We start from the raw sequence: 55,767 nt of genomic DNA, 5'->3' as shown, positions 1-55,767 counted from the left end.
ATTCGCTTTGCTCAGACTCCCTTGTTTGTGGCAATTCCTCTCCCGCTAACCCTATCGGGTCTAACGGGAGTCCCCTTGCCACATCTTTGATGGCGATCGCGAATAGAATAATCGTGCAACTTGTTATTCTTCGCTGTATCTCGAAACGGGAGCTTGTACAATAGAGAAAACAATCAATTTAAGGAAATTAACAACATGAGTCCAGATATTATCAATCTCTTGGTTGCCAGTTTGTATAACTTTATTAATATTTATTCAATGTTGCTTCTCATTCGCGTTTTGCTAACTTGGTTTCAAAACGCAGAATGGGCGCAACAAGTCATGGGATTTCTTAGCCCCATCACCGACCCCTATCTCAATATTTTTCGTTCATTTGTTCCCGCTTTAGGAGGCATGGATTTTTCCCCGATGCTGGCACTTATTGTTTTGAGTTGGGTTGGACCGATTCTGGTGGGAATTATTGGACAACTTTTACTCAGTTTGGCGATCTAATTGGTTGGTTTTTCATTCTTCATCCATTCAGGTGCGAAGCATTGAAGGCGATCGCACCTGTTTGTATTTTCTAGTTCAGTTTTGCCAACAATATTTTTCCAGACATGGTAATGCTCGATCGCGACTTTGCTTCTACTCTGCACCAACGCCGCCAAAATCTCAAGCAACAGATTGAATTTCCCGCTATTCTTTGGTCGGGATGTGCGCGATCGCGTAATTTTCCCGCCAATAAGTTTCCCTTTCGTGCCAGTAGTCACTTCCTTTATTTTGCCGGATTACCCTTAGAAAATGCAGCCATTCGCTTGCAGGAGGGAAAATTAACACTCTATTGGGATAATCCTGCACCGGAAAGCACCCTTTGGCACGGACAGCAAGGCGATCGCGACGAAATTGCCGCTCAAATTGGCGCAGATGCTGCTTATCCTTTGACAGAATTGTGCGATCGCCCTCAAGATGCCGCAACGATCGCCCTACCCGATCCCATCACTTATCAACAGCAAATTAATATTTTAAATCGTCCCCTTCCACTTCCTCAACATAGTCAAGGGCAAGATTTAGCACTGATTAAAGCCATTATTTCCTTAAGATTAACCCACGATCGCAGCGCCTTATCAGAACTACAAAAAGCAGCCAATGTTGCAGTAGAGGCTCATAAAACAGGCATGACAACAGCGAGGAAGGCAAAAACAGAAGCAGAGGTACGAGGAGCAATGGAAGGGGTTATTATTGCTCAAAATATGACCTGTTCCTACAACAGCATCGTTACTATACAGGGAGAAGTCCTGCATAACGAACACTATCACAATCCCCTACAACCAGGAGATTTAATTTTAGCCGATGTGGGGGCAGAAACCTCTTTGGGCTGGGCTTCCGACATTACCCGCACCTTTCCCGTCACAGGGAAGTTTTCGCCGACACAACGAGAAATTTATAATCTAGTCTTAGCAGCACAAGATCGCTGCATCGATCGCCTTGCACCAGGAGTAGAATATCGCGATATTCACCTGTTAGCCGCATTAACAATTACAGAAGGATTAGTGGATTTAGGCATTTTACGCGGAAACCCTGCCGAATTAGTCGATCGCGATGCCCATGCCCTCTTTTTCCCCCACGGTATCGGTCATTTGTTAGGCTTAGACGTACACGATATGGAAGATTTGGGGGATTTAGCTGGATATGCCGAAGGAAGACAACGAAGCGATCGCTTTGGGTTAGGATATTTGCGTTTAGATCGTCCCCTGCGATCGGGAATGCTTGTCACCATCGAACCTGGATTCTATCAAGTTCCCGCCCTACTGCAAAATCCAGAAATGCGTGCTAAATATAAAGATGCAGTAAATTGGGAACGTTTAGAACAATTTGCGGATGTACGCGGTATTCGCATTGAAGATGATGTATTGGTGACAGAATCAGGATCTGAAGTATTAACAGAAAAATTACCCAAATGCGCCGAAAATATAGAAGAATTGGTAATGAGGAATTGGTAACGAGGAATCAGTAATTGTTAAACGATCGCGATCCCTGGCTGGCTGTTAATTTGTCCCTGTTTTTTCCAGGGATCGGACAAATATATGCGGGAAAAACTTTCAAAGGATGGGCTTTTCTGATAACCCACGCAAGTTTAATTCTGGTGGGACTGCGATTAATTTTTACAGCCCGAGGGAGTCTGGCGATCGCTTTAACCAGCTTACTTCTTGCGACAGCACTATACATTGCTAATCTCTTTGATGCCTTCCACTGTCTCGATCCCCAAGCCAATAATCCTCAAGCCGAAAAAATACCGAGAACCCATAAAAATCCTTGGTTTGCTGTTTTTTTATCCCGCATTCTTCCAGGTTTAGGACAATTCTATCTCCAAAAAGTAACCTTGGGCGGACTCTTCTTAGGGTTGACCATAATTTTTTCTTTTGCTGATGACTTTGTTCCCGCTTTCTCGCTTTTAACTTGCTCGATCGCCGCTTTAGCAGCGTATCATGCTTATATTGCTTTTCCCCGCAAAGATCGCAACTCCCGAGGGCGATCTCTTGTTCTTGTTATGGCGATCGCGGTTTTGAGTTGGGGAATTTTAACCCGTTACATTCCCCTTGGGTTAGTTAATTATATTGAAATGTTTGTTGTTCCCAGTTCCTCCATGCAGCCTACCCTACAAATTGGCGATCGCATTTTAGTAGAAAAATTGTCCCATTATCAACCTCAACCCGGAGAGTTAATCGTGTTTACAGCCCCAGAAAATGCCCGCACTCTCGATCCCCAAAATAGCACCAACAAAGAAACTTTTTACGTCAAGCGTGCGATCGCCTCTGCTGGACAAACAGTGCAAATTAGCGGAGGATTAGTATACGTTAACGAGCAGCCCCTACAAGAAAATTACCTAGCAGCCTCCCCCAACTACGAACTTCCTCCTCAACAGATTCCCTCAAATTCCTATTGGGTGCTGGGGGATAATCGCAATGATAGTTTTGATTCTCATGTTTGGGGTGTTCTTCCCGCAGAGAATATTATTGGTCGAGCCTATAAAATTATCTTTCCCCTGTTTCGATCGCGCTCCCTTTTACCCGACCAAACTTAGAGAATCATCCCTCGGCGATCGCTAAATGATCCAAAACCGATGGCCAACAAACCCGCGATCGTAAAATGGGGAAAATATAGTAGGATTTTGGCGATAATTCTTCCCTCCAAGACGGTAATTTTCGGCTTATTTTTATAAAAATAGAGAGATATCAACCTGATTAACAATCCTTAAAAAAATACTCAATACTTTGATAATAAAGGATTTGAGCCAGATTCGATCTTCTCTACCGATCTGGATAGTAGGCGATCGTCTCATTTTGATTGTTAATATTTTATCTTGACATTTTGGCATCTCTTGTCTTAATTTTATTTCCCTGAAGATTAAAAATATATCGCCCTTCTAGACCACAAAACTAGCATCTTCACCCCGAGCGGCTTGCCAACTGCGGGCATCATAGTAAAGATCCGCAAGGGTGATGCGATAAAGTGATTCTTTCAGTTTTTCATTCAAACGCTTCCACAAACTCAATGCAACCCAATCTTCCGCGCGATCGGCATCGGGAATCTGTTTGGGTAAAGGAGCAACCTCTTCCCCTAGTGCTGCAAAGATTTGTCCTAGAGAAATTTGCGAGGGATGACGAGCAAGCTGATAGCCCCCACGAGAACCTCGAATTGAATAGACTAGACCCCCTCGACGCAATTCAATCAGGAGTTTTTCTAAATAAGGAGCAGGGATATCTTGGCGTTCTGCGATCGCGCAAACCGATGCGGGTTTATGATCGGGTTGTAAACTCAAATCCAAGAGAGCCTTGACGCTGTAATGCCCGCGAGTTGTCAGTTTCATGAATCAGTTTGTCCAATAAAGTTAGAGAATGCTATGGGCAATGGAGGTCTGAAAATACAAAATGTTACAATTTCCCCCTGCTCCCTTCCAATCCTCTTTAATAAGTTTAAACTCTTGTTGACTTAGAGACAAAAAATATAGTTTGATATGTTAAAGTGATGAAGGTTAAAATTATTGTCTTGACAACCTTGTTATTAGACAATAAGACAAGCCAACAACAAGAACAACCAACTCGAGTATTAAGTTAATGAGTACGACAAAAACCTCCGAACCCTTAGTCGGTCAAGACCTTCTTGATAAACTCAAGGATCTTGAAGAACTTCCCAAAGAAGAAAAAGCCAGACAATGCGGTTACTATACCGTTACCAAAAATGGCATCGAGCGCGTTAATATGATGAAATTTCTCAACGCTCTCATTGATGCAGAGGGCATTGAGTTAGACGGTTCGAGCAATGGCGGCGGACGCGGCGGACGCTCTGCAAGTTTCCGCATTAGCGTACAATCCAATGGGAATCTTTTAATCGGTTCAGCCTATACGAAAAAAATGGGGTTGCAACCTGGAGATGAGTTTGAAATTTCCCTCGGACGGAAACACATTCACCTCAAACAAATTACCGATGATGAAGACTCAGAGTTAGAAGAAGTCTAATCTTCTCCTAGAACTGTTTGTAAGATTGCGGGTCAAAGTAACCAGACAATCGAGATTGGCCAAATCGAGTCGGTCAAGCTGAGTGAAAAGAAACCTCGATCTTGGGACTTATAATGTAGTGCGGGAATCTTGCCCGCTAATGGGTAAGTCCTAGATCTCAGTACGGGGCAAAAAGCTTGAAAAGGATGTAGAGAGAGGGTTTGATAGGAGTTAGCACAACCCAACCCAAACCCTCATGAGCCAGATTAGCGAAATTCGAGCCCAATTGCGACCCCACCTCGGATGGCATAGAGCCAGACTGTCATTTGTCGCCCTGTTCCTGATGGCACTATTTCAAGCCAAAACCGTTAACCTCGCTGAGTTCGCCACCGTCTGGGGAGGCAAAGCCGCCGAAGCCTCAAACTACAAACGGATGCAGCGATTTTTCCGGTCGTTTGAAGTCAAGATGGAGCAGTTCGCCAAGATGGTCATGAGCATGGCTAGCATCCCCCAACCCTGGGTTTTGAGCATTGACCGCACCAACTGGTCTTTCGGCACCACCCACTTCAACATCTCAATGCTGTGTGTAGTCCATGAAGGCATCGGCTATCCACTGATGTGGACAATGCTTAACAAGCAGAAAGGCAACAGTAGCAGTGCAGAGCGGATGGACTTGCTTGACCACTTTGAAGCGGTGTTCCCCGATGGTTCGATTGCCTATCTGACGGGAGACCGTGGGTTTATCGGCAAACCCTGGCTCTCATACCTGATGATGGATAAGCCGATCCCCTTTCGGCTGCGTATTCGTCAGACGGACAAGATTTGTGCGGGAAAGGGTCATCCTGCCATCATGGGGTCTCACCTGTTTCGGTCTTTAGCGATTGGCGAAACGCGGGTTTTGCCGGGACAACGGTGGGTGTGGGGTCGTCCGGTCTTTGTCATCGGCACTCGTCTTGACCCAAAGCAGAAGTCCAGGAAGACCAGCGAAGGAAATTCTTGAGAGTTAGTAAGATGGCAAGAGTGAAATCCCGCCCTAGATAAACTTACCTCTTACCTATTGATGTTACTGGCGATGAAATACGCTAAGTTAGCTAAACTGTGGGACTCATTACATTCCAGTTTTTGGTTTGTGCCATCCCTGATGGTGTTGCTGGCGATCGCGCTTTCGTTTATTACCATCTGGATTGACCACAGGCAAGAAGCCACTATCATCGAAAACATAGACTGGGCTTATTCTCTAGGGCCTAGTGGTTCACGGGCCATTCTTTCGGCGATCGCGCTCTTTACTAACCGAATACCAGACCGAACGACACTACAGCGTCATGCCGATATGATTGAACGCGGTAGCCAGGAAGGAATTGCGGAGGAATCGGACTACAACAATGTGAAAGAGCGGTATCTGGCTGCGGTGAAAGCGATCAGTCAAGTTTAAGCAATTTGCGATCGCAATTCCTGTGAGTCGTGATTTTTAGGCGATCGCTTAACAATTATTGATCTTTGCGGCGAGACACATTCTCAAAGGAATCGCCAATAACTTCTCGGTACTCAGCAACGAAGTCAACTATTTTTGCTTGCTTAAGCTTGGCTAGGAAAAGATAGCTTCAACGGGCTTATCGGTTCGGCTTGAGCAGACTGTTAGCCATTTGCCCCAAAGCCCTCATGAAACAATATATAACCCTGTGGAATTTTTTCGACAAATGGAAGGATAAGAAAGAACTCACTTGGCACTCCCTCATAAACCAAACATGAAGTATTCCTAAAACCAAATTTTTTGTAATAATTTGGATCGCCAACAAGACCGCAGCCATAGGCTCCCAACTCTTTCAACAAGGATAGCCCTTCATTGATAAGAGCCTTCCCGACACCTTGTCTTTGATATTCAGGTAGTACTGAAATGGGTCCAAGTCCATACCAATTCTCTGAACCATCAGTGCATTTGACAGGCGAAAAAGCAATATGACCAACAACCTTTTCGGCAATTTCTGCCACTAAAGAGATGGTTAGGGCATTTGCAGTCCGCAATGAAATTATTATGAATTGCTCTGTTTGATGGCTGATTGGATGGTTCTTGAAAGCCGCTACTGTAACCTGAGTTATCGCATCTATGTCTGAAGGTGTTTCTTTTCTTATAAGCATTTCAATATCCAATATGTGTGAGCTATTCTGATGTACATGCTATCTATGTATTATCTTGTGGATTACAGGATAAATACTTATATAATATGCATATTACCTCAGTACGGGACAAAAATCTTGAAAAGGATGTAGAGAGAGGGTTTGATAGGAGTTAGCACAAACCAAACCAAACCCTCATGAGCCAGATTAGCGAAATTCGAGCCCAATTGCGACCCCACCTCGGATGGCATGGAGCCAGACTGTCATTTGTTGCCCTGTTCCTGATGGCACTATTTCGAGCCAAAACCGTTAACCTCGCTGAACTCGCCACCGTCTGGGGAGGCAGAGCCGCCGAAGCCTCAAACTACAAACGGATGCAGCAGCTGTCTTTCCTTCGCAACGATGCCTCGTAAAGTAATGTAATTTGAGGTCAATTGTATGAGTACAGATTTTTTGGATTCCTTAGCTCGACTTTATCCAATCAAGCGGCATGGCAGAGTAACTCAGCCCAGGTGTCGAAGATTGGCTTTTTCCCCGCAGATCACTGGATTGATCCCCCTGAAGCCTTCCACCACACCCTCTACGCCGCTATTGAGGTGGCCCAACAACAAGGGGCGATCGTTACTCTAGGTGTTAAACCTACCTATCCCTCCACCGGCTACGGCTACATTAATCCCTGTTTGAGCCTAATTTCCGTCCCATACAACTTTTGTCCTGTACTTAGACAGAATACAACCCCTTTCATCGGGTGAAAGAGGTTGTATTCTAGTTTTTGATTTTGAGTAATTATGGCGATCGCTTCCTCTGAAGCAGCCAATTTTCAGAGGAGGTTGTTCCGAGAATTTCGGCATTGTTTAAATTGGGAATGATGCGGCGATCGCGATCGCGGTGCAGTAAAACATAAGGATGCTTTTTCTCATACCAGAGTTGCTCTAACTGCAAGTCGGTTTTAGTTGCAATAGGGCGATCGCTATAAAACGCAAAGGCCGCATATTGATTCTTGAGAGAAGTATAAATAACTTGGTTTTGAGGGGTTTCGCGAAGGGATTGCAGAAGAGAATCTAGACTAGAAGCTGAGTCAAACTCTTGAGTCGGGATGGTACTGCCAAAGAGAAATAAAGCAATATACATCCCCCAAAATAATAAAATGAGAACCTGTCGATCCTGTTGAGCAATGGTAAGAGCAACCATTGCCAAACATAATGCCACGGCTGCACAAACAAGAGCAGAAGCGCGGTCGAGAGGAAATAAGCTCGCAAAACCCAAACTAGAGATTGTCGCGACAAATGCCAAGGCGATCGCCAGGAAAGACCAACTAGAATATTCGCGATCGCTAGGAGAATTAAACAGATCCCTCAATTTGGCCCCTCCTGCTAGAGCCAAAGGAGGAAAAAGTAGCAAACTTGACTCCAAGGAAAAAGAAAAGAGAGGAATGGCGATAAATGCCCCAGAAAACCAAGTTAACGTTAACTTTGCCCATCCCCAATTCCAGTTAGTAATCGCCACAGATAAACCAGAAAGCCCGAGTAAAAATCCCGGTAGAGCAAAACACAAAGTTTTTAGCCCATAAGACTGACTTAAAAGAATAGACGGGTGAGAAAACAGAGCAAAAAAAGCAGTTAAAGAGAAAGAATGCAGTAAAATGTAACCAATAAAGGGAAAACTGCCCAAAAGTAGCCCAGCCCATAAATAGAGCGATCGCAGTAGTCTGGGAGTGTCCCAAGCTAAAAAGCTCAAGACAACCCCTCCCAAGATGATTGCCAACCCTCCTTGAGTTAAACCCAGCAAACTTAACCCCAAACCGATCCCCATCGTCCAGCGAAAATCCCGACGCGATCGCAAAGTCAACCAAATCGTCATTAAAACAAAGCAAGAACTGGCCACCGTCGGTAGCGCAAATCGTCCCAAGGGAACCAGAGGAGAAAGAACCAGATAAATCCAAGCGGAGATAATCGCTGTACTGCGCCGCGCAAAAACTTCTCGACCCGTGCGATAGAGAAAAAATACAGATAGAGTCGCAAGTCCGACAATCGGCCACCGGGTCATCCCCTCATCGATCCCGCCCCAACGATAAGCAAAAGCAATCAATACCGATAATAAAGAGAACTCATGGCCAGCCAAAGGCTGATCGGGAGAAATTAGTAACCAATCCTGGGGAAAATGAGGAGAAGCCGCGATCGCCCTCCCTTGGAGAGCCAGTGCCACCTCAGAGCCATCCTGCAAAAGTGGTACCGACAAGTTAACCCCAAAAACCAACAAAGCAGCCAACAATAAACCCAGTCCCCACAACCATTCCGGCCAATCATTCTGCCGAGAGAACTGATCGCGCGATCGAATCCCCACCAAACTGCGATATTCCATAAAAAATTCTAATCAGGGAAGAAGACCTAAATGTTAAAATACCCGACACGATAAGAATCCTTTTGTTATTATCCAAGCTAGTATCGAGTTTACTCCGTCAAACATTTAGTATATAGACGATTTCTGGCGATCGCCTACAGCAATTTTAAACCAGCAATTCTAACTTAATGCGACCACCGCTCCCTAGTATCTCCCAGATTTATGGAATCATCATTCATCCTAACTTTACAAATTGTTATTGCTGTTCTGGCCGGGATCGGCGCTCAAGTTTTGGGTGAGTTTTTGCGGGTCCCTAGCATTGTTTTCCTGCTGCTTTTCGGAATTGCTTTAGGCTCAGATGGACTTAATTTGCTACATCCCCACGAGTTAGGTGTGGGTTTAGAAGTTATCGTTGCCCTCGCTGTGGCAATTATTCTCTTTGAAGGCGGTTTAAACCTAGAATTGAGAGCATTAGGGCGCGTTTCCGCCACTCTCCGCAATCTCGTCACTTTCGGCACTCTCATTGCTTTGCTGGGGGGGGGAATGGCTGCTCATTGGTTGAGCGAATTTCCTTGGTCGATCGCCTTTCTCTACGCAGCTTTGGTTGTCGTTACAGGACCCACGGTGATCAGTCCTCTCCTCAAACAAGTTTCCGTCGATCGCCAAGTCGCCACCCTCTTAGAAGGAGAAGGGGTTTTAATCGATCCGGTGGGTGCTATTCTTGCCGTTGTCGTTCTCGATACCATTCTCAATAGCGATGCCCTCCCCGTGGCAGTATTTAGCTCTCTAATCATGCGTTTGGGCATAGGGGCGATCGTGGGAGGATTGGGGGGTTGGTTCTTGGGATTTTTCCTCAAACGAGCCAAGTTTCTCTCGGAAGACCTGAAAAATCTCGTCGTATTGGCGGGGGTTTGGGGCTTATTTGGCTTATCTCAAGCTCTAAAAAGCGAATCGGGATTAATGGCTATGGTCATTGCTGGGATTGTTTTGAGAGCCTCTTCTCTGCCGGAAGAACGGCTCTTGCGACGCTTTAAGGGACAATTAACTGTTTTAGGGGTATCCGTCCTGTTCGTCCTTTTAGCGGCGGATTTGTCCATCGCCAGTATTTTTGCCCTAGGTTGGGGTAGCGTACTGACGGTTCTTTCTCTGATGTTTATTGTTCGACCGATTAGTGTTACTTTATGTACCTTCAATAGCACTTTGAGTTGGCGGCAAAAATTGTTTATTGCTTGGGTGGGTCCGAAAGGAATTATTTCCGCTTCAGTGGCCTCCTTATTTGCGATTTTGTTAACTCAACAAGGCATTAATGGCGGAGAATCGATTAAAGCCTTGGTTTTTTTAACTATTATGATGACGGTTTTTGTCCAAGGACTATCAGCGCGTTGGGTGGCTAAAGGATTGGGAATTACTTCTTCTGAAGCCACTGGAGCCGTAATTATTGGCTGTAATCCTTTGGGGCGTTTGGTGGGATGGTTATTCCAAGAAGAAGGAGAATCCGTCGTGATGATCGATACTGACCCCGAGGCTTGCGATCGCGCTCGAGAGTATAATCTTCAAGTCTTTGAAAGTAGCGGCCTCGATGCCGATGTCCTTGAAGATGCGGGCTTGGAGTCGATTGGTACCTTTATTGCACTAACCAGTAATGGAGAAGTGAATTCCGTGCTGGCTCAACGCGCCCTAGAGGAATTCAGCCCGCCTCGAGTCTTGGCCATTTTCCCACAAAATAACGGCGGCGATCGCGAAGAAACTGGGAAAACGAAAACAAAGGTCAACCAAGCCTTTATGACTCAAGTTCCGATTAAAAAATGGAACAAATATATTATTGATGGACAAGTCAAATTAGGCGAAACGGTTTTAAAAGAAGTCGGTTTATCCTTTCAGCAGGCACACTTGCAAGCTATGATTAGAGCCGGAGAACTTTTACCCTTATTGGTGAAGCGAGAAAAAGGTTTGCAAATCGCCATCGCTTCCGAACAATGGCAAATAGGAGATAAACTGATTTATTTGCTTCACGATCCCAGACCCAAACTTTTAAAACGCCTATCTGGGGGTACGTCTTCCTCTCGTCTGGCTTTGGAAAGATTACCAGAAGTTGAGGAAATTCCCCTCGCTATGCCTCTACCGGACTAATAAGGCTATCATAAGAAGAAATTCAGCTAGAGGAAAGACAAACAATGGATGTTAAGTTTATTTTATTAATCCTGACTGCTATTTTTATTGTGGCAACCCTCTTCTACGGCACGAAAAATGGCTTCTATGATTCGGATGATTATCATGGCAATGGTTCGGCTCATTAATTAAACTCTTTAATTAACTGATAAATAGTGATTGATTCTAATTCATCTCACTTTTTTTCCTGTTATCCCTATGGAATGGGACATGGTATAGAAGGCGTATGCTTGCTCATCCGGATGGGAAAATACCGCATTCTCCTCGATTGCGGTTTAAGAGATATTTCTGAGTTATTAGAATCTTCTGAGCCTCCTGCTGATTTTGTCTTTTGCTCTCACGCTCATACCGATCATGCGCGGGGCTTGCTTGCTCTGCATCGGCATTTTCCGCAAATGCCGATTTATGGGAGTGAAGCAACTGCTCGTTTGCTGCCCCTGAATTGGCCTGAAGAAAAAGAAATTAGTTCATTTTGTCAAATCTTGCCCTGGCGATCGCCGATTTCCCTGTTCGAGAATCTCCAGATTCAGCTATTTCCCGCCGGTCACTTGCCAGGAGCGGCAGGGGTTATTCTCTCTTGTCACACCCCTCAAAGAGATTACAGCCTAATCTATACAGGGGATTTTTTTCTCTCCAATTCTCGCTTAGTGGAGGGATTATCCGTTGAGTCCCTTCGAGGTTCATCTCCCGATGTTTTAATTATCGAGGGCAGTTATGGTACTGCTAGACATCCCAGAAGGCGACAATTAGAGCAAAAATTGATGGGCAAAATTGATACAGCACTATCGACGGGACACTCGGTTTTACTGCCAGTGCCTGCGATGGGGTTAGCGCAAGAAATTTTGCTGCTGTTGCGATCGCACCATCAATTTACTGGGCGAGATGTTAATATTTGGGTCAGTGAGAGCGTTGCTGCGACTTGCGATTCTTATTTAGAACTCCTGCCACTTCTACCCGCTTCCGTGCAGAACTTTGCCAGTCATCAACCTTTATTTTGGGACGAACAAGTTTTACCGCGAGTGCGTCGGCTGCCAGAAATGGGAGTTGAGGCGATCGCCGAGTTTCCCTGCGTGCTTCTCGTCGATCGCGCCGAACTCTGGCAACATTATTGCATCCCTCAAGGTGGAACTTGGGTAGTTTTGTTTCCCGAGTATCCTGGTCGCATATCCATGCCTCACCCCGAACTTTTGGAGAATTCCCCAGACATTCACCTGCAAACCTATTTACTCTCAGAACATAGCGATGGACGCAATACTGCCCAACTCATTCACAATATTCGTCCCCAGCACGTTCTTCTCGTGCATGGTTCATCCACTTATCTCACGGATCTTATTGCCTTAGAAGAATTACAAAATCGCTATCAATTGCATTCCCCAGCAACAGGAACTTTATTAGAATTACCCGTCGGCGATCGCTTTATCCAACCCTCTGTTCCTATCCCTGTCCCCCATGAAGGAGAAATTGTCGAACTTGAGGAGAGCATTCGCATTATTCTGCCTCACGCTCTCATGCAAAGCCCTCACTGGCAGACTTTTGCCGATACGGGTTTGCTGGAAGCACGCTGGCAAGGCAATGAGTTAGTCTTGCGGGGACTATCCCAACGAGAACTCTTGTCCCAGAGCAGTCGCCCCATTCAAGCCGTCGGAGAGTGTTGTGCGAACTGCCATCACCAATTTCGTCAGCGCTGTTTTAACCGCCAGTCTCCACTTTACGGATTTAAAGTGACCTTGCAAGGGTGCTGTCCGGTTTTTGAACAAAATGTCGAGGGCAGTCCCGACCCATAATCTTTGATTTGGGTCGGGTTAGCAAGACCAACAAAGGAAATCGCGAAGCAAAGTTTGCCAATTTGCTATATAAGGAATTGGTGGCTTTTTTTGCCAGTAAATTTGCTAGGCTGAATCATTGACATCTCCCGAGTTTTTCGGGAGGTTGTTTTTTAGCAACAAATTAACTAGAGTGAATGTAAAGCGGATCTCGATCTATCGGCTTCTAGCAATAAGCGTAAATGTCATGACTATCTCTCTAAAACAACTGGGTATATATATTGGCTTGTTAGTGATCGGAACAGGATCGGGATTCTGGGGACATCAAAGACTGAATCAAGAGCAACAAAGTAACCTACAGCCTTCGCAACTCATTCCAGCGACTCTCCCTAGTTTACCTTTAGCAAAACAAGAGAATGAGCCACCTGTAGGCATTAATTTTATTGCTGAAGCGGTTCGTCAAGTCGGTCCCTCCGTGGTGCGAATCGATGCTTCTCGCACGATCGCCAACCCTTTTTCTGATTCTTTAGAGCAACCTTTTTTCCGTCGTTTCTTTGGACAGGAAGGGGAAAAACCTATGCCTCGACAACTGCAACGGGGTACGGGTTCCGGTTTTATTCTCACGGCGAATGGAAGACTGGTCACTAATGCCCATGTTGTCGAAGGGGCAGATATTGTTAAAGTTACCCTCAAAGATGGTCGCGCTTTAGAGGGGAAAGTTGTGGGACGAGATTCTGTCACCGATGTCGCGGCGATCGAGATTGATGCGAAAAACTTGCCTGCGGTGACGTTAGGGAACTCAGAAACGTTGATTCCTGGAGAATGGGCGATCGCCATCGGTAATCCTCTCGGCCTCGATAATACAGTCACGGTGGGCATTATTAGCGCTACAGGGCGATCAAGTTCTCAAGTGGGGGTTCCCGATAAGCGTGTCCGTTTTATTCAAACCGATGCAGCCATTAATCCTGGCAATTCTGGTGGTCCCTTATTAAATGCGAAAGGGGAAGTTATTGGCATTAATACCGCAATTCGCGCCGATGCTCAAGGATTGGGATTTGCTATTCCCATCGAAACCGCCAAACGCATCGCCAATCAACTATTTGCTGAAGGGAAAGCCGAGCATCCTTATTTGGGGGTGCAAATGATTACCCTTAATGCCGATCGCCGCGATGAACTCAATCAAAGTCCCGACCAACCTTTTGTTATTACTAGCGATCGCGGCATTATTGTCATGGGAGTTATTCCCAATTCTCCCGCCGCTCGGGGAGGATTCCAAATCGGAGATATTATTATCAAAGTAGACGGAAATGCTGTTAGTAACGCTACGGATGTTCAACAACAAGTTGAACTCAGTCAAATTGGTAAACCATTAAGGATTGAGGTCGATCGCAAAGGAAAGGGAGTCACTCTACAAGTTATTCCGCAAGCATTTCCTATCAATGATCAATGATCAATTATCAATTATCAATTATCAATGAGGGAGAGAGTAAGAATTAATAACTAATCATTAACAACAAAGTTAAACAACAAAGTTATTTCATGCACGGGTTTATTCCACCGGAACGATTTTTTGCCTATCTGACTTGGACGGAAATTCAGGCCATGTCGGATAAGGAAAATACAGTGATTATTCAACCCATTGGCGCGATCGAGCAGCACGGCCCCCACTTACCGATTATTGTTGATTCTGCGATTAGTGTCGGGGTTTTAGGGACAGCATTGAGCCAATTAGATGCTCGGATTCCTGCTTATGCTCTGCCGCCTTTATACTACGGAAAATCCAACGAACATTGGCATTTTCCTGGAACGATATCGCTTTCAGCACAGACCCTTTTAGCGACCCTTAAAGAAGTTGCTGAGAGTATTTATCGAGCGGGATTTCGTAAATTAGTGTTCATGAATTCTCATGGTGGACAACCGCAAGTTATAGAAATTATCGCACGAGATTTACATCAAGAATATAGCGATTTTCTGGTTTTTCCATTCTTTACTTGGCGTGTTCCTCATATTGCCAAAGAAGTCTTGAGTGCAAAGGAATTAGCAATGGGAATTCATGGTGGAGATGCGGAAACTAGCATCATGTTAGCACTATTACCAGAACAAGTGAAAATGGAGCAAGCTGTTTGCGAATATCCTCCAGAATTACCCCCAGAAAGTTTATTGAGTATTGAGGGAAAATTACCTTTTGCTTGGGTGACTAAAGATTTAAGTAAAAGTGGGGTTATTGGGGATGCAACAACGGCGACTCGAGCCAAAGGCGATCGCATTCTTGCTTCGGTTGCTAAGGGATGGGTGCGAGCGATCGAAGATGTTTACACCTTTCAAATACCCAAGATATGATAAAATATAATACTAATAATTATCGATTAACGCATTGATTTAATGGGGAGAGAGATCGCAAATTCTGTTCCTTCTCTTGGTTGTGAAGCTACTTCAATGATGCCTTGATGTTTTTCTATAATTTGGTAACAGATTGTTAATCCCAAACCCGTTCCTTTGCCGATGGGTTTGGTGGTAAAAAAGGGATCAAAGAGTTTCTCTTTAATTTGATCGGGAAAACCGGGTCCATTATCGCGAATTTTAATACTGACGCGATCGCCAGCTATTTTCTCTGTTGTAATAATGAGTTGTTTGCATTTCGTCTCTGCTTCAAAGAGAGCATCTAAAGCATTCGCTATCAGATTCATAAACACTTGATTGAGTTGGGCGGGATAACAGAAAATAAAGGGAAGATCGCCGTAATTTTTCACGACTTCTACTCCTTGTTTGAGGCGATTGCTGAGGATTGTTAGGGTGTTATCGATACCGGAATGGAGATCGACATCTTTCATGTCCGCTTCATCCAAACGAGAGAAGTTTCGCAAGGATAAAACAATTTCTTTAATGCGATCGCTACCCATTCGCATAGATTTGAGAATATCGGGCATATCCGATCGCAAGAACTCCAGATCGATCTCTTCGATCAATTCTGCAATTTCAGGAGTATGTTGGGGAGATTGTTGCTGATAAAGTTCGAGTAACTGAAATAAATCCTGTAGGTAGCGATCGACATGAGCAAGATTACCATGAATAAAACTCACAGGATTGTTAATTTCGTGAGCAACTCCCGCCACCATTTGCCCCAAACTGGACATTTTTTCCGTTTGAATCAATTGTGCTTGGGTTTGCTTGAGATTGCTAAGGGTTTGCTGAAGTTCTTGGGTGCGTTTTTCAACCCGTTGTTCTAGGGTTTCTCGGGCAAATTCTAACTCGTGAGTATATTCTCCCGTCCAAGCGATTAACTGATTAAGAGAATCTGCGAGGATGCCCACCTCATCTTTGGTGGTAATGGGGGCGCGGAGGTCAAAATTAGAGTTCTTGGTCACTTCTCGGGCAACTCCCGTGACTGCTTCGAGGGGACGGGCGATGGCGCGACTGGTACGCCAAGCAAGTAAGGCCGCGATCGCCACCGCAAAACCCAAGCTACTGAGAACTATCCCCAAACGCAGGCGATCGGCGTTTATTTGCCTGACGATCGCGATTTCCTTTTCTTTTTGGGCAGCTTGTCTGATGCGAAGTAACTTCTCACTCAAACGCTCGAATTGTAAGCGAATATCAAGGGCTTTGGGTCCGGAGATGGCTTCGATCACCTGCTGTCGGGCGGCGGGGATATCTTTGGGTTTTAAATTGAGGGGGTCAATGCTTTTCCACAGAGTCTGCATTGTTGTTTCATAAGAGGCGATCGCAGCAATATAGCCTTGTTGCAGCTCTAAAAAATCTTTGGCCGGGACAGCAGTATGATCGGGATTAACCTTGATAAACGCAATCAGTTCCGAGAGAATCTCTCGGACGTGGGCAGTATTATTAAAAAACTCGCTGGTTTCGTACTCGAACCAAATAGCATCCTCTAAAACCGTCACCAATTGTTGCGGGTGAAAGCGAACATTAAGAACAGCATTATCGAGTGTGTTGAGAAAATCGTCCTGCTGTTCCGCCCATTCCAATTGTTGTTCTGCCTGTCTTTGATAGTATTCCCCTGCCACTAAACCGATCGCCCCCCCAAAAACAGCAATACCAATAGCTAGGGCGTAACCATAGCCGATCTTTTTGGCAATACTTAAATTTTTACCCAATCGGGAAAGAGAGCGAACAGGCTGTTTGACCATTGGCGGGAAAGAGGTTCCAGCGTGATCGTTGTTTGCGGATTTGCTCGGGATAAGGTTCATGTTTAAATTCCTTTTTTATCGGGGGTTATTATTAAAAATATTTTGTAGATGCTATGTTCGGTAAATACTATTTATCCTAGAAATGAATTGTGAAAAACTCGTGAAGATAGCTCTTGGTTTGCTAAATCTTTAGTAAGTTATAACAATTCTGCAATTCTGCTTGAGTTTACTGAATTAAGTTTTCTTGTCCGATCGCTCGATAAACCTCCCGAATCGCCTCGTAGTCGGCAATATTGACTGGAATAAAAGAAGAATCCTTGAATTTGCTGGCGAGGCCAGGGGAGGCGAAAATACCCTGTAGGATGCGCTCTTGATTCTCTAGCATTCGCGATCGCATTGCTGCGACAACAGTTTCTCCCAGTTGGCTGCTGGCTACGAAAATATCCCCAGGTAAAAGAGAGCTTGTCGCAATGATGGGATAATCCTTTTCAGAAAGATTTTCGTTTTGGATAACGGTTTTGTAGCGATGGGCAGCCCTGACAACCGCATCCACTTCGCCATTTTTTAAACTTTGTAGGGAATAGCTGCCCGACATTACTGTTTTAAAATAGCCTTGCGGCTCTAATCCCGCGTCTATCAGTATTTTCGTTCCACCAATATGGCTACTTGTCGAGCCAATTTTGTACATATCAACGGTTTTCCCCTTTAAATCCGCAAGAGATTTAATGCCGCTATCGCCACGGACGGCGATAACAGTGTGAAAATCGGTACGCTTGAGGGAAACTACCGGAATGGCCTTTGCTCTAGCCTGCAAGATAAGGTATTCCGAGGGACCTGCCCAAGCCAAATCGATTTTTCCCGTTAACATGGCTGGAGTTGCTGCAACAAAACTATCAACGGGGAAAAACTCGACCTTAGTAGCCAAAACTGCTTCAAGGGCTTCTCGAAAAGGCTCGTAATCTTTTTTGAGGACTTCGATTCCTTCCGCATCAGTGACAGTAAAGTGCAGGGTTTTGGGTAGGTCTACACTTTTTCCTTGCGTATTTTCCGCACCTTCAGTAGAACTACGGAAGCTAGAGGAGCAACTCCCTAGAAAAAGAGTAGAATACCAAAAGAAAGAACGTCGTTTCATGATTTTTTATCCTTCAAGTTGTTTAACAAAATGCAGCCGCGATCGCTACTGCAAATACTCGTCTTGTCCGATCGCCTTATAGACTTCGCGAATCATGTCATAATCGGCATCATTGGAAGGAGAAAAACTGACATCTTTGAACTTTTTGCCCAGACTCGAGGCTTGTATGGCTTGTAAAAGTTTGTCGGTATTAGCCAGCATTCGCGATCGCATTTCTTCCACGACTTCGGGGGCGAATTTACCAGCAACCACAAAAATATCTCCAGGAAAATTCTCTCCTCGAGCGATGATCGGATAATCAGTTTCAGTTGCCCCTTCTTTGGCCAATGCTTGTTGATAAATATGAACTGCTGTTGACCAAGCATCGACTCGACCTTGTTTTAACTCTTCTATTGTTTCTTGGCCGGACATGACAACTTGAAAGTCTGTTTTCGGGTTTAAACCTGCGTCCAAAAGCACCTTGATACCCCCTAGATGAGCCGTATTTGCACCCACTTCTTCCATATCAATTTTTTTGCCTTTTAAGTCCGCCAGGGATTTAATGCCGCTATCCCCTCGCACGGAAATCGTGGTGTAATAGTTGGGACGATTGAGGCTAACGAGGGGAACAGCCTGACTTCTGGCTTTAATCGCCACATATTCCGACGGTCCTGCCCAAGCCAGATCGAGTTGTCCCGATCGCAAGGTAGAAGCGGCAGCCAATTGGCTGTTAATGGGGACAAATTCGATCTTTGTCTCGAAGATTTCCGCCAGTGCCATGCGAAAAGGCTCATAATCTTGTTCTAGTTCCTGCAAGGTTCTTACATCTGTTACGCCAAAACGCAGGGTTTCGGGTAAAGAAACACTTGCTTTTGGAGCATTTCTCTCGGTTGCTGTGGTGCAGCCTGCTGTCAATAAGAGAGAATAAATTAAGAAATTACGTCGTTTCATTGTTTGTTTGAGGAAATTATTGAACGAGATTTTCCTGTCCGATCGCCCGCAAAATTTCTCGGATTTCCTCGTATTTCGAGGCATCGACGGGTTCAAAAAATGCGTCTTGGAAGCGAATTTTGAGTTCTTCCACAGACCAAATTGCCGCCATGAGTTTCTCGTTATTGGCTAAGATGCGCGATCGCATCTCTTCCACAACGGGGAGATCGAATTGGGAGTTAAGCACAAAAACATCTCCTGGGATGGGTTCGCCGATGGCAATTATGGGGTAGTCTGCGGTAGCAAGACCTTCTTCTTCTAGAATCGCGTGGTAGCGATGTTCTGGTCTTCCCAAGGCATCAATTTCTCCTGATACCAAACTCGACATGGTATTGCTTCCTGAAGTTATAAACTTCACATCCGTGTTAGGATTTAACCCCGCTTCTAGGAGAAGTTTAACCGTGCCAAGATGAGAACCTGTAGAGCCGACTTCATTAATCTCAATGGTTTTCCCTTTCAGATCGGCGACGGTTTTGATGCCGCGATCGCCGCGCACGGAAATTACAGTGCGAAAGTGAGGACGTTGAAGCGAAACGAGGGGAATTGCTTTGGCTCGAGCTTGCAAAACAAGATACTCTAATGGTCCAGCCCAAGCTAAATCTAAGTCTCCTGTTAACATAGCCGGTGCTGCTGCTACATGACTTTTAACGGGGAAAAACTCAATTGTGCAAGCCAAGATTTCTTCTAAGGTGCTGCGAAAGGCTTGATAGTCTCGGTTTAATTCTTCTTCCCCGTCAGCGTCGGTAATCGCAAAACGCAAAGTATCAGGCCAATTGGCGATCGCGGGTTTTTCTGTTTTTGTAGAATTACGACTTGTTGCGGAACAACTGGCGAGAAATAAGCAAGAATACCAAAAGAAAGAACGTCGTTTCATGGCTTTTAATCTTGTCAATTTTCCATTTATATGTTTAAGATTTGAAGAAAGATATTGAGAACATCAAGATAGGTTTTCTGAAGTAATTAATCGATTTCTGTTAGCAAAAACTTGTGATTGTTCCAAGGAAAAGCTAATTACTTCACTGTAACAATGAATTATGAAAAACTTGTGAAAACAATATTTAGGTATAATTATAGAGAAGCGTGGAGTAACTGGCGACCAAAATATCCCTACCTGCTCCTAAAATCCCCCAAACCTCCGCCGACTGGCTTGCTTGTTTCGAGCAAAACCTTACTCTCAACTTGGGAATAGGTAAGACATTCGCATTTCGGTTAAACTGGCTATAATTCCCGACAGAGCTAGGAGTATGTCAATGGAGACTTCGATTGAGGTTAGCAGTAGTAACTTTGCGGCGGATGTGATCGCCAAATCCGAGGATAAACTTGTCGTTGTCGATTTTTTTGCCACTTGGTGCGGTCCGTGCCAAATTTTGAAGCCTATTTTGGTCAGTTTATCCCGAGAGTATGATTTTATCTTAGCCACAATTGATATTGACAAAAATCCCGATTTAGCCTCTCAATTTGCTGTAACAGGTGTTCCCGATGTCAGGATCTGCGATCGCGGAATAATGCAGTCTGGGTTTGTGGGAGTTTTACCGGAGCCTCAATTGCGAGAAATTTTGGCTCAATACAATCTGAAATCCGATCTAGAATTGGGGATTGAAGAAGTTAAAAGTGCGATCGCCGCCGGAAATGTCAAAGCAGCCAAACAAATTTTTGATCGCCTCTTCTCCCAATTTCCCAATAGTCCTCTTGTTGTCATTCAAGCTGCCCGATTTCTTATTCATCTTAATAAGTTAGATAAGGCACGGGAACTACTAGATTCAGTGGGTTTTGAGAATCAAGATCATTTTAATAAAGCGCAATCTTTTAAGGCACTGATTGGCTTTAAACAAGCCTTAGATAAACCTGAAAATACAAGTTTAGGACGCAAATATGCTCGTGCTTGTCAGTTAGCATTAAGAGAAGAATATGAAAATTCTTTAAAACTATTACTAGAAGTAGTTGAAGCCGATCGCAAATATAACGATGATGGTGCCAGAAAAGCCATGACTTCTATTTTTGCCATTTTAGGGACTCAGCATCCTTTAACGAAAAAATATCAGCCCGAGTTAATGATGACACTTTATTAATTCTACACTTTATTAATTCTGGAGAATAAGGCACACTGAAAAGTTCTTCCAAGTTATATGATAATTTATCAAATACTTGAGGGTTTGGGAGTGTAAAGCATAACGTTAATTGGGCATAGACTCAACGGATTCTGTACCGCGATCGCCTTCTAACCAATATTTGCTATACTCTACAATCCCAAACCCTCTCCAATCCCAAATTTTCCCTGTTTCTAATCAGCCGTTGCCAATTCTGTACTACCCCGGACACGACGACGGGTTAAGCTATTAAACACCATGCGTCCGATCGCTTTGATCAAGTTTCCTTCCAGTTCGCCAAACATCTTCATATTCGCTTTGAAGGAAGCATTTGCTTCTTCAACGATATCTTCTGCGGTGGCTTGGTCGATCGGCAGTTCGTTCATGGCTTGACGATAATTGTCTTTAAATGCCTTCTCATCGGCAATTTCTGGGAACTCATAAAAATGGGTTCCTTCTCCTTCCGATAAATTCATACCCCGTTGGGCGATTTTTTTCAGGATTTGACCGCCGGATAGATCCCCCATATAACGAGTGTAGAGGTGAGCAAGTAACAATTCTGGGCGAGTATTGCAAATTTCCCGAATGCGATCGACGTAAGCCTGTCCCGATGCTGAAAGTTTAACTTCGTTACGCCAGTTAGGACCATAGTAGAACAGTAAATCCTGTTCTAAACTATGTTTGCGATTGAGTTCAGGGAAATACAGATGAGACAAAACAACATGATTTTTGTGGCGTTCCATTTCCTCTTCCATTGCTGAATAGACGAAATAGAGATTAGCCGTTAGTTTGCGATAGGAGGTTTTCTCCACGACTCCTTTTAAAAAGCATTTAATAAATCCCATGTTTTCTGCCATCGTATGGGCTTTCTTTGTCCCTTCTCGTAGCATTGTAGCTAAATTAACACTCATCAGAAATTTCCTGTTCTATGATTGGACGTTTGAGAGTAAAAAATCACCTAGTGTCTTAGGTTAAACCGATTTGTTGAGAAAATTCATTAAGATTTTTTACAGATTTAGTTCCAATTGCCGATCGCAATAAAAGATGACCAGAAAAAAGGATGGCTCAAGTTTGCATCGGTTTGACCTTGTAAGGCTGGAGGTAGGGGAATGCGACTCCCATTAGAAAATTGCAATTTTCCTTCAGAAATCCGCGTTTCTCCCTTGAGCAATTTTAACTGCGCTTGGCGTAAGGCTTGAACTTTAATTGGTGTTTGGGCGAGTTGTTGGTAATATTCTCCCATTAATGCTAGGGTTCCGAGATCGCTGACGCGCCAGACACTTGCAAGGGCAGATTTAACACCAACTTGAATTGCCAACCCTGCAAACCCTAACTCGGCACTTTCATCGCCAACTGCCGTTTGACAAGCACTGAGAACAAAAAGTTCAATTAAAGGGCGATCGCCGTCGGTCCAACCGAGACTTTTCGCCAGTTGTCTCAGTTCAAATAAGTTGAGTCGGCGATCGGTAAATTGAATGTAAGAATTTTCAATTTCTCCTGGTTTAAATTCGCCGTGGGTAGCCAGATGAATAATACCAAATTGACCCAGGCGATTTTCTTTAATAAAGTTTTCGACGGTAAATTCAGCATTGAAGAAAATCTCGCTTTGCCAAGATGTTTGGGCGATCGCTTCTAATTCAAGTTCGACAGCAGGAAGAGGATTTTGGTCTCTAAATTGTGTTGCTCCCATGGCCAAAAGTTTCCTTTTTCTAACATCAAAATAGCCAGTATCAGTTAAACCGAAACTTGGTATAACAGAAATATTATATTTCTCCATTAAAAATTGTTCTCCATCATGGAGAACACTAATAGGAATGAGGCGCAAGCCAGAATCCATAGAAAAGACTAGAGTATCAATTTCTCGATTTCTCAGTTCTTCTTCTAGGGGCGCAATAACCCATTGATACAATTGCTGTGCTGACTCGAGATAAACTGGCGAGACTCGACGAATATTAGTTATATTTCGACGCAAGTTTTTGACGGTTTCCTGGACAAGGGGTTTAGATGCTTCGGGAACTTGAACTCGATGGATTGAAGAGGCAATTTTTTCCGGGGAGAGACTCTGTTTTGTGGAGTTTGAAATTGAGGGGAAAATGCTTAGTATTTCTATTTGTTCCTGTTGACTAGAAACATAAATAACTGCGGATTTCTGACCCGTTTGCTGCCAATTTTGATTGAGAACTTGTACAATCTGTTCAGCAGTGGGGACTTTCCCACATCGTTCTAGTTTCAAATGATTACAAAAGTCTAGTGCTTGATATTCTTCTAGTAATTGAACAGCTTCACTGTTAGATGCTTGTTGTAGTTGTGCTTCATAAGCAAGGCGATCGGCTTTAAGAAAGTTTGATTCTAATTCTCTATTATTTGTGTCGAGATTGGGGACAATTTCGACAGGATTTGGTCCGGTAATATCAGATTGATTTCCGGATTGTGCCAAACTGGGATAAGGTGCGATCGCCATGCCCAGTCCTGCATAATAAAAAGCTAGTACAATATTGCCAAATTTATTCATTATTCTCCCAAATCTCAATATTTAAAATTAGGCTTAGAACTAGCTTAAAACTAGCTTAAAATTGAAAGCTGTAGCCAGCAGAAAAGAGAAAACGAGTGCCATCTCCCGCCGTTCCGGTAATATCTGTAATGGCGGGTACAATAACCAAAGGAATGTCTGCAAAGGGAACAAAAGAGAAACCCACCGTTAAATCTTGTCCCGTCCATTCCGCGATCGCGCTTGACCATTCCGTAACTCGAACAGATGCACTACCAAAAATACCGACGGAATTGACTCCATTTATAACATCATCTTCTGAGCGAAATTGACCGCCTCCCACGCCAACAGAAAGATAAAATTGACTAAAAGGGTCTTGGGGATTTTCCGAGAGGAGAAAGCGCCGCGTTACTACACCATACATTGAAGAACCGCCATCGGTTAAGCCAAAATTCGTTGCTCCTTGAACGCCAACGGCAATATTAAAATTATCTGGTAATTGTCGGTGAATTTTAAAACTAATTGCTCCATCGCTGAAAAGAGAATCTAGATCGACTAAAGTGAGAGAAATTTCTGCTCCGATGGTTTCCCTCGCGTCTCCCAAGCCAACTTTAACCCCCAATATGCCATCAGCGCGATCGCTAAAACGGGTTCTCGATTGTAATCCTACCCCGATCGCCGCGTTTCCCCAAGAAGCTCCGTAAGCAGAAGGTGTTACTACAGTGATACTAGGCGAAATCATCACATTTGAGTTCTGTTCTGCGGCTTTTTGGGGCAGGAGAGGGAGGATTTCCGGCTGAAAGGGTTGGGGAGGAATGGGTTGGCGATGGATGGGTAGAAAGGGTTCTCCGGTGTCGTCATTTTGACTGAATAGGTTTTCTGGTGGTTTGTTGACGCGGGGAATCACGTCTCGTTTTTCTTCTTCTGGTTTGAGGAAGAGTGATTGTCCTCCCACACTAATAGGCAAAAAACAAAGAAAAATTGCGAGAGCCAATCCGCCTATTTTACTATTTAGGATAGAGGTGCAATGGCGATCGCTAGTCATAAATACTCATGGAAAAAGTGAGGTTGATAGCTATAAATCGGTTATAGTCGATCGCCCCAGTAAAATAAATTGATCGAGCAATAGTTGTAGTGAATCTTAATATTCCCGCTTCTTGAGTTATGAGATCCCTCTCTCGAACCCTCCAGAAATTACAATCCTATCAGCCTCGAGTCATCGGTCTCGATCTTTACCGAGATATCCTAAGCCACCTGGAGAGAAAGCCCTCGCCAAGTAATTTTAAAAGATTTAATCTTCTTTTTTCTCTCCTGATCGCTTTATCTTTTGTATCTTTCCTTAAAATAAATAAAGGTTTTGAGGGACGAAAGCAACCGATTGCGATATGATCGATCCACCGTCTTTAGAATCCTGATGTCGCCAATTTCTCATGGACATTCAAGCACACCAATTTGTCAAATTCTTTGATTCCGAACGATCTGCAAAACTTTGTCAATTAGCAACGGTTGAAACTTTTCGTGATGATGCCATTATTTTTGAGGAAGGAGAAATTCCCGATTTTCTCTACTTGGTCCTCGAAGGAGAAGTTTTGTTCAGAAAACAAATTACAGGAAATAATTTTCAAATTGTCGCACAAGCTGTCCCCAATGATTTTTTTGGCGAATTTGGAATTTTGGACGGACAGCCTCGCAGCGCACAAGCGATCGTTCGTGGCCGTGCTGTCTTGGCTAAAATTTCTCGCAATATCGTGATCGATATTCTCAATAATACTAATGGTGAAGTCGTTCTTAAACTCTTTCACTATGTTATTCAGCGTTTGCGAACAACCACAGAACAATATGTAAAACAGCTTGCTTATAAAGAAAAAATGGTTTTGGTCGGGGAGATGGTGAATACCATTATTCACGATCTTAAGAGTCCTTTAAGTGGCATTCAATTATCTAGTGGTATGGTTCGAGAAATGTACCCAGATGATGAAGAAACCGTTGAATGGTGCAATTTAATTCAGGCACAAGCAACCCGCATGGCTGCTATGGCCGAAGAATTATTAGAATTTGCTCGGGGAAGCGCAGTCTTGCGTAAACGTCCCATTAAAATTTTGGAAACATTAAAGTATTTTGAAAAACTCAATCGGATTTATTTTCAGGATGAAAGGGTCAATTTTTCGATTACTTGTCCTGAAGATTTAATTGTTGAGTTTGATGATATGAAACTGATGCGGGTGATTCAAAATATTGCTATTAATTCCGTACAGGCTTTTGATAGTAATGGGGGCAATGTAGATCTATTAGTCAGAAAGTTTTCCGATCGCATTCGCATTGAAATTAGCGATAATGGTCCGGGTATCCCAGAAAGTATTCGCGCGAATTTCTTTGAAGCCTTTGTTACCTATGGAAAACAGGGAGGGACGGGACTCGGTACCGCGATCGCGAAATCAATTATCGATGCACATCAAGGTCAAATCTATTTTGAAACCAGTCACGAAACAGGAACGAATTTCTTTATAGAATTGCCTTTTTCTGCCACATCAGACTAAGATTATCTGCAATCAGAGTATTTTACGGACAAACAATTTAAAGACTTTACAAATCCTATCTTGAAAACCGGATTTTTTTATGCGAGTCAGCGTCCTTGGTATCAACAAGCAATAACAGTAAAAAATAAGATAAGCACATTGTTTCCATCTGTGAGATTCTGGAGGTAATGAGTCAATTTTGTATTTATGCGTTATCCGAGATGGTTTCCTTACCCTCGCTGTTTTGTTCGGATGATTATTGGGATTAATTCGATCGCAATGTCGGGGATTGTGGTGGGAATTTTTGTCTTGATGTTTGGTGGTATGGCTGGGTTGATAACAGTTATTACTAGGGGTTTGGGTGTTGTGATGGTTATTCCTTTGGTGGGAGTGGCGATCGCGGGGCCGATTTGGCTTCATGCTCATGTTCGTCAGTTGGTGGCGGCGATCTGCAACTTGTTTCGTCAAGAGCCTCTCTCATGGTCGTGGAATCCTCCTAAGCAGTTCTGGCATGAGTCTTGGGTTGATTGGGTCACTACTATTGGCAGTTGTTTGTTTGTTATTTTGGGTTATAAGTTGCTGAGAGGACTGGTTTTAGATGATTTTGCTGGGAATATTCCTTTGCGTGATGCTGAGGACGATTTTTTGTTGTGGGTATGGGTCTTTTTGATGCTTTATATTCATCAGGTTCGTTATCTGGTTCTCCAATATTGGGAGGAGAAGCGAAAACGGAAGAATAAGCGGGCTAATCGATCGCAGTTGCCTCGTGCCAAGCGTCCAGTTAAAGCGATTGATGATTCTGACCAAGAACTCAATCAATTGCGCTGGCAGCAACGTCAGAGGGTATCGCCTCCTCCACTGCCAAAAGACTCGATCGATGAAGAACTCGAATGGTTAAAGCGCGAGATGGAGGATAAGGATTAACCAATGTGGCAAACACAATGTGAGAGGGGGTTCTTGTCCTTTTCTATTGTAAATACTTATTTGTAATCAATATTTTTAATCAATTGCAGCGACTCGAAACCCCATTTGACACTCATACAATTCTGGCAGATTGGTGCGATCTTGGGAATAGTCATCGCGATCGCCTCGGATCGCCTTTTGAGGTTCAGGCGATCGCAGTGAAGAAATAGCCAAACCGCATCCCAGTTTCCCCTGATGCCAACGCGGTAAACCTTTGCTATTGGCTAAAAGACAGTTACAACAGACCTGTTGGGGAGAAAGCATTTGTTCGTCCATAAGAATTACTAACATGATTCCCCTCCAAAAGTGTTCGCGAATACTACCTATATCCTTATTCTAATTTAATTTTTTGCCCAGACAGTGGGAATGACTACATAGCTTAATCAAAATCTTCCAGCGCAGGAGCGCGATCGCCCCTAGTCAATGCGGTATGATGAAAAACCTACAGACTACTAGAATAGTTCTTATGAGCGAAAGTAACTCAGATTTTCTCGTCCAAACCGATCCCGAAATTGCTAGTATTATCAATCTCGAACTGCAACGGCAGCGCGATCGCCTCGAACTCATCGCCAGCGAAAACTTTACCTCTCCTGCGGTTATGGCAGCCCAAGGATCGGTTCTAACCAATAAATATGCCGAAGGATTGCCCAAGAAACGCTATTACGGCGGTTGTGAATTCATCGATCGCGCCGAACAACTGGCGATCGATCGCGCCAAACAGCTTTTTGGGGCGGCCATGGCCAACGTTCAACCCCATTCCGGCGCACAAGCTAACTTTGCCGTTTTTCTCGCCCTCCTCGAACCTGGAGATAAAATCTTAGGCATGGACTTATCCCACGGCGGACACCTCACTCATGGTTCTCCTGTCAATGTTTCTGGGAAATGGTTTCAAGTCGCACAATATGGAGTCGATCGCGAAACTGAATGCCTCAACTACGAACAAATTCGCGAAATTGCCCGCAAAGAACGCCCCAAACTGATTATTTGCGGTTACTCTGCCTACTCTCGTATCATTGATTTTGCCAAGTTTCGGGAAATTGCCGATGAAGTTGATGCGTACTTAATGGCAGATATCGCCCATATTGCCGGATTAGTAGCAACCGGACACCATCCCAACCCTGTCCCCCATTGCCACGTTGTCACCACCACCACCCACAAAACCCTCAGAGGACCGAGAGGAGGCTTAATTCTGACTCAAGATAAGGAATTAGGCAAACAATTCAATAAAGCCGTTTTCCCAGGTACTCAAGGCGGGCCCTTAGAACACGTTATCGCCGCTAAAGCCGTCGCCTTCGGAGAAGCCCTCAAACCCGAGTTTAAAACCTATTGCGGACAGGTAATCGAAAACGCTCAAACCCTTGCCTCTCGACTCAGCGAACGCGGGTTTAAGATTGTTTCTGGGGGAACTGATAACCATCTTTTTCTCGTGGATCTGCGTTCTATTGCCATGACCGGTAAAAAAGGCTATCGCCTCCTCGAAGAAGTCAACGTGACAACCAATAAAAATACCGTTCCCTTCGATCCCGAATCTCCCTTCGTCACCAGTGGCGTGCGTTTGGGTTCTCCGGCCATGACCAGTCGAGGCCTAGGCAAAGAAGAATTTGTGGAAATCGCTAATATCATCGCCGATCGCCTTCTCAACCAGGAAGATGAAAGCATTGCTGAAGATTGTCGCCATCGGGTCGCCAGTTTGTGCGATCGCTTTCCTCTCTATCCTCACCTGAAAATTCCCGCCCCGGCGATCGTATAACAAGCAAAAAATAGGACTTACGCAGCTAGGGAGCATCTCGCTCCCACTCCTGTATTCTATGGTGATGGTAGTGGCGCATCTTGCCCTTGAAGGTATCGATAATTATTCATCGTCTGCTTCCATACCAACACAAGAACAGACCAAATTGCGATCGCCAAAAGCATTATCGATGCGTCCCACGGGAGTCCAGTATTTATGTTCTTTTGTCCAAGGTGCGGGATAAGCAGCTATTGCTCGAGAATAGGGGCGATCCCAATCATCAGACAATAAAGATTCTGCCGTATGAGGCGCATTTTTCAAAGGATTATTCCCTGGATCCATCTTTCCCGTTTCAATAGCTGCAGCCTCCTCGCGAATAGCTAACATTGCCTCACAGAAACGATCTAACTCTTGTAAAGACTCGCTTTCCGTTGGTTCTACCATCATCGTCCCAATGACAGGCCAGGACATAGTAGGGGCATGAAACCCATAATCCATCAAGCGTTTAGCCACATCATCTACTTCAATTCCCCCTCGTTTTTTTAAAGGTCGTAGGTCGATAATACATTCGTGAGCCACTAAGCCAGACTTGCCTTTGTATAAAATAGGATAAGCCTCCTCTAGGCGCTTGGCGATATAGTTCGCACTAAGAATCGCCACCTTACTCGCTTGAGTTAGACCTTCCTCCCCCATCATGGCAATATACATCCAGGAAATAACCAAAATACTCGCACTTCCCCAAGGTGCCGCAGAAATTGCCCCAATACTATTTTCTCCCCCCAACTCAACCACAGAATGACCAGGCAAGAAAGGCACGAGATGAGATGCAACCCCAATAGGGCCAACCCCAGGACCACCACCACCATGAGGAATACAGAAGGTTTTATGTAGATTTAAGTGACAAACATCCGCACCATAGTCCCCTGGACGACACAACCCCACTTGAGCATTCATATTTGCGCCATCTAAATAAACTTGACCGCCGTATTGGTGAATCATTGCACATATCTCTGTCACCCCTTCTTCAAAAACCCCGTGGGTTGAAGGATAAGTGATCATCAAAGCAGCAAGGTTAGCCCCGTGTTTTTCGACTTTCCCTTTGAGATCAGCAATACTAATATCCCCTTGCTTGTCGCATTTAATTGTTATCACCTTCATGCCGCACATGACTGCACTGGCGGGGTTTGTTCCATGTGCGGACTCAGGAATTAAACAGATTTTACGGTGTCCTTCTCCTCGATGTTCATGATACTTGCGAATGACCTGCAACCCAGCATATTCTCCTTGAGAGCCGGCGTTGGGTTGCAAAGATACATCCGCAAACCCAGTAATTTCCGCTAACCATGCTTCCAGTTGCGCGAATAAAATTTGATAACCTCGGGTTTGAGATAAAGGTGCAAAGGGGTGAATTTTGCCAAACTCGGGCCAGGTTACGGGGAACATTTCGGCGGCGGCATTGAGTTTCATGGTACAAGATCCCAAGGGGATCATCGAGGTAGTGAGGGAGAGATCCTTACTTTCCAAACGATGTAGATAGCGCAAGAGTTCCGTTTCTGATCGATAACGGGTAAAGACGCGATCGCGCAAATATTCGCTTTTTCGGGCAAAAGGTTCGGGATAGTCAAAATGTAATTCTTTTTCGATTTCTTCCACGGTAAAGGGCAATTTATCGCGGTTACAGAAAGTATTCCAAAGGTCGATCACATCCTCTTCGGCGGTGGTTTCGTCGAGGGAAATGCACACTTGTCCATCCAATAAGCGTAAATTAGTGCCTCGTGCTTCGGCAACTTTAACGAGAGCTTTTGCACCTTCTTTCCCGACTCCCACGCACACTGTATCAAAAATCGGGACGCGATCGATGCTATAATTCAGCCGTTGGAGTCCGGCGGTGAGGAGAACTGTTAGTTTATGAATGCGTTGCGCGATCGCCTTTAACCCGTCGGGACCGTGATAAACTGCATACATCGAAGCAATCACCGCTAGTAGCACTTGAGCCGTACAAATATTACTGGTCGCTTTGTCTCGGCGAATATGTTGCTCTCGGGTTTGCAGTGCCAAGCGCAAGGCAGGTTTGCCGTGACTATCTTGAGAAACCCCCACCAGTCGCCCTGGAATGTGCCGTTTATGGGCTTCCTTCGTGGCAAAATAGGCAGCGTGAGGTCCTCCGTAGCCCAAGGGGACACCAAAACGCTGAGTGCTTCCCACGGCAATATCTGCGCCAAATTCACCTGGAGGGGTTAAGAGGGTTAAACTGAGAGGATCGGCGGCAACGGTTACTAAAGCACCCATTTCGTGAACTTTCGCAATGAAAGAACGATAATCAAAAATCATCCCATTTGTGGCTGGATACTGTAATAATGCGCCAAAAATAGGGGTTTTAAAATCAAAAAGTTCGTGATTTCCAACAATTACTTCAATATCAAGAGGTTGGGCGCGAGTGAGAATCACTTCGATGGTTTGAGGATGACAAGTATCGGCAACAAAAAAGGTATTTACTTTATTTTTACACAGTCCATAACTCATGGTCATAGCTTCGGCGGCGGCGGTACTTTCATCTAAAAGAGACGCATTGGCAATTTCCATCCCCGTAAGTTCAATAATCATGGTTTGAAAGTTTAAAAGGGCTTCCAAACGTCCTTGGGCAATTTCTGCTTGATAAGGGGTGTAAGCGGTATACCAACCGGGATTTTCTAAAATGTGGCGTTGAATTGGAGGCGGGGTAATACAATCATAATAACCCATGCCAATATAGGAACGATTCAGTTTATTTTTAGAGGCAATGGCTTTGATTTCAGCTAAGGCAGTATATTCACTTTTCACTACAGGTAAATTAAGCGGTTCTTTGCTGCGAATATTAACCGGAATAGTATTATAAATCAATTCATCTAAACTGGCATAACCCAGACTTTTTAACATTTTCTCCACATCTTTTTCATCGATCCCGATGTGACGTTGAGCAAAATTATCGATTCCATTTTCTTGAGTCGTTGAGGGTAATTGTTGGGGACTCCCGAGGAGTAAAGTGGTCTTGGAGGTAGTTTCGGTGTTTTGCATTCTGGATTTAATGGTTTAGGTCAAAGGGACGAGTGTTTACGGTTTAGGCAATGTCTTATTATGTTTTAACAAATATTCTCTCAAAAAATGAACAAAAAGGAAGTCAAGGATCGTGCGATCGCACTTTTCGGGCTGTTTTTTCCAGTTTCCTCCGAGAAAATACTGAAATTATTGGGCTGAGTGCAAAACCCCAAAACGGAATATTGGGAAATTATGGGGCGATCGCGGAAATGGTTTAATTGTTACCTTGTTACGCTATTTCAGCCAAGGAACTCACTTAATGAACAGATTGGCAGATAGATCTATTATTCAAAGATATTTTAACGATGGCGATTTTGGTGGAGTTTTTCTGCTACTATTTCCGAGGGACGATTTTTGAGGGGATAAACTTTAAAAACAGAGCGAGAATTCCTAAAAAACATAATCCCATTAATCCCGCTAAAGGATTGCGATCGACTCCAGTAATCCACGGAGAAACGCGATCGCTATAGTTCACCAAATCACCCACAACAATAATATAATAGCCCCAAATTAAGCCCGCGTGCAATCCAATTGAACTTCCCAAGCGGTTGTTAAATTTGCGCTTACTCCACACTAAAATTAGTCCTAACAACACTAATCCAGGAAATTGTGGAAAAGTGCGAATCATTTCTGCAAGAGGCTTGATAAAATGGACAGCAGCAAAAATAAGAGCATTTACCCAGAGAGAAATCTGTGGAGAATAATCTCGTTCTAATTCATCTAAAAACCAACCGCGAAATACTAACTCTTCAGCAAATCCTACTGCTAAGGACATCAATAAACCTTCAAAAATAACATTGATAAGATTGCGAGAAGGTTGTAGAAATGCCCAGCCAAAAATTACCATCAGCGCAAATAAAGCAAGAGTCAACCATAAGCCGACTGCTAAACTATTGAGAAATTCTGTCCCATTTTTGCGATTCCAGATTAAACCATAATAATTAAAAACAGCAAAAATTCCCCAAACTTCTCGACCCCACAACCGCAATAAAATCAGAAATTCCAGATAAAGAATTCCCATTGTCACAATCGATCGCAAATTAGGATCGTAACTTAAGAGAAAATGTAAGGGAATTAAGAAAGGAAGCCAGGCGATCGCTAGGGCGATAACAAAAAGACCCAGCCGTTGATATGCTGGGCGTTTAATAACAAAGAGAGGGACTAATTTCAAAGTGATGCTCCTCGATCGCAATTTTAGGAAAAACAGAGAATAACGAAGGGAAAACCAGACAGACAATCTTTATTCATCTGGTTCAATTGTGCTGGTCAAACCGTGATTTTTCAACGTTTCGCAATAGAATTCTGCCGGTTCCAACGCACAGGTAATGACCAAGGCAATACCATTGCTATGTGCCTCCATCATAATACTAACGGCTTGAGGCTGTGTGAGTCCTCCTATTGTCGTGATGAGGGTTTGTACAACGTGTTCCATCGAATTAAAATCGTCATTATGTAGCAAGACGCGATAGCGTGGAGCAATTTTACGAACCGTTGCGGTTTTTTGACCAATTGCCGGTTTCTCTAATACGTCTGTAGACACGAGTGCTATACCTCCTAATGAAATCCTCTTGTTAAGAAAATATTGAGAATGATTGCAAGACACTGCCCCATTTTACTCAATATTTCCCCAAAATATTTACGGGAGGACAAAAATTTGTAGAATAGCGAAAGTAATCCTAAAAAACAATAACTCGAGATGGTATTTCGCTTAACTCTCCCTCAAGCTATACAAGTCAACCCGGAAGAAGTGAATGCACTCCTCCAAGACTTGGGGATCGCGGCAGGGGTGATATTCGTTCTCTACATTTTCTTCTTCTTTATTCTCCGCTTTTGGTTTCGCCGCTTACGAAACGATTTACCCCTTGTTTCTCTGAGTGTCTCGCGTTTACCCTCGGTGATCGTTGCGATCGCCATTAGCCTGAAAATTGCCTTATCTAAACTTGAGTTTCTCAAAACTTACCCTTGGATACAAAATATTTTAAGCGCAGCGATCGCCATTTCCATAACGTTTTGGCTAGCGCGGCTGTTTACCAAGGTCATTATCTACGCCCTGAAAAAGTTCGCCGAACAAAGCGAGGCCATGTGGGATGATGTCCTCATTCCCATCCTCGAAACTATACTCCCAGTCATTATTTATTTGGTAGGGGGTTTGATTACGATTCAAAGTTTGGGAATTGACTTAACGGGTTTATGGGTGGCGATCGGCGGTATTTCCTTTATTTTAGGTTTTGCCCTCCAAGATATTCTCGCTAACTTTACCAGTGGTCTAGTTCTATTGATCGATACACCTTTTCGTTTCGGGGATGTTATCGCCCTACCCGACGGCTCCAGTGCCATTATTAAAAAGATCGGCTTGCGGGTAACGCAAATGTATATTATCGACACTCACTGCGATATTTATATCCCCAATGGTCAGTTACAAGGGCAGCAACTTACCAATCTCAGCCGTCCCACCTTCCACTACTACTACGCCCTGAATATTCCCCTTAAAGCCGATGTCGATCCCGCTCGGGCGATCAGCTTAATGGAATCCGTCGTTCTTGCCCATCCCGACACCCTAGGGGACATCGATCGCAAACTCGAATGTCTCCACAAATATTATGGTTTTTCGGGAACGAAGTTAAATGCAGATCGAAAACGAGAAAACGGTCAGCAGCGTTTGATCGCAGAAAAAGCAGTTAATATTCAACTCGACAAAATTGAGAAATCTTTCGAGGTCCTCTCCCAGAAAATTGGGGTGCTTGAAGAGGGAGGATTAGACATGAATGAAATTCGTTCCATTCAGGTGGATTTTCTGGAAATTTGCGATACCGTCGGTCTGGAGGTTCAGGCCGAACGCACGGGGCGACGCAGACAAGCACGCCTCGAAGAAATGCAAGGGGAGATGGCTACAAATAAACTGATTCTCCTTGTCCGAACTTGGTATGAGTTATGGTTGAAAGATCCCGATTTGATGCGAGAAGATAAGGAGATTTTGCCCCGGGAATGGGAACAAAAACTCAATTTACTCAAAAGCAAACTCAATAAATTGTTTGCAAAACTTAACGATCCTTCCGGTGAAGAAACCCGTCTTGATGATGCTATTGCAGTTATACGGCGTTGGCTGCGAGAAGAATTCAAAAGTTCTCGCAATGAGTGGCAAGATCCAAAAATTTGGGTCAATGAAATCGATTTGAGCGGTAGGGTCTTGGAGGTGAAGTTCTTTGTTGATGATATCAAGTTAGAACATTGCTTGCGGGGCAATCGCATTCAAAGTGAAGTTAATCGCGACTTGAATTGGCAGTTGAGAGATGCTTATCTCTACACTTAAAAGAATGTTTTTGGCAACCTGCCCTTTGGGTTTTCTGAAAGGGTGGGTTTTCTCTAGCTTGCCTCAGAAGATTGCCTGATCTGAAAAAATAAAGATTTCCTAATTTTAAAAGGGGAGAAAAATTTGTAGAATATCTGAGGTAATCCTAAAAAAACAATCCCCTAAGATGGTTTTCTGCTTAACTCCCCCCCAAGCTATACAAGTCAACCCGGAAGAAGTGAATGCACTCATCCAAGATTTGGCGATCGCGGCAGGGGTCATATTCGTTCTTTACATTTTCTTCTTCTTCATCCTCCGGTTGTGGTTTCGCCGCTTGCGAAACGATTTACCCCTCGTTTCCCTGAATGTTTCGCGTTTGCCCTCGGTGATCGTGGCGATCGCCATTAGCCTGAAAATTGCCCTATCTCAACTTGAGTTTCTCAAAACCTATCCTTGGGTACAAAACATTTTAAGTGGCGCGATCGCCCTTGCAGTTACCTTCTGGGTAGCGCGATTGTTTACGGAAGTGATCGCCTATGCTCTGAAAAAATTCGCCGAACAAAGCGAGGCCATGTGGGATGATGTCCTCATTCCCATCCTAGAAAACACGCTCCCGATCCTCATCTATTTAGTGGGGGGTTTAGTCACGATTCAGAGTTTTGGGGTTGACTTAACCGGTTTATGGTTGGCGATCGGCGGTATTTCTTTTATTTTGGGTTTTGCCCTCAAGGATATTCTCTCCAATTTTACCAGTGGTCTAGTGCTGTTGATCGATACGCCTTTCCGTTTTGGGGATGTTATCGCCCTACCCGATGGTTCTCGTGCCGTGATCAAGAAAATTGGCTTGCGGGTGACGGAGATGTATGTCATCGATACCCACTGTCAAACCTATCTACCTAATGGTAATTTTGAAAGCCAATCTATTGTCAATCTCAGTCGCCCCACGTCTCACTACTATTATTCTCTGAATATTCCTCTCAAAGCTGATGTCGATCCCGCTCGGGCGATCGTTTTAATGGAAGCCGTCGTTCTCGCTCATCCCGATACTCTGGGAGAAATCGATCGCAAACTTGAATATATCGATAAATTCTACGGTTTTTCGGGATTGACGGACAATGTAGATGGCAAGCGAGAAGCGGGACGCAAGCGTTTAATTACTGAAAAAGCGGTCAACATTCAACTCAACAAAATTGAGGAGTCTTTCGATCTCCTCGCTCAAAAAATCAATCTTCTCGAACAAGGAGGATTAGATTTGGATGAAATTCGTTCTATTCAGGGGGATTTTGTCGATATTTGCACAAATGTGGGCTTGGAGGTGCAAGCTGAAAGGGTGGGACGACGCACGCGACAAGCACGATTAGAAGAGATGACGGAAGAGATGGGTGCAGATAAATTAATCGGTTTGATTCGAGCTTGGTATGGGGCTTGGCTAACTGATCCTGATTTGATCCGAGAAGATAAGGAGACTTTACCGCAAGAATGGGAGCAAAAACTTAGTTTGCTCAAACTCAAACTCAATAAGTTATTCCGCAAACTTAACAATCCTTCTGGGGAAGAAACTCGCCTCGATGATGCGATTGAAACCATACGGACGTGGTTGCGGGAAGACTTCAAGAGTTCTCGCAATGAGTGGCAAGATCCGAAAGTCTGGGTCAATGAAGTTGCTTTGGGGGGTCGTTCCCTCGAGATTAAGTTCTTTGTTGATGATATTAAGCTAGAGCATTGTTTGCGGGGAAATCGCATTCAAAGTGAAATCAATCGCGACCTAAACTGGCAGTTACGACAGGCTTATCTCTACACTTAAAGGGTTGAGATAAATTTGCTATGGCTCTTTTGATTAAGTACAAGTATTAGTCAATAATGAGGAAGAAGAGAAGAAAAGATTTTTACATTTCTTCTCTTTTTTTATTGACTTTTGCATTAATTTGTGCTTTACTCAAACTCTTATAATCTTCGCTTTCTCTCTATATTTCAAAGTTAGGATTATTAGAGGCAAAATTAGGATTGTAGTAGGGATCGCCACCGATTTTTTGCCAATATTCTCCCCATTTTTCGGCTAATTTTTGCCGCTCTTCCGGTCTGACTTGGCGATCGCTACGACTGGCAGATCCGTAGTGACTTAATTGAGCATAAGGGGTAATAAGGTTGCGATAGCCAGCTTGATGTGCTTTTAAACATAAATCGACATCATTATAGTTTAAAGCAAATTCCGTGTCTAGTCCTTGTAATTCTGCAAAAAGTGCTTTTCTCATCATCAAACAAGCACCGGTTACGGCAATATAATTACGATTGACCAAATTAGAGAAACTATAGCCTTGATGTGCGCCTTCATAACCGTAAAAAACGTGCATGGGATGAATATCTTCGACAATAACTACTCCTGAATGTTGAATTTTACCATCAGGAAATAAGAGTTTTGCGCCCACGGCTCCAATTTCTGCTTGTTGGGCAAATTCAAACATAGATTCTAACCAGTCTGGTGTTATCACTTGGGTATCGTCATTGAGAATTAAAATTATATCTCCTCGGGCTTTTTCTACACCGAGATTAATGCGAGTGGAGAAATTAAAAGGAGCGCGATCGCGGACTAATTCAAGTTTGCCTTCTAATTTACCTTCTAAACGTTTTAAAATCTCCTCGGGAATATCCCAACCATCAACAACAACAATTTCAAAGTTGCGATAGGTGCTTTTTTCTTGAATACTTTGAAGACAATTTTCTAATAAACAAATACTTTTTCCTGCTTCTTTTATTTGCTTTCCCGCACTGGGAATAATAATACTGATTTTAGATTCTGCTTGTAACTGACGGCGCAGGCGAAACACTCCCGCCATTTCTGTTTCTGCCACAAAACCGGGATAATGACTGCGTTCTAACATTGATTCTAATGCTTTTTTTCCTGTTTGAAAAGCATCGGGTTTTCCCTGTACTCCCGAGGCAGAAGAAGAGGCGATCGCCCGCCAATGATAGAGAATTTTAGGGATATGATAAATATTTTTTGTCTTTTCAGTTAAACGCAAGACTAAATCATAATCTTGTGCGCCATCAAATTCGCTTCTAAATCCACCTATTTCTCGCACTAATTGAGTGCGATAAACTCCAAAATGGCAGGTGTACATTTGCGTGTGAAAATACTCGGGGGACCAATCGGGTTTAAAGGCGGGATCGAAGTGCTTTCCTTTGGTGTCGATATGATCTTCATCTGTATAAATAAAGTCTGCATGGGGATAAGTTTGTAGGAGTTTAGCAACTGCAAATAAAGCATCGATCGCCAATTCGTCATCGTGATCCAATAAACCTATATATTCTCCTGTTGCTAGTTCTAATGCTGAATTACTGGCGGCGGAAATGTTACCATTTTGGTCGCGGAAAATGACCTTAATGCGGCGATCGCTTTCCTGATATTTCTGCAAAAGGGGACGAATATGAGCAGCAGAAGACGCATCATCGGCGATACAAAGCTGCCAATAGGGGTAAATTTGCCCTCTAACGGATTGAATTGCTTTTTCGAGCCAAACTTGTTCTACGTTATAAACGGGCAGCAGAATGGAAAATAACGGGCAATGGGACCATGTTGCGATTTCCGCTCGGGCGCTTTGAATGTCCGTTTCCGCAAGACGATGCTGTTTTCGCCACTGCTGATAATTTATCTTTCCTCGCAACTTGGCCAAAAGGCGATCGCCCAGAAAGGCGATCGCCCTGAGTGTCCCTTGTTCTTTCTGGATAGACTTGAGGTTTTCTAGTTTATCAACTAAGTTCATCTCTCAGGATACATTTTGTCCAACTACTTCTTTACCAGATTAAGACCGATCGGCATTTTAGAGAATCTCTCAATGAAAAAAACAATTCGATTTATCGATCTATTTGCAGGCTTGGGTGGTACTCGCCTAGGATTAGAACGTGCTTGTCAGCAACTCAATCTTAAGTCTCAGTGTGTTTTTACGTCAGAGATTAAAGTAGATGCTGTCCGCATCTATCAAGAGAATTTTCCGAATAGTGAAGTTTGGGAAGATATTAGAGAAATTAACAGTCAAGAGATTCCAGATTTTGATATTCTTTTGGCAGGTTTTCCCTGTCAAGCCTTTAGTAGTGCGGGAACAAGACAAGGATTTGCCGATACCAGAGGAACTTTATTTTTTGAAGTCGAACGAATTTTGAGAGACAAGCAACCAGAAAAATTTATTTTAGAAAATGTGGAAGGTTTAGTAACTAATAATAGCGGCAAAACTTTAAAGACAATTTTACATAAGTTAAAGGATTTAGGCTATAAAGTGACTTGGGAAGTTTTGAATGCTCTCGATTTTGGCGTACCTCAAGATCGTAAGAGAATCTATATTGTAGGGACGCGATCGCATCCTATTTTCCTCGATACTTTGCCAAAGTCAAAACCTGTTTTTCTATCGCATATTTTAGAAACAGGCAAACCAACTTTAAAAACAAAATTTGTCGATAATTTACTCGCACAATATTCTATACATGAATTAGCAGGTAAGTCTATTAAAGACAAAAGAGGTGGAAAAAATAATATTCACAGTTGGGATATCAATCTTAAGGGAGAAGTCAATAAAACACAAAGAATATTTTTGAATATTTTACTAAAAGAACGAAGAAAGAAAAAATGGGCAGAGCTAAAAGGTATTAAATGGATGGATGGAATGCCTTTAACTCTTGAAGAGATTGCTAGTTTTTTTAATCCTGATAATCTTTTTGAATCCAAAGATTTAAAAATATTATTAGACGATCTTGTAGAAAAAAAATATCTTGCTTTTGAGTACCCTAAAGATGAAGTAGAAGTTTTCAATAAAAATAATCAGAAAGTCAAAAAAAGACTGGCGAGAATGGATTTACCAAAAGGATATAATCTTGTTACGGGTAAGCTCAGTTTTGAGATATCGAAAGTTTTAGATACAAACAGTTTTGCGCCGACACTGGTGGCCACAGATATGGAAAGATTAGCAATTGTTGATGGAGATGGATTAAGAAAATTAACTATTCGAGAAGGATTGAGATTATTTGCTTTTCCTGAATCCTATCAGATTGATTTATCTCCAAAAAAAGCCTTTGATTTATTGGGAAATACGGTAGTTGTTTCAGTTATTGAGAAAATTGCTCATCGATTATATTCTTTAGAATGATTTCTCTGGAACAGCAAAATTAGCCAAGATTCAAAATGCGATCGCATTTAATTTTAAAACCGATCGGCAGCAATTTGAAAGAATGTTGCCAGTTTTATACTTTCTTCCAAAGAAGGGGGACGATCTCGATCGAGAATTTCTTTGACAATAGTTTTGTTTCCTAATATAGGAATTAAATCGCGATCGCTCAAATTCGACTCCTCAAGTAAGGCTATAATTAGATCGACTCCTCGCAAAATAGGAAAACTTTCATGTTTTTCTTCATAATCATAAATGGTTAGTCCCAATATTTTCAGATAAGCGCGATCGTCGTCGGTTATTTTAGGTTGGTCTAATATTTTGTTAATTTGTTCTTGAGTTGCTTGGTATTCTTCCTCATTGGTAATCGGACGAGGAGGAAAGTGCATTATCAATTCGAGATAATAATCACTGAGAGTTTTCAAACCAATCGTCATTTTTCCATTTCTCCTTATCGTATTCTGCATGAGTCAGTACAGAACGAATAAAAAGGATTTTATATTCGTAGTCAATGTAAGCAATCAATCGATAACGATTTCCACTAATGTTAAAAACTGTCAAATTTCCCACTAAATCGGCTGATGGAAAAACTTGCCGAATCTCGCTAAGATCGTTAAAACTAGCATTGATAATGCGATCGTACCAAAGTAAAAGTCCTGATTGAGCATTGGCGTGTTTTTCCCAAAATTCTCTCAGTGCTTTGCGACTAATAATACGCATGATTATTTAATTTTAGTTCTTTCGGTTTGAGCGATCGCGGTTGACTTTTCCTATTTTACAGGCGATCGAGGTTAAATTGTTTAACATCACGATAACAGAAACATCCAAACGAGCAAACCCGTCTATCATTTAATTAGTTCTTGCTCCCCCTGCCGTCCTCAATACCTGCCATGTCTTCTGTGTTTCAGGAATTTCAACTCTCCATCACACCTCTAGGAAGCGACGATTATCTGGTACGCACCGAGAAAGTCGCCCCAGGAGTTCCCCTTGCAGAAGAACGCTTGCACTGGCCAGTAGGAACGTGGCTCGATCGCGCTAAACAGTTAATGAACGATCCCCTGCTTAACCTCATGCAGGGAAATGGATCTCCCGAAGATGATTTTCTCTTTATCACCGGACAACTCAACAAAGGCAACACTCAAGAAGCAATCTTAAACCTTGCCAGTTTGGGACAGAATCTTTATGAAGAACTGTTTCAAGGCAGCCTGCGGGATAGCTGGATCGCTGCCCAAAGTATCGCCTATCACCATCGATCCGTCCTGCGTCTGCGCTTAGGAATGAAAGGAAGTCGCCTCTCGCGCATTCCTTGGGAAGTCCTCCACGCTAACCGTAATGAATTGGGAGAATCCCTTTTTCAACCCCTCGCGACGGGTACCGATATCGCCTTTTCTCGCTATCAAATTGGGAGTCCTTTCGCCGCTAACTCCCAACAATCAACCGTTCACAAGGAACGACCCTTACGCATTTTAATGGCGATCGCGGAACCTGACGACCAAGATAATCTCGCCTTACAACAAGAAGCCCTCAACCTCAAAGCAGAACTGGAACGTAACGCTAGAGAAGGCTTTCCTCAGCTAGAATTGACTCTTCTCGAACAACCAGGACGAGAAGAATTAACTCAAGCCTTAGAACAAGGTAACTATCAAGTTTTCCACTACGCCGGTCATAGTAACTTAGGAGAGTCCGGCGGTGATATCTATTTGGTCAGCAATACTACAGGATTGACGGAACGCCTTTATGGGGAAGACTTAGCAGGTTTATTGGCGAATAATGGCATTCAATTGGCGGTTTTTAATTCCTGTCGTAGTGCAGATACCGCTTTAGATGAAGAAAAAGATAAGGGGAAAGCAGGCGATCGCAATCTTGCTAGAACGTTAGTTAAACGAGGAATTCCCGCCGTTTTAGCAATGGCGGAACGTATTCCCGATGAAGTTGCTCTCACTTTAACCCGCCTTCTCTATCGCAATCTTGTTTGCAGTTATCCCATCGATCTGAGTCTCTCTCGGGCGCGACAGGGGTTAATCTCGGCCTACGGTTCCAATCAGCTATACTGGGCGCTTCCCGTTCTCTATCTTCATCCTGACTTTGATGGGATTTTAGTGACGGGACAAAGCAAAACAGAAGGATTCGATCCCTTGGATTTTTATGATCGCGAAGAAATGCCCATGACGGGAGAAACTGCATGGTTAGAAGACAATTTTGAAGAAGATTTAGCAGATGATTTTGACGATTTTACAGATGATGATGATTATCTAGCCCCTTCTTCTCCTAATGGTACAGCCGATGCCTTCTACAGACCCACAAACTATGGTTCTGATGGACACGCAAGGGAACAAATTCCTATTGATGAAGGGAAAATAGCAGAGGAAGAAAGTTTTGTTCGCAATATTTTAAGTGATTTTGCAGCAGAGAAGGAGGAAGAAAGAACCGACAATCCTCCATCACCTATTACCCATGCCCCATCCCCCATTGAAGAACAGTCGTCACAATCTGCAACTCAAGCAAAGGACAAAAAAGCAAAGGATAAAAAAACTCCCCTTCAAATTACTTTACTGGCTGGAGTGGGGGCGATCGCGATCGCCGGGAGTGGTTTGGGAGTTTGGTATGCTTACAATAACCATTTCAACGGGAATCCCATCGAAACAACCCGTAATGAGGAAAAATCTCTCAATTTAGAAAATTTGGATTTTCAAGATGTGAGTACCGATCGCCTCACCAGTTTGGCGATCGAACAATTTAGTGCAGGCAATTTAAGCACCGGATCGGCTGCAGTTCAGGCTTTACTCGATCGCAATGCCCTTCCCTTTGCTGAATCTGCCCTAGCTATCATTCCCACCCCACAACTCGACAAACCAGAAATTAGTTTTTTGCGTGGACGGTTGGCATGGCAAGCGACTCTTGCTGGAGAGCCTACATATCATATCACTGATGCCCGTCGCTATTGGGAGGTTGCCACAAAAGGAAAACCCGAGGCGATCGCCTATAAAAATGCCTTGGGGTTTGCTTACTACGCCGAAGGGCAAACAAATCGTGCCAATCAAGTTTGGTATGATGCCCTAGCATTAAGCGACACGCAAACAGAAAATCCCGATTTATTACAAAATCCCGATATTCTCAACACCTATGCTGGGTTAGCATTAGGATTGCAAAAACTTTCAACAGAAGCATCACCCGAACAGGCTAAAGTCCTTACAGATAAAGCACGAAAATTACGACAAACTGTCATGAATGCAGCCCCCCTCCAATTTCAGGTACAAGGATTAAGTCAGAATTGGTTATGGTCGGAACAAGCCATTCAAGATTGGCAAAAATTGTGATGGCCTATGTAAAAGCAATGCCCGCCCTACCTAATTTAGGGTAAAATCGCTCATTTCATTACTAAGAGCGTGGTTCAGAGGGTAGGAATACTGCTGTTTCAACCGATCCTGGTGTTCCCAGAGGTTTAGCTTCTTGATTGTTGATAGCAACAACAACACCACCGGCATTTCCTGCCACTACTGTAATCTGTTTGCTTGCTTGCCAGGTTTTTTGCTCTCCTTTTGAGAGAGTTCCTTGATAAACAATCTTGCCATCTGCAACTACTTTCAACCAACAATCATCTTGAAGAGTCATAGAAACCACAACAGGAGAATCGGAGTTGGGTGCCGGTTGGTTTTCATTGGGGCGATCGCTGACGGTTTGAGCCGCATTTGTTACAGGAGCAGGAGCAGATTGTGAGGCTACCTCTGGTGTTTTAGGGGTTTTATTCTGCTGAGGAGATTCAGCAACAGCCTGAATAGGAGTTTGTGGTGTTATTTTAGGTTTAGGGGTTGATTTATTGGCTGAGTCAACGGCAACTTCTGTTGTTTTTGTATTACCATTTTCTTCTTCTAGAGGAGAGGTCGTTGTTAAATTTACTCCCGATCGCGAAAAGAGCAAGGAAAAACCGCTCATCGCGCAGACTAAAATCAGAGTATAGGCCAGATACCAAGGAAAAAGGCGAACATTATAACGTCGTACCGGTTGCCAAGAGGGTTTTATCTCTCCGATGTTGCCATCCACGGGAAAAGCCGTCGCAAGCTCTTTCCCTTCTAACCCGAGGGCATTGGCAAATTGTTTGATCAAAGCACGAACATAGACCGGTTCGGGCAATTCTTCAGCTTTCGCTTCTTCAATCGCCTCTAGTACGCAAGCCTTAATTCGCGTTTTTTCTTCTACCTCATAAAGGGAGAGGGAGTTTCTTAGGCGAATTTCCCGGAGATAAGCGCCTAATTCTCTGAGTTTGTCCTCTTGAGTTGGGGTCAGATGAATTTGCTTGTGCATTTAAGGTTCTCCGTGAGTCTACAGGCTTTTGAATGTGGGCAAGGATTGAAAAGAAATCTGAGTAGAAATCTGAGTAGAAATCAAACAAATTTCCTGCTGTGAGAGAAGGCGATAATCACCCAATGATAACGGGGGACGATCGCGGGATTTTAACTCGATCGAGGCGATCGCACTTCGATGCAGTTTAGTAACAGGATAGCCGAGTTTCTCGGCAATTCGACGAATTTGGCGATTTTTTCCTTCTTTTAACACAATTTCTAAACAAGTTTCCTGGCGATCGCATTTTACAATATTAACTCGAGCTGGTAAGGTCATTTGGTCTGAAAGCATTAAGCCTTCTCGCCATTGTTGCAAAATGGACTCTGGGGGATGCCCCTCAATCCAAACCCGATAGGTTTTAGGCAAATGATAGCGCGGATGGGTTAAAGCTAGAGTTAATTCGCCATCATTGGTTAAAATAATTGCTCCAGTTGAGTTGATGTCCAAACGTCCGACGGGATGAATGCCCCTACCTTTTCGGTATTGAGGAGGAAGACAATCAAGAACCGTCTTTCTCCCTTGGGGATCTCGGCAGGTACAAACGACTCCGAGGGGTTTATTGAGCAAAAGATAAACTTTTTGCAGAAGCCCATTATCGATCGCCTTGCCATCAATTTCAATGCGATCGCCTTGGAGAAGATCGGCTTTTTGACCTAAATGAGCCAATTGACCGTTAACCCGCACGCGACCGGCTAAAATTGCTGTTTCAGCCTGCCTCCTGGATGCAATGCCGCGCTGGGATATTATTTTTTGCACCCTTTCCTGCATCAAGGTCTACCCCTACTCAAATCGAACGCGATACAATTCCACAAAATGAAGGAAAAACATGAAGTTTAGTAAACTATCTACAAATCTTAACAGGGTTCAGTCGCGTTTACCTAAAAATCTTTCTCGATTTGCGGAAACAATTCCCAGAAATTGCTGTAGATTTGCACTCATTCTTCCTTTAATACCGTAACTTCAGCGATTAAGTCAATGGGGATAACCGAAACATCTAGGGAACCGATGGGCAAAATAATCTCCCTCGCCTTTCGTTTGTGGTTGCGATCGCAGACCGATCGCCTCGAACATTTGGAGGTGAAGATTTCGGGGAAAAATCGCCAAATCTTGACAGGTTACATTCCCAAGGTTGCCTTGGCGATCGAGGGTGCAATTTATCAAGGCTTACACTTTACCCAAGGATGTATTATTGGGGAGAATATCCGCATTAATTTAGGTCAGGTTATTAAGGGCAAGCCTCTGCAAATTCTCGAGCCGATTACAGCGAGGGGGGAGATTTTACTCGCAGAAAGGGATCTGCAAACTTCTTTAAATTCCCCTTTACTAGCAACGGCATTAAAGGATTTTTTGTTCAATCTTGTTCCCACTCAAGGGGATAACAATTTAGAAGATTGGCAGATTAACTGGCAAAATATAGAGATTCAGCCCCAAGAAATCTTCCTCACGGGCATTTTAACAACTCCTGACGAAAATGCAACCCCTTTACGTTTACAAGCGGGTTTGGCGTTATTAAGTCCATCCCAACTACGTTTATTTCCTTTGGCGATCGAGAGTTCATTTCTCAAACAAATTCCCGAGGAGTTTCATCTCGATTTGGGAGCGGAGGTGCAATTAGAGGAGTTAAACTTATCAACAGGTCAAATCTTTATTAAGGGGGGAATTATTGTCAATCCTTGAATAAATAATTATTAATAATCAAATCACGAAAATGGATAAAGATAAGTACAAGCAAAAAATGCAGCGACGCAAGGAAGTACAAGAGCAACGCCTTGCGGAGAAATCCCAGGATAAGGGCTTAATTATCGTGCATACGGGGAATGGTAAGGGAAAAACTACCGCCGCTTTGGGTATGGTGATGCGATCGCTGGGTCATGGCTATCAGGTGGCGATCGTGCAGTTTATTAAGGGTGCATGGGAACCGGCGGAAAAAGAGGTTTTGGGGCGTTTTTCTGACCAATTGGTGTTTAAAGCAATGGGGGAAGGTTTTACCTGGGAAACTCAAGACCGCGATCGCGACATTGAAAAAGCAACAGCAGCTTGGCAAACCGCAGTAGAATACATTCGCGATCCCCATTATCGCCTCGTTCTTCTTGATGAAGTAAATATTGCCTTAAAATTGGGCTATCTAGCAGTGGCAGATGTTTTAGCTGGACTGGAAGAAAAGCCCCCAGAGTCTCACGTTATTCTCACAGGACGAGGCGCACCCCCAGAACTAATTGCCAGAGCCGATCTGGTCACAGAAATGACCCTCATTAAACATCCTTTTCGCGAACAAAATATTAAGGCTCAACCTGGAATTGAATTCTAGTTAAATTCTTATGCAGTTTTTAAAACAAATTTTTGCTAGTTTGCTGGGGACGTTTTTGGCCTTTGTCCTCTTTTCTATTTTTGGGGTCAGCATTTTCACGGCTATTTTGCTGGCTGCTTTAGTGGAGGAAGAAGCGCCTCGCCTCAAGGATAAGTCTATTTTAACCTTCGATCTATCCGCAGAAATTCAAGATACTGTCCCGATCGCCTCTTTCGCAGCAAGTTTTACGGAAGGGGATGGCAATATTCTGTCTTTGCGTCACGCAGTTAAGGCGATCGAAGCGGCAGCAAAAGACGATCGCATCGTGGCATTATTCTTAGATGGCAGTGGCGGGGAGGGGAGTAGCGGTTATGCTAATTTACAGGCTCTCCGTCGCGCTTTAGAAAAATTTCAGGAGGCAGATAAGAAAATTATTGCTTATGATGTGGATTGGACAGAACGAAAATATTATCTGGGCTCGATCGCCGATGAGATTTTGCTGAATCCGATGGGGGAGATGGAGTTAAATGGATTGGGATCGCAACAATTGTTTTTCACCGGGGCATTAGAAAAGTTTGGCATTGGTGTACAAATTGTGAGGGTGGGTAAATACAAGTCTGCTGTCGAACCTTATACTCAAAAGCAATTAAGTTCGGAAAATCGAGAACAGTTGGAGAATTTACTCGGAGACTTATGGGGGAATTTTTTGCAAGTTGTTGGCAAAAGTCGGGAAATCTCACCGCAACAACTCCAGAATTTAGTTAGCACGCGGGGAGTATTTCTCCCCCAAGAGGCAATTGCTACGGGTTTGGCGGACGAATTGGCTTATTTCGATGAGGTGGAGGCAAAATTCCGAGAACTCACGCAACAGTCGAAGAAAAAGCAGGGATTTCGACAGATTGATTTAGGCACTTATGCGGAAATTACTCGCCAAGAATCTCTATCTTCTGCCAATAAAGTAGGAGTTTTATACGCACGGGGGACGATTGTTTATGGAGAAGGAGATCGGGAACAAATGGGCAGCGATCGCCTTGTGCGCCAGTTGCGAGAACTCCGAGATGATGATGAGATTAAAACGGTAGTGTTGCGAATTGATAGCCCAGGAGGCAGCGCTTTAGCCTCGGAATTGATTTTGCGGGAATTGCAATTACTACAAAAGAAAAAACCCACGATTGTCTCTATGGGCAATGTGGCTGCATCTGGGGGATACTGGATTGCGATGGGAGCCGATCGCATTTTTGCTGAACTCACTACAGTTACGGGATCGATTGGGGTTTTTAGCATTCTACCCAATATTGAGAAAATTGCGGCGGAAAATGGTCTAACTTGGGATGTGGTCAAAACGGCTCCTTTTGCGGATATAAGCTCGATTTCTCGCCCTAAAACTGAACAAGAATTAAAAATCATTCAAGGGGGGGTCGATCGCATTTATGACCTGTTTCTCGATAAAGTTGCTAAGTCTCGCTATTTGCCGAGGGAAACTGTAGCGGCGATCGCCCAAGGTCGCGTTTGGTCGGGTCTAGATGCGAAGAAACTCGGCTTGGTGGATGAATTGGGGGGACTGGATGCGGCGATCGCCTATGCTGCGAAAAAGGCGGATTTAGGGGAAGATTGGCAGGTGGAGGAGTATCGGGAGGAACCTACTTTCAATGAACTTTTAGGGAGTTTATTTTCTCTGGCGATCGCACCGCAGAAAACACAGCAGAAAACACCCTTAATCAGAGAATGGCAAAATCTACAGAAAGAATTAAATATTCTCCAAAATCTCAACGATCCTAAAAATATTTATACTCTCTTTCCCTTCTCTCTCAACATTGACTAACGCAAACTAACTCAAAAGGCAAATTTTACCCCTAAGATGATTCCGGTCAGTAGTAAACAAGCAATTCCGGCCAGCCCCGCAAGGGGTTTTTCTCCCAGACCCACGAACCACTGGGGCGCATCAATATTGTAGGATATTAAAGCAGCAGAATCCAAGCAAGTTAGCCCCCAAATCCATCCTGCGTGGAGTCCCCAAGCTAATCCCAAATTGCCATCATCGACCCCTCTAGCTAAAGCCAAAATCCCCCCCATTAACACCAGTCCAGGTAATTGAGGTAAGGTATCTTTTACCTCCCAAAGCAGATGGGAGAGGGCAAAAATAAGGCTGGAAAAGACAATTCCTCCCCATAATCCGCTATCTTCGGAGAGGACGTTGAATAAGAATCCTCGGAAAATAGTTTCTTCTATGATCGCCAGGGCCAGGGCTAAAGCTAAAATCGGGATTAATAATTTACCAAATTGTGGTATTTTTTCGGGATGCCATTCTATCCAACCCCATCGAGATTCAAGGGCAAAGACGAGCGCTAATCCTAAAATTCCCACAGCAATTCCCAGCCCTAAAGAAATAAAAAACTCGTGCTGTAAGTGCAAACCATAGTCCAGCAAAGATTCCCCACTCACCAGTAGAGATGCCCAAATAATAAAGGGGGCGATCGCATAAAGAGAAGCCAACAGAGGCAATTTTTGTTGGGGAGTTAAGGACTGGGTGGGACGAATTTTCAAGAAAATTGCTAAAGGAAAAGCAATGGGCAACCAGGCGATCGCCCACATTAAAAAGAAAGCTATTCCTTTAACCCATCCATCTGCCGTTATCAGGGACTCAAACCCTTGTTGTAGGAAGAATAATAAGAGCTTCATTGGCTTTAACACCCACCGAGAGCAAAGAAAAATTGCTTTAAAAATAACCCTCGGTAGATGTTGCGACTTATTGCAAAATGGCAGCGATCGCAATTTTAGGCGACTTCTGTTTCGTCCATTTCCTCATCCACCTCATATTCACCCTCCTCAAGTTGCTTGAGGTGAATGTGCTTGTAACCCAGCTTAATTTCAAACATATCACCAGGCTTCAATCCCATCGCCTTTGTATAGGTAGAACCGATGACAATTTGGCCGTTTTGATGCACGCTGACTTTATAAGTCGGCTCCCGTCCGCGACCGTCTTTAGCACCGTCTGGATCGAGAGCAACGCCTTTAGCAGCAAGCACTGCATCATAAAAATCCGTTAAATTGACCCGCGTACTGCCGTTTTTACCTACGCTGTAATAACCGCAACGTTTTGCTGTTTCTCGGCGCGGTAAGTGGGATAGCTCTTTAACTTTAGTCAGTAAGGCTTTTCCCGTCAATGGAGTTGGTTGTTCGGACATAATCTGAAAAAGTCTCCTTGAACTTTCAGTGTTTGTCTGAAGCATTTCGCTTCTAATATCTCATCATATAAGAAATATATCCCTAAATGTATGGTCAAAGTCAAGTTTTTTTCGGAATAATTTTAACAATTTACAAAATTAAGGGTAGAGAGATTTACTTATCTAGAAAAAATTGAGGATAGGGAACAGCCCAGATCGGGGTATAAAGTAAAAAAATCTTGGAGATTGGGATACTCTATCTCAATATTGGAGGGAAAATGAGGGGGTAAAGTCGGGAATATTTTTTTGGCGATCGCACCAGGGAGCAAAATTGAGGAGTTTTTTTCTTGCTAGTAGTGAAAATAGCAGAAGGCCAACAGCCAAATATTAGGACTTGAGTAAATGTTGTCTGCGGCGATCGCCTCCAATTTTGGCGCGAGGGGGAAGGCGATCGCGAGAGACAATTAGAAAAGGAGGGAATGGGGAGAAAATGTTTTAAACTAGAGTCGGGTTCGACAGTCTTCCTCCCTGAGAAAATGTCAACAAGGAAAACTGCCTCGATATTATGGTTAAAAAATCAAGTTATTTGCCAGTATGGAAGTTATTTTTAAAATTGTTCGACAGCAACCGAAAGGGCTTCCCAAGCTCCAAAGTTATCGGTTGGAGGTTGAAGGGAGGAATACGATTTTGGAATGTCTTAATCGCATTAAGTGGGAAATAGATGGAAGTCTCGCCTTTCGCAAGAATTGTCGCAACACGATCTGTGGTAGTTGTACCATGCGAATCAACGGTCGTTCTGCTTTAGCCTGCAAGGAAAATGTAGGCAGTGAAATTTCTCGCTTTCCCCAGGTCAATTCTACTAATCTTCCCGAAATTACGATCGCGCCTTTGGGTAATTTTCCGGTTATTAAAGATTTGGTTACGGAGATGAAAAGTTTTTGGGATAATTTGGAAGCGATCGATCCTTATGTTAGTACCCAAGGACGCAATATTCCCGAACGAGAATTCTTGCAAACTCCGAAAGAGCGATCGCAGTTAGAAGCCTCGGGAAATTGTATTTTATGCGGTGCCTGTTATTCGGAATGCAATGCGCGGGAGGTAAATCCAGATTTTGTCGGTCCTCATGCTTTAGCGAAGGCACAGCGCATGGTTAAGGATTCGCGGGATAGTCAGAAGGAAGAACGCTTAGATCGGTATAAGCAAGGTATAGAAGGGGTTTGGGGTTGCACGCGCTGTTATATGTGCAATGAAGTTTGTCCGATGGAAGTTCAACCGATGGATCGCATTGGGGAGATTAAACAAGAAATCCTAGCACGCAATAACCACGGTGCGAGTCGTCCCATTCGCCATCGCAAGGTCCTCGTCGATCTGGTGAAAGCGGGAGGGTGGGTTGATGAGCGCAAATTTGGTATTCAAGTGGTGGGCAATTATTTTCGCGATTTACAAGGCTTAATGAGTCTAGCACCCCTGGGGTTGAGAATGATCGCTAAAGGCAAGTTTCCCCTCACTTTCGAGGCATCTGAGGGAACCCAGGAGGTGCGATCGCTGATTGAATCTGTTAAAGAGAGTTATGAGGGATGAGGGATTTATGTTTTATTTTTGCTTAAGCGTTGATAGACGGTTGCTAGTCCGCGATCGTCTCCGACGTTACCTGGAAAAAGCACAACGGGTAATTTGGGGAATTGGGGATGATCCTCGGGGGTGATAACCATTGAACATCCTGGCAAAATCTGCCCTAATAATCGCGCCGATCGCAATTCTAAACCGGTACTTAAGACATCATTGGAGGTAATGCCACCTTTACTGATTAAAAAACTTATCTCCGAGGGCAACCCTTTGACAATATTCATTAATAAACGGGAAACTTCTTGACCAAAATCTAAACGCTGTTGAATGTCAGCAAACTGTAACTCTTTGCGACTTGTATAAATAATGGGGGTTTGTCCGGCATTGTACGCCGTGTTAACTTTTTGTAAGATTTCTGCTTGTAATGAGGTTTTCTCTGCTAAATTGTCTCGCAAGCGCACTACATCCACTTCAATCGGGGCAATTCCTGTTTCTTGTAATAATTGTTCTAACTGTCGGGTCGTTTTCTGGACATGAGAACCCACTAACACAACTCCTGGTCGCGGCGATCGCTCGTATTGTGCCATATTTTCAGCAGGAACCGGCTGGGGACCCAATTGAGCTAAAGAAGTGAGCAAACTTGCTGCACTACGAAACAAGAAGCGTTTTCCCTTCCCTGCTGTTGCAAGAATATCCTCCGCAAAACGATCCAGATCTGATTGCTTTTCCGCATCGACAGCACCACAAACATTTCCTTGCAACTGCATTAATCTCTCTTGAGTACCTTGGCGAATTTCAGTCAGCAAAAAACATTCTACCTCATTACTTTTAATGCGTCCCTTGGTTTTTTCTGCCGCATAATCTGGCAAATAACTATAACTATAACCAAAGACAGAATCTTGAGCGAATTCAGTTTCGTGAACAGGAGTTTCTACCCCGTCAATTAACAAATAATGGGTACTGTTGCGGGTAATGCGTCCCCCTTCAAAAAAAGCAGGAGTTAAAAAATGCGCGTCAAAGGGTCCCAATTCTTCGGCAATAACATCAGTTTCTACAGGATAGTGACCGCGCAGAGTAGAATCAGAACGACTGACCACCAAAAAATCTTTTATATCTTCAGCTTCAATGGCAACTTTAAGATTGCGCGTCACCTCTCGCGTCACTTCTGCTGCTTGTTCTGGTGTTAATGCCCGAGTATTCGTCAAAATAAAGACAATACTGGCATCATCAGCAAGTCCCAAGCGCAAGGTTTCCACATCCCAACGCATTAATAATAAGCAACTGTGAACGGTTTGGGAGCCGGTGGGATCGTCGTCGAGAACGATTATTTTTGGGCGATCGCTCATATAATATTTTCTAAAACTGATAGTTTCCTAGTAAAGCAGATTTTGGAGAAGATTGAACAAGGTAGGGACCTTCTCGAGAAGGTCCCTAACTTATTTTGCGGAGATTTTCGCGTTAAACCGCCTCGGTATTTTTCTCGCCAGTGCGAATACGGACGATTTCTTCTACTGGTGAGATAAAGATTTTGCCATCGCCGATCTCTCCCGTCCTTGATGCCGTGATAATTTTATCTACGACCATATCGACTTGTGTATCTTCGACAACGACTTCCACTTTGAGCTTTTGCAAAAACTCTACCGTGTATTCCGAACCGCGATAACGTTCGGTTTGACCTTTCTGCCGTCCAAAACCGCGTACTTCAGAAACGGTCATACCTACGATCCCAGCGTTAACGAGAGCGATCTTGACTTCATCAAGTTTAAAGGGTCGGATAATGGCTTCTACTTTTTTCAATGGTTTAGCTCCTCAATAATCGATCGATGAATTTACCTCTATAAATCTTACAGAGAGAGCGAGGATTTTATTGCAGGGGAATTCAAGAAATTTTGTTAAAGTTGGGAACAATCTTTCGGTTGTCTATGAGTTACTGCCCTAATCCAGACTGTAGGAAACCCTTTAATATCGATAATGCTAATTTTTGTCACAATTGCGGGAGGAAATTACTTCTCGCCCAACGTTATCGACTCATGCAGGCGATCGCCTCGGGGGGGTTTGGGCGAACTTTTTTAGCGCGGGATGAGTACAAACCTTCCCGGCCAGATTGTGTTGTCAAACAATTTTATCCCCAAGATCGGGGAAATTGGCAAAAAGCTGCCGATCTTTTCCAGCAGGAGGCGATACGGTTGGAGGAGTTGGGAAAACACCCCCATATTCCCGAACTTTACGCTCATTTTGAGCAGGATCGCCAACAATACATTGTTCAAGAGGCGATCGCGGGGGAAAATTTGGCTTCGGAGTTGCGGTCAAAGGGGACTTTTACGGAGTCGGAAGTACGGCAAGTTTTGACGGATTTACTCTCGGTGTTAGCCTTTGTTCATGCCGGAAAAGTGATTCATCGAGATATTAAACCGGAAAATATTATTCGCCGTCAGTGGGATGGGTCTTTGGTTTTGGTGGATTTTGGGGCGGCGAAATATGCAACGGAAACGGCGTTAAAAAAGAAGGGGACGAGTATTGGTACTGTGGGTTATGCTGCCCCAGAACAGGCATTTGGGCAAGTTTCCTATAGCAGCGATCTCTACGGTTTGGCGGTGACTTGCATTCATTTACTCACGGGCATCGACCCTCTGGAATTGTACGATGTAGGGGCAGCGCGGTGGCAATGGCAGCAGGTTTTGCCGAGTCCTATTGACGATCGCCTCGGCAGAATTTTAGAGGGAATGTTAGCTAGGGCGACCCGCGATCGCTATCCTTCTGCAAACGCCGTTTTAGAGGCATTGACGGCGCTGAATGCCTCAGACATCCCGCACATCCTAACGAGGGATTGGCACTGTATACACACCCTCACAGCCCACATTGACGGCGTTACCTGCGTGGCCTTTAGTCCCGATGGTAGCGTTTTAGCCAGTGGTAGCCGCGATCGCACGGTGAATCTTTGGCCAATGCAAGCGTTGTGGAGTATTCGCACTTTAACGGGACAACAAAATAGTGTTTCATCTTTGGCTTTTAGTCGGGATGGGCAAAAATTGGCGGTGGGAAGTTTGGATCGCAGTCTTAAAGTTTGGCGGTTTCCCCAAGGAAAGGCGATCGCGGAGTTTCAAGACCTTGCAGGGGTACTATGCGTGGCCTTTAGTCCCGATGGGAATATTTTGGCCAGTGGGGGAATGGGAGGGGGAATTAAGGTGCGAGAGGAGGGGAAAAAAGAGCGTTTATGGGACAGTCCCGAGGGGATGTGGTGTTTGGTCTTTAGTCCCGATGGGAAACTTTTAGCTGCGGGGGGGTTCGATAAAATTGTGCGCTTGTGGGAGGTGGAGACGGGGGAGGAAATTGCTCAGTTTAAGGGGCATTCGGGGATGTTTGCAGGGATAACGGCGATCGCTTTTAGTCCCGATGGAAAGACTTTGGCCAGTAGCAGTCAAGATCGGACGATTAAGTTATGGGAGGTGGAAACGGGGACGGAAATGGGGAGTTTGATCGGACATCAAAAGAGTGTTGCGGCGATCGCTTTTAGTCCCGATGGGCGCATTTTAGCCAGTGGGAGTGAAGGGGGTGCAATTAAGTTTTGGGAAGTCGCAACTTGTCAGGAGTTCCTGACTTTAACGGATCATCTCGGTGCCGTGAAGGGGTTAGCGTTTAATCCCGATGGGAATATTTTGGCTAGTGGGAGTTTTGATAAGACTGTGAGAATTTGGAAGAGTGGCGATCGCGCTGCTATAGGGGTTTGAGTTTAGCGTTAAACTTGAAAATGTAGATGAGTTTAATTTGGAGCAATTATTATGATGCGATCGGAAACTACTCAAATTCTCGAAGAACTTAAAGAAATTCGGACTCGTTTGGATCATTTGGACGGATCGGTAGGTCATCTAGAAAAGTCGGTAGGTTATCTAGAAAAGTCGGTAGGTCATCTAGAAAAGTCGGTAGGTCGTTTGGAACTTTCCGCAGATAAATCCGAGGCTTATCGAGAAGGGACTCAATGGGTTGTTAATCTTGCTTTCAGT

General features: G+C 43.9%; 49 protein-coding genes and 3 pseudogenes. 28 read left to right on the top strand and 24 right to left on the bottom strand.

Translation table 11 applies throughout. The features are described from left to right. Positions 1-195: 195 nt before the first annotated feature. From JUI58_RS17580 to lepB, 3 genes are all read left to right on the top strand, one after another. On the top strand, positions 196-492 hold the full coding sequence (locus tag JUI58_RS17580; protein ID WP_204105102.1) for a YggT family protein: 297 nt from the start codon (positions 196-198) through the stop codon (positions 490-492). Between the two features lie 104 nt (positions 493-596). Continuing rightward, positions 597-1,979: an aminopeptidase P family protein gene (locus JUI58_RS17575; RefSeq protein ID WP_348539915.1), complete on the top strand. Its 1,383-nt coding sequence runs from the start codon at positions 597-599 to the stop codon at positions 1,977-1,979. Positions 1,980-1,993: 14 nt separating this feature from the next. Continuing rightward, positions 1,994-3,061: a signal peptidase I gene (lepB, locus tag JUI58_RS17570; protein WP_204105100.1), complete on the top strand. Its 1,068-nt coding sequence runs from the start codon at positions 1,994-1,996 to the stop codon at positions 3,059-3,061. On the opposite strand, the gene JUI58_RS17565 is transcribed toward lepB, so the two are convergent. Together JUI58_RS17565 and JUI58_RS17560 are read right to left on the bottom strand one after the other, a co-directional pair. After that, positions 3,058-3,216, bottom strand: coding sequence for a hypothetical protein (locus JUI58_RS17565; RefSeq protein WP_204105099.1), 159 nt, complete (start codon positions 3,214-3,216; stop codon positions 3,058-3,060). The two genes, lepB and JUI58_RS17565, sit on opposite strands and share 4 nt — an antisense overlap. Positions 3,217-3,403: 187 nt before the next feature. Continuing rightward, positions 3,404-3,847, bottom strand: coding sequence for an RrF2 family transcriptional regulator (locus JUI58_RS17560; RefSeq protein ID WP_204105098.1), 444 nt, complete (start codon positions 3,845-3,847; stop codon positions 3,404-3,406). A gap of 247 nt (positions 3,848-4,094) precedes the next feature. Between JUI58_RS17560 and JUI58_RS17555 the strand changes: the two genes are divergently transcribed. The 3 genes and pseudogenes from JUI58_RS17555 to JUI58_RS17545 all read left to right on the top strand — a co-directional run bounded on the left by JUI58_RS17555 (position 4,095) and on the right by JUI58_RS17545 (position 5,907). After that, entirely contained in the window at positions 4,095-4,496 is a 402-nt protein-coding gene (locus tag JUI58_RS17555; RefSeq protein WP_204105097.1) for an AbrB family transcriptional regulator, read from the top strand. Between the two features lie 235 nt (positions 4,497-4,731). Continuing rightward, a pseudogene (locus JUI58_RS17550) lies at positions 4,732-5,454 on the top strand (IS4 family transposase); the annotation flags it as partial. 93 nt (positions 5,455-5,547) lie between these two features. Next, the gene (locus JUI58_RS17545; protein WP_204105096.1) at positions 5,548-5,907 is read left to right on the top strand and encodes a DUF2254 family protein; all 360 of its coding nucleotides are present in this window, start codon (positions 5,548-5,550) and stop codon (positions 5,905-5,907) included. A gap of 203 nt (positions 5,908-6,110) precedes the next feature. On the opposite strand, the gene JUI58_RS17540 is transcribed toward JUI58_RS17545, so the two are convergent. Continuing rightward, a complete protein-coding gene (locus JUI58_RS17540; RefSeq protein ID WP_348539916.1) occupies positions 6,111-6,611 on the bottom strand; it encodes an N-acetyltransferase in 501 nt (166 codons plus the stop codon). Positions 6,612-6,787: 176 nt separating this feature from the next. On the opposite strand from JUI58_RS17540, the pseudogene JUI58_RS17535 reads away from it, so the two are divergent. Both JUI58_RS17535 and JUI58_RS27825 read left to right on the top strand, forming a co-directional pair. Continuing rightward, positions 6,788-6,970 (top strand): annotated as a pseudogene (locus JUI58_RS17535) (IS4 family transposase); the annotation flags it as partial. A gap of 123 nt (positions 6,971-7,093) precedes the next feature. Beyond that, positions 7,094-7,261 (top strand): annotated as a pseudogene (locus JUI58_RS27825) (mannose-1-phosphate guanylyltransferase); the annotation flags it as partial. Between the two features lie 115 nt (positions 7,262-7,376). Here the strand turns inward: JUI58_RS27825 and JUI58_RS17525 are convergent. Further along, entirely contained in the window at positions 7,377-8,951 is a 1,575-nt protein-coding gene (locus tag JUI58_RS17525) for a hypothetical protein (protein ID WP_204105094.1), read from the bottom strand. 201 nt (positions 8,952-9,152) lie between these two features. On the opposite strand from JUI58_RS17525, the gene JUI58_RS17520 reads away from it, so the two are divergent. The 5 genes from JUI58_RS17520 to JUI58_RS17505 all read left to right on the top strand — a co-directional run bounded on the left by JUI58_RS17520 (position 9,153) and on the right by JUI58_RS17505 (position 15,202). After that, a complete protein-coding gene (locus tag JUI58_RS17520; protein ID WP_204105093.1) occupies positions 9,153-11,060 on the top strand; it encodes a cation:proton antiporter in 1,908 nt (635 codons plus the stop codon). 44 nt (positions 11,061-11,104) lie between these two features. Continuing rightward, positions 11,105-11,227, top strand: coding sequence for a hypothetical protein (locus tag JUI58_RS27080; RefSeq protein WP_275414369.1), 123 nt, complete (start codon positions 11,105-11,107; stop codon positions 11,225-11,227). A 75-nt stretch (positions 11,228-11,302) separates the two neighbouring features. Continuing rightward, a complete protein-coding gene (locus JUI58_RS17515) occupies positions 11,303-12,883 on the top strand; it encodes an MBL fold metallo-hydrolase (protein WP_204105104.1) in 1,581 nt (526 codons plus the stop codon). A gap of 226 nt (positions 12,884-13,109) precedes the next feature. Next, entirely contained in the window at positions 13,110-14,312 is a 1,203-nt protein-coding gene (locus JUI58_RS17510) for an HhoA/HhoB/HtrA family serine endopeptidase (RefSeq protein WP_204105092.1), read from the top strand. 89 nt (positions 14,313-14,401) lie between these two features. Beyond that, the gene (locus tag JUI58_RS17505; protein ID WP_204105091.1) at positions 14,402-15,202 is read left to right on the top strand and encodes a creatininase family protein; all 801 of its coding nucleotides are present in this window, start codon (positions 14,402-14,404) and stop codon (positions 15,200-15,202) included. 26 nt (positions 15,203-15,228) lie between these two features. On the opposite strand, the gene JUI58_RS17500 is transcribed toward JUI58_RS17505, so the two are convergent. The 4 genes from JUI58_RS17500 to JUI58_RS17485 all read right to left on the bottom strand — a co-directional run bounded on the left by JUI58_RS17500 (position 15,229) and on the right by JUI58_RS17485 (position 20,000). Continuing rightward, positions 15,229-17,067: an ATP-binding protein gene (locus JUI58_RS17500; protein WP_204105090.1), complete on the bottom strand. Its 1,839-nt coding sequence runs from the start codon at positions 17,065-17,067 to the stop codon at positions 15,229-15,231. A 166-nt stretch (positions 17,068-17,233) separates the two neighbouring features. Beyond that, positions 17,234-18,139 (bottom strand): phosphate/phosphite/phosphonate ABC transporter substrate-binding protein, encoded by a 906-nt coding sequence (gene phnD / locus JUI58_RS17495; protein ID WP_204105089.1) that lies wholly within the window; start codon positions 18,137-18,139, stop codon positions 17,234-17,236. A 45-nt stretch (positions 18,140-18,184) separates the two neighbouring features. Further along, positions 18,185-19,069 (bottom strand): PhnD/SsuA/transferrin family substrate-binding protein, encoded by an 885-nt coding sequence (locus tag JUI58_RS17490; protein WP_204105088.1) that lies wholly within the window; start codon positions 19,067-19,069, stop codon positions 18,185-18,187. Positions 19,070-19,085: 16 nt separating this feature from the next. Beyond that, positions 19,086-20,000, bottom strand: coding sequence for a PhnD/SsuA/transferrin family substrate-binding protein (locus JUI58_RS17485; protein ID WP_204105087.1), 915 nt, complete (start codon positions 19,998-20,000; stop codon positions 19,086-19,088). Between the two features lie 358 nt (positions 20,001-20,358). On the opposite strand from JUI58_RS17485, the gene JUI58_RS17480 reads away from it, so the two are divergent. Beyond that, positions 20,359-21,177, top strand: coding sequence for a tetratricopeptide repeat protein (locus JUI58_RS17480; RefSeq protein WP_204105086.1), 819 nt, complete (start codon positions 20,359-20,361; stop codon positions 21,175-21,177). A gap of 212 nt (positions 21,178-21,389) precedes the next feature. Here the strand turns inward: JUI58_RS17480 and JUI58_RS17475 are convergent, their stop codons facing one another. From JUI58_RS17475 to JUI58_RS17465, 3 genes are all read right to left on the bottom strand, one after another. After that, positions 21,390-22,106 (bottom strand): heme oxygenase (biliverdin-producing), encoded by a 717-nt coding sequence (locus JUI58_RS17475; RefSeq protein WP_204105085.1) that lies wholly within the window; start codon positions 22,104-22,106, stop codon positions 21,390-21,392. A 104-nt stretch (positions 22,107-22,210) separates the two neighbouring features. Continuing rightward, a complete protein-coding gene (locus JUI58_RS17470) occupies positions 22,211-23,707 on the bottom strand; it encodes a CHAT domain-containing protein (RefSeq protein WP_204105084.1) in 1,497 nt (498 codons plus the stop codon). A 55-nt stretch (positions 23,708-23,762) separates the two neighbouring features. Further along, on the bottom strand, positions 23,763-24,677 hold the full coding sequence (locus JUI58_RS17465) for a hypothetical protein (protein WP_204105083.1): 915 nt from the start codon (positions 24,675-24,677) through the stop codon (positions 23,763-23,765). Between the two features lie 436 nt (positions 24,678-25,113). Between JUI58_RS17465 and JUI58_RS17460 the strand changes: the two genes are divergently transcribed. Continuing rightward, positions 25,114-26,220: a HAMP domain-containing sensor histidine kinase gene (locus JUI58_RS17460; protein WP_204105082.1), complete on the top strand. Its 1,107-nt coding sequence runs from the start codon at positions 25,114-25,116 to the stop codon at positions 26,218-26,220. A 186-nt stretch (positions 26,221-26,406) separates the two neighbouring features. Continuing rightward, positions 26,407-27,123, top strand: coding sequence for an APC family permease (locus tag JUI58_RS17455; protein ID WP_204105081.1), 717 nt, complete (start codon positions 26,407-26,409; stop codon positions 27,121-27,123). Between the two features lie 75 nt (positions 27,124-27,198). Here the strand turns inward: JUI58_RS17455 and JUI58_RS17450 are convergent, their stop codons facing one another. Then, positions 27,199-27,453 (bottom strand): hypothetical protein, encoded by a 255-nt coding sequence (locus JUI58_RS17450; RefSeq protein ID WP_204105080.1) that lies wholly within the window; start codon positions 27,451-27,453, stop codon positions 27,199-27,201. 175 nt (positions 27,454-27,628) lie between these two features. On the opposite strand from JUI58_RS17450, the gene glyA reads away from it, so the two are divergent. After that, positions 27,629-28,912: a serine hydroxymethyltransferase gene (glyA, locus tag JUI58_RS17445; protein WP_204105079.1), complete on the top strand. Its 1,284-nt coding sequence runs from the start codon at positions 27,629-27,631 to the stop codon at positions 28,910-28,912. 102 nt (positions 28,913-29,014) lie between these two features. Here the strand turns inward: glyA and gcvP are convergent, their stop codons facing one another. Further along, the gene (gene gcvP / locus JUI58_RS17440; protein WP_204105078.1) at positions 29,015-31,945 is read right to left on the bottom strand and encodes an aminomethyl-transferring glycine dehydrogenase; all 2,931 of its coding nucleotides are present in this window, start codon (positions 31,943-31,945) and stop codon (positions 29,015-29,017) included. Positions 31,946-31,995: 50 nt separating this feature from the next. Between gcvP and JUI58_RS17435 the strand changes: the two genes are divergently transcribed. Then, complete coding sequence (locus JUI58_RS17435; protein WP_204105077.1) at positions 31,996-32,184, top strand: hypothetical protein; 189 nt, start codon at positions 31,996-31,998, stop codon at positions 32,182-32,184. 116 nt (positions 32,185-32,300) lie between these two features. Here JUI58_RS17435 and JUI58_RS17430 read toward each other — a convergent pair whose 3' ends face one another. Together JUI58_RS17430 and clpS are read right to left on the bottom strand one after the other, a co-directional pair. Continuing rightward, positions 32,301-33,137, bottom strand: coding sequence for a type II CAAX endopeptidase family protein (locus JUI58_RS17430; protein ID WP_239121547.1), 837 nt, complete (start codon positions 33,135-33,137; stop codon positions 32,301-32,303). Between the two features lie 69 nt (positions 33,138-33,206). Then, entirely contained in the window at positions 33,207-33,506 is a 300-nt protein-coding gene (gene clpS / locus JUI58_RS17425) for an ATP-dependent Clp protease adapter ClpS (protein ID WP_204105076.1), read from the bottom strand. 156 nt (positions 33,507-33,662) lie between these two features. Between clpS and JUI58_RS17420 the strand changes: the two genes are divergently transcribed. Together JUI58_RS17420 and JUI58_RS17415 are read left to right on the top strand one after the other, a co-directional pair. Further along, a complete protein-coding gene (locus JUI58_RS17420; RefSeq protein WP_204105075.1) occupies positions 33,663-35,276 on the top strand; it encodes a mechanosensitive ion channel family protein in 1,614 nt (537 codons plus the stop codon). 166 nt (positions 35,277-35,442) lie between these two features. Continuing rightward, a complete protein-coding gene (locus JUI58_RS17415) occupies positions 35,443-37,059 on the top strand; it encodes a mechanosensitive ion channel family protein (protein WP_204105074.1) in 1,617 nt (538 codons plus the stop codon). A gap of 160 nt (positions 37,060-37,219) precedes the next feature. Here JUI58_RS17415 and JUI58_RS17410 read toward each other — a convergent pair whose 3' ends face one another. Further along, complete coding sequence (locus JUI58_RS17410) at positions 37,220-39,016, bottom strand: glycosyltransferase (protein WP_204105073.1); 1,797 nt, start codon at positions 39,014-39,016, stop codon at positions 37,220-37,222. A gap of 72 nt (positions 39,017-39,088) precedes the next feature. On the opposite strand from JUI58_RS17410, the gene dcm reads away from it, so the two are divergent. After that, a complete protein-coding gene (dcm, locus tag JUI58_RS17405) occupies positions 39,089-40,390 on the top strand; it encodes a DNA (cytosine-5-)-methyltransferase (protein WP_204105072.1) in 1,302 nt (433 codons plus the stop codon). Between the two features lie 53 nt (positions 40,391-40,443). Here the strand turns inward: dcm and JUI58_RS17400 are convergent, their stop codons facing one another. Both JUI58_RS17400 and JUI58_RS17395 read right to left on the bottom strand, forming a co-directional pair. Then, positions 40,444-40,845, bottom strand: coding sequence for a hypothetical protein (locus JUI58_RS17400; RefSeq protein ID WP_204105071.1), 402 nt, complete (start codon positions 40,843-40,845; stop codon positions 40,444-40,446). Continuing rightward, positions 40,817-41,128: a type II toxin-antitoxin system HigB family toxin gene (locus JUI58_RS17395; protein WP_204105070.1), complete on the bottom strand. Its 312-nt coding sequence runs from the start codon at positions 41,126-41,128 to the stop codon at positions 40,817-40,819. Before JUI58_RS17395 ends, JUI58_RS17400 begins: the two co-directional genes overlap by 29 nt. A gap of 170 nt (positions 41,129-41,298) precedes the next feature. On the opposite strand from JUI58_RS17395, the gene JUI58_RS17390 reads away from it, so the two are divergent. Continuing rightward, complete coding sequence (locus JUI58_RS17390) at positions 41,299-43,725, top strand: CHAT domain-containing protein (protein WP_204105069.1); 2,427 nt, start codon at positions 41,299-41,301, stop codon at positions 43,723-43,725. Between the two features lie 61 nt (positions 43,726-43,786). On the opposite strand, the gene JUI58_RS17385 is transcribed toward JUI58_RS17390, so the two are convergent. Further along, complete coding sequence (locus tag JUI58_RS17385; RefSeq protein WP_204105068.1) at positions 43,787-44,710, bottom strand: helix-turn-helix domain-containing protein; 924 nt, start codon at positions 44,708-44,710, stop codon at positions 43,787-43,789. An 18-nt stretch (positions 44,711-44,728) separates the two neighbouring features. Next, a complete protein-coding gene (locus JUI58_RS17380) occupies positions 44,729-45,517 on the bottom strand; it encodes a pseudouridine synthase (protein WP_204105067.1) in 789 nt (262 codons plus the stop codon). 237 nt (positions 45,518-45,754) lie between these two features. On the opposite strand from JUI58_RS17380, the gene JUI58_RS17375 reads away from it, so the two are divergent. Genes JUI58_RS17375 through sppA form a run of 3 tightly spaced genes read left to right on the top strand, consistent with a single transcriptional unit; the run spans position 45,755 to position 48,858 of the window. Further along, positions 45,755-46,426 (top strand): DUF2993 domain-containing protein, encoded by a 672-nt coding sequence (locus tag JUI58_RS17375; protein ID WP_204105066.1) that lies wholly within the window; start codon positions 45,755-45,757, stop codon positions 46,424-46,426. A gap of 31 nt (positions 46,427-46,457) precedes the next feature. Further along, on the top strand, positions 46,458-47,057 hold the full coding sequence (cobO, locus tag JUI58_RS17370; protein ID WP_204105065.1) for a cob(I)yrinic acid a,c-diamide adenosyltransferase: 600 nt from the start codon (positions 46,458-46,460) through the stop codon (positions 47,055-47,057). A 10-nt stretch (positions 47,058-47,067) separates the two neighbouring features. Continuing rightward, on the top strand, positions 47,068-48,858 hold the full coding sequence (gene sppA, locus JUI58_RS17365) for a signal peptide peptidase SppA (RefSeq protein ID WP_204105064.1): 1,791 nt from the start codon (positions 47,068-47,070) through the stop codon (positions 48,856-48,858). Positions 48,859-48,869: 11 nt separating this feature from the next. Here the strand turns inward: sppA and JUI58_RS17360 are convergent, their stop codons facing one another. Further along, positions 48,870-49,715, bottom strand: coding sequence for a CPBP family intramembrane glutamic endopeptidase (locus JUI58_RS17360; RefSeq protein ID WP_204105063.1), 846 nt, complete (start codon positions 49,713-49,715; stop codon positions 48,870-48,872). 95 nt (positions 49,716-49,810) lie between these two features. Beyond that, complete coding sequence (locus JUI58_RS17355; RefSeq protein ID WP_204105062.1) at positions 49,811-50,221, bottom strand: AbrB family transcriptional regulator; 411 nt, start codon at positions 50,219-50,221, stop codon at positions 49,811-49,813. Positions 50,222-50,794: 573 nt separating this feature from the next. Between JUI58_RS17355 and JUI58_RS17350 the strand changes: the two genes are divergently transcribed. After that, positions 50,795-51,781 (top strand): succinate dehydrogenase/fumarate reductase iron-sulfur subunit, encoded by a 987-nt coding sequence (locus tag JUI58_RS17350; RefSeq protein WP_204105061.1) that lies wholly within the window; start codon positions 50,795-50,797, stop codon positions 51,779-51,781. Between the two features lie 5 nt (positions 51,782-51,786). Here JUI58_RS17350 and JUI58_RS17345 read toward each other — a convergent pair whose 3' ends face one another. Both JUI58_RS17345 and JUI58_RS17340 read right to left on the bottom strand, forming a co-directional pair. Next, positions 51,787-53,112, bottom strand: a complete 1,326-nt coding sequence (locus JUI58_RS17345) for a four-carbon acid sugar kinase family protein (RefSeq protein WP_204105060.1) — start codon at positions 53,110-53,112, stop codon at positions 51,787-51,789. Positions 53,113-53,224: 112 nt separating this feature from the next. Continuing rightward, on the bottom strand, positions 53,225-53,563 hold the full coding sequence (locus JUI58_RS17340; protein WP_204105059.1) for a P-II family nitrogen regulator: 339 nt from the start codon (positions 53,561-53,563) through the stop codon (positions 53,225-53,227). 125 nt (positions 53,564-53,688) lie between these two features. On the opposite strand from JUI58_RS17340, the gene JUI58_RS17335 reads away from it, so the two are divergent. Further along, on the top strand, positions 53,689-55,494 hold the full coding sequence (locus JUI58_RS17335; RefSeq protein ID WP_204105058.1) for a protein kinase: 1,806 nt from the start codon (positions 53,689-53,691) through the stop codon (positions 55,492-55,494). A 51-nt stretch (positions 55,495-55,545) separates the two neighbouring features. Continuing rightward, positions 55,546-55,767, top strand: a 222-nt coding sequence (locus JUI58_RS17330; RefSeq protein WP_204105057.1) for a hypothetical protein, incomplete at its 3' end; no start/stop codon positions are given.

The sequence above is a fragment of the Spirulina sp. CCY15215 genome (assembly GCF_016888125.1).
Lineage (GTDB): Bacteria > Cyanobacteriota > Cyanobacteriia > Cyanobacteriales > Spirulinaceae > CCY15215.
This window is presented reverse-complemented; position numbering and strand designations above follow the sequence as displayed.

Bases quoted from the DNA above. Each gene is read 5' to 3' on its own strand.
- JUI58_RS17580 (WP_204105102.1), top strand. From the start codon at position 196: ATGAGTCCAGATATTATCAATCTCTTGGTTGCCAGTTTGTATAACTTT.
- JUI58_RS17575 (WP_348539915.1), top strand. From the start codon at position 597: ATGGTAATGCTCGATCGCGACTTTGCTTCTACTCTGCACCAACGCCGC.
- JUI58_RS17560 (WP_204105098.1), bottom strand. From the start codon at position 3,847: ATGAAACTGACAACTCGCGGGCATTACAGCGTCAAGGCTCTCTTGGAT.
- JUI58_RS17555 (WP_204105097.1), top strand. From the start codon at position 4,095: ATGAGTACGACAAAAACCTCCGAACCCTTAGTCGGTCAAGACCTTCTT.
- JUI58_RS17545 (WP_204105096.1), top strand. From the start codon at position 5,548: ATGAAATACGCTAAGTTAGCTAAACTGTGGGACTCATTACATTCCAGT.
- JUI58_RS17540 (WP_348539916.1), bottom strand. From the start codon at position 6,611: ATGCTTATAAGAAAAGAAACACCTTCAGACATAGATGCGATAACTCAG.
- JUI58_RS17525 (WP_204105094.1), bottom strand. From the start codon at position 8,951: ATGGAATATCGCAGTTTGGTGGGGATTCGATCGCGCGATCAGTTCTCT.
- JUI58_RS17520 (WP_204105093.1), top strand. From the start codon at position 9,153: ATGGAATCATCATTCATCCTAACTTTACAAATTGTTATTGCTGTTCTG.
- JUI58_RS27080 (WP_275414369.1), top strand. From the start codon at position 11,105: ATGGATGTTAAGTTTATTTTATTAATCCTGACTGCTATTTTTATTGTG.
- JUI58_RS17515 (WP_204105104.1), top strand. From the start codon at position 11,303: ATGGGACATGGTATAGAAGGCGTATGCTTGCTCATCCGGATGGGAAAA.
- JUI58_RS17510 (WP_204105092.1), top strand. From the start codon at position 13,110: ATGACTATCTCTCTAAAACAACTGGGTATATATATTGGCTTGTTAGTG.
- JUI58_RS17505 (WP_204105091.1), top strand. From the start codon at position 14,402: ATGCACGGGTTTATTCCACCGGAACGATTTTTTGCCTATCTGACTTGG.
- JUI58_RS17500 (WP_204105090.1), bottom strand. From the start codon at position 17,067: ATGAACCTTATCCCGAGCAAATCCGCAAACAACGATCACGCTGGAACC.
- phnD (WP_204105089.1), bottom strand. From the start codon at position 18,139: ATGAAACGACGTTCTTTCTTTTGGTATTCTACTCTTTTTCTAGGGAGT.
- JUI58_RS17490 (WP_204105088.1), bottom strand. From the start codon at position 19,069: ATGAAACGACGTAATTTCTTAATTTATTCTCTCTTATTGACAGCAGGC.
- JUI58_RS17480 (WP_204105086.1), top strand. From the start codon at position 20,359: ATGGAGACTTCGATTGAGGTTAGCAGTAGTAACTTTGCGGCGGATGTG.
- JUI58_RS17475 (WP_204105085.1), bottom strand. From the start codon at position 22,106: ATGAGTGTTAATTTAGCTACAATGCTACGAGAAGGGACAAAGAAAGCC.
- JUI58_RS17470 (WP_204105084.1), bottom strand. From the start codon at position 23,707: ATGAATAAATTTGGCAATATTGTACTAGCTTTTTATTATGCAGGACTG.
- JUI58_RS17460 (WP_204105082.1), top strand. From the start codon at position 25,114: ATGGACATTCAAGCACACCAATTTGTCAAATTCTTTGATTCCGAACGA.
- JUI58_RS17455 (WP_204105081.1), top strand. From the start codon at position 26,407: ATGCGTTATCCGAGATGGTTTCCTTACCCTCGCTGTTTTGTTCGGATG.
- JUI58_RS17450 (WP_204105080.1), bottom strand. From the start codon at position 27,453: ATGTTAGTAATTCTTATGGACGAACAAATGCTTTCTCCCCAACAGGTC.
- glyA (WP_204105079.1), top strand. From the start codon at position 27,629: ATGAGCGAAAGTAACTCAGATTTTCTCGTCCAAACCGATCCCGAAATT.
- gcvP (WP_204105078.1), bottom strand. From the start codon at position 31,945: ATGCAAAACACCGAAACTACCTCCAAGACCACTTTACTCCTCGGGAGT.
- JUI58_RS17435 (WP_204105077.1), top strand. From the start codon at position 31,996: ATGTCTTATTATGTTTTAACAAATATTCTCTCAAAAAATGAACAAAAA.
- JUI58_RS17420 (WP_204105075.1), top strand. From the start codon at position 33,663: ATGGTATTTCGCTTAACTCTCCCTCAAGCTATACAAGTCAACCCGGAA.
- JUI58_RS17415 (WP_204105074.1), top strand. From the start codon at position 35,443: ATGGTTTTCTGCTTAACTCCCCCCCAAGCTATACAAGTCAACCCGGAA.
- JUI58_RS17410 (WP_204105073.1), bottom strand. From the start codon at position 39,016: ATGAACTTAGTTGATAAACTAGAAAACCTCAAGTCTATCCAGAAAGAA.
- dcm (WP_204105072.1), top strand. From the start codon at position 39,089: ATGAAAAAAACAATTCGATTTATCGATCTATTTGCAGGCTTGGGTGGT.
- JUI58_RS17400 (WP_204105071.1), bottom strand. From the start codon at position 40,845: ATGACGATTGGTTTGAAAACTCTCAGTGATTATTATCTCGAATTGATA.
- JUI58_RS17395 (WP_204105070.1), bottom strand. From the start codon at position 41,128: ATGCGTATTATTAGTCGCAAAGCACTGAGAGAATTTTGGGAAAAACAC.
- JUI58_RS17390 (WP_204105069.1), top strand. From the start codon at position 41,299: ATGTCTTCTGTGTTTCAGGAATTTCAACTCTCCATCACACCTCTAGGA.
- JUI58_RS17385 (WP_204105068.1), bottom strand. From the start codon at position 44,710: ATGCACAAGCAAATTCATCTGACCCCAACTCAAGAGGACAAACTCAGA.
- JUI58_RS17380 (WP_204105067.1), bottom strand. From the start codon at position 45,517: ATGCAGGAAAGGGTGCAAAAAATAATATCCCAGCGCGGCATTGCATCC.
- JUI58_RS17375 (WP_204105066.1), top strand. From the start codon at position 45,755: ATGGGCAAAATAATCTCCCTCGCCTTTCGTTTGTGGTTGCGATCGCAG.
- cobO (WP_204105065.1), top strand. From the start codon at position 46,458: ATGGATAAAGATAAGTACAAGCAAAAAATGCAGCGACGCAAGGAAGTA.
- sppA (WP_204105064.1), top strand. From the start codon at position 47,068: ATGCAGTTTTTAAAACAAATTTTTGCTAGTTTGCTGGGGACGTTTTTG.
- JUI58_RS17360 (WP_204105063.1), bottom strand. From the start codon at position 49,715: ATGAAGCTCTTATTATTCTTCCTACAACAAGGGTTTGAGTCCCTGATA.
- JUI58_RS17355 (WP_204105062.1), bottom strand. From the start codon at position 50,221: ATGTCCGAACAACCAACTCCATTGACGGGAAAAGCCTTACTGACTAAA.
- JUI58_RS17350 (WP_204105061.1), top strand. From the start codon at position 50,795: ATGGAAGTTATTTTTAAAATTGTTCGACAGCAACCGAAAGGGCTTCCC.
- JUI58_RS17345 (WP_204105060.1), bottom strand. From the start codon at position 53,112: ATGAGCGATCGCCCAAAAATAATCGTTCTCGACGACGATCCCACCGGC.
- JUI58_RS17335 (WP_204105058.1), top strand. From the start codon at position 53,689: ATGAGTTACTGCCCTAATCCAGACTGTAGGAAACCCTTTAATATCGAT.